This window comes from Streptomyces sp. GLSS-08 (genome assembly GCF_056387915.1).
In genome coordinates this window covers 115,344-171,629 of record NZ_JBWJAQ010000014.1, presented here as the reverse complement: position 1 = coordinate 171,629, position 56,286 = coordinate 115,344, and the positions used below count along the sequence as shown (strand labels likewise).

Below are 56,286 nucleotides of genomic sequence, written 5' to 3'. Positions count from 1 at the left end.
AGTCGACCGGCCCGCCGGTGGCCGGGACCGTCGGCTGCGTGACGGGCGAGGAGTCCGGCTGCGTGAGCCCCCCGGGGTGTCCGCCGTGTCCGGCCGGGCCGGCGTGCAGACCGGGCGGGGCGTACGGGGCCTGGGGCGGCGGCGGTATGTCACCGGAGCCGCCCTGGGTGGTGCCGGGGAGGGGCTGGTCCGGCCCGGCCGCCGAGGCGGCCGCCTGCCGTGAGCGGTCCCCCTCCGACGTGCGCGGCGGGGGCGCCGCCACCGAGCGGGCCAGTCCCTGGGCCACCACCTCGTTGATCACGGCCGCGAGATGCTGCGCCTCGGGCAGTCCCTGGTCGGTGAGCAGCTCGGCGAGGCCGCCCGCGTACCCCTGGCCGACCGCCCGGACCTTCCAGGCGCCCTGCCGGCGGTAGAGCTCCAGGGCGACGACGGCCGATTCGGCGTCGAGGCCGGTGATGGTGTAGCTGGCGACCTCGGCGCCGTCGAGGCCGGTGACGGCGACGAAGGGGGCGGCGACGGCGCCGAAGCGGACCGGACCGCCGGCCCCGGACGGCAGCGCGAGCAGCACGCTGACCCGGTGCACGGCGTCCGGCAGGGCGGCCAGGTCGAAGGCGAGGCGGTGGTCGGCCGCCGCCTGCTTGGAGACCTCGAGTCCGGGCAGGGTGGGAGCACCCGGGTGGGCCACCCACTCGACGCCGTGGACCCTGCCCTTCTCGTCGCTGAGCGTGGCCCCCGCGACGACCGGTCTGCCGGCCGAAACGCGGACCTCAAGACGGACCTGGGAGAGCGGATGGTTCTGTCCCCGGACCAGCTCGGCCGTCATCGCCTTGTCCCCCCGTGTCACTTCGCCTCGTGTGCTGTGCGCCCCGCGGTGCCTACAGGTGCGGCAGGATCGCGGGCATCAGGTCCTGGAACGTCCGGCCGTTGGCCGGGGTGCCGAGGGCCGTCATCTGCCAGCCCGCACCGGCCCGGTGCACCTTCGCCATGATCTGGGCCGTGTACTGCCCGCCGCCGGCGAGCGTGTACCGGGCGAGCTCCTGGCCGTTGGTCTCGTCGACCAGACGGCAGAACGCGTCCTGGACCTCCTGGAACGTCTGGCCCGTGAACGAGTTCACGGTGAAGATGATCTGGTCGATGTGGACCGGGACCCGCTGGAGGTCGACGAGGATGGCCTCGTCGTCGCCGCCCTGGCCCACGCCGCCGACCAGGTTGTCACCGGTGTGCCGCACGGAGCCGTCGTCGCTGACGAGGTGCCGGAAGAAGACCACGTCGACGGGCTGCTTGTCCGCGAACAGCACGGCGGAGGCGTCGAGGTCGATCTCCCGCGTGCGCGAGCCGAACAGGCCGCGCCGGGGGGCCGCCTGCCAGCCGAGCCCCATGCGCACCGCGGTCAGGGTGCCCCCGTCGTTCTTCTGCAGACTGATGGCCTGACCCTTGGTCATGTTGACCGTCACGCGCTGTTCCCCTCTCGAACCGTCCCCTGTTTCCGCGGAGTCCGCGGATGACCAGAACCCTACGCAGCGGCACCGACAGTGCCGAACCCTGGGACGGACTTTGTGTCGGTCTTGCAACACAGTGCGCACCCGAGGGTTCGGTGGGGCCCCTGACCGTCGGCCGGGGCCTCGGGCCGTCAGGCCAGGCCTCCTTCCTTCATCTGCCGCAGTTCCTTCTTCATCTCGGACACCTCGTCGCGCAGCCGGGCCGCGATCTCGAACTGGAGGTCGGCGGCGGCGGCGCGCATCCGCTGCGTCATTTCCTCGATCTGCTCGGCGAGGTCGGCCGCGGGACGGTCCGTCGGAACCGTCTCCTTGCTCTTCCCCCTGCCCTTGGCTGCCTTGCCGCCGAGGGCGGGGACCGGAGCCTTCGCGGGCTTGCCGTCCTTGGTCTTGCGGTAGCCCGAGCCGAGCAGCTGTTCCGTGTCGACGTCCTCGCGGGCGATCTGCGCCACGATGTCGTTGATCTTCTTGCGGAGGGGCTGCGGGTCGATGCCCCGCTCCTTGTTGTACGCGACCTGCTTCTCCCGGCGGCGGTTGGTCTCGTCGATGGCCTTCTCCATCGCCGGGGTGATCTTGTCGGCGTACATGTGGACCTGACCGGAGACGTTGCGCGCCGCGCGGCCGATGGTCTGGATCAGTGAGGTGCCGGAGCGCAGGAAGCCCTCCTTGTCGGCGTCGAGGATCGCCACCAGGGAGACCTCGGGCAGGTCGAGGCCCTCCCGGAGGAGGTTGATGCCGACGAGCACGTCGTACTCACCGGCGCGCAGCTCGCGCAGCAGCTCGACCCGGCGCAGGGTGTCGACGTCGCTGTGCAGGTAGCGGACCTGGATGCCCATCTCGAGGAAGTAGTCGGTGAGGTCCTCCGCCATCTTCTTGGTGAGGGTGGTGACCAGGACGCGCTCGTCCTTCTCGGTGCGCTTGCGGATCTCGTGCACCAGGTCGTCGATCTGGCCCTCGGTGGGCTTGATGACGACCTCGGGGTCGACGAGGCCGGTCGGGCGGATGATCTGCTCGACGAAGCCGTCGCCGCGCGAGAGCTCGTACTTGCCCGGCGTCGCCGACAGGTAGACGGCCTGACCGATGCGCTCCTGGAACTCCTCCCACTTCAGGGGACGGTTGTCCAGGGCGGAGGGCAGCCGGAAGCCGTGGTCGACGAGGGTCCGCTTGCGGGAGGCGTCCCCCTCGTACATGGCGCCGATCTGCGGCACCGTGACGTGCGACTCGTCGATGACCAGCAGGAAGTCGTCCGGAAAGTAGTCGAGCAGGGTGTTCGGCGGGGAGCCGGGCCCACGGCCGTCGAAGTGCATCGAGTAGTTCTCGACGCCGGAACAGGAGCCGATCTGACGGAGCATCTCGATGTCGTACGTCGTGCGCATGCGCAGGCGCTGGGCCTCCAGCAGCTTGCCCTGGGTCTCCAGGGTGGCGAGCCGCTCCCCGAGCTCCTTCTCGATGTCGTTGACCGCGCGCTCCAGGCGCTCGGGGCCGGCCACGTAGTGGGAGGCGGGGAACACGTAGAGCTGGTCGTCGTCGCTGATGACCTCGCCGGTGAGCGGGTGCAGCGTGGAGAGGGCCTCGATCTCGTCACCGAACATCTCGATGCGGACGGCCAGCTCCTCGTAGACCGGGAAGATCTCGATGGTGTCGCCGCGGACCCGGAAGGTGCCCCGGGCGAAGGCCATGTCGTTGCGCGTGTACTGGATGTCGACGAAGCGGCGCAGCAGGTCGTCGCGGTCGATCTCATTGCCGACCTTGAGCGTGACCATGCGGTCCACGTACTCCTGCGGCGTACCGAGGCCGTAGATGCAGGAGACCGAGGCGACCACGACGACGTCGCGGCGGGTGAGCAGTGAGTTGGTCGCGGAGTGGCGCAGGCGCTCCACCTCCTCGTTGATCGAGGAGTCCTTCTCGATGTAGGTGTCCGACTGCGGGACGTACGCCTCGGGCTGGTAGTAGTCGTAGTACGAGACGAAGTACTCCACGGCGTTGTTCGGCAGCAGCTCGCGGAACTCGTTGGCCAGCTGGGCGGCCAGGGTCTTGTTCGGGGCCATCACGAGCGTGGGGCGCTGGAGCTTCTCGATCATCCACGCGGTGGTGGCGGACTTGCCGGTGCCGGTGGCACCGAGCAGGACGACATCCTTCTCACCTGCGCGAATGCGCTTCTCGAGTTCAGCGATGGCCGTCGGCTGGTCACCGCTCGGCTGGTAGGGGCTGACGACCTCGAAGGGCGCCACCGAACGTTCGATCTTGGAAACGGGCCGCATGCCATCAACCGTACGACCCCGCACTGACAACGGGGTCGGATCACCAGTTCTGCGGGGTGCGGGAGCCGTGGTGGCCGGGACGCCGGTCGAGGCGGGACGGCGGACGGTGGCCGGGGTACGGCACGGTGGCGCGGGCCGGGACACCCGGCCTGTTCTCGGTGGGCGTCCAGTCGGGACGACCCATGATCATCAGCGGGTCGAACATCACGACGACGCCGGCCAGGCAGAGGAAGGCCAGCGGGCCGATCATCATCGGCGCGAGCAGGGCGGCGGGCGAGTCGCCCGACGGGGTGCTGGCCGCTCCGTGCAGGTGCACCCTCAGGGCGGCCATGCCCGTGTAGTGCATACCGCTGACGGCGAGCCCCATGACGAGGCTCGCGCCGACGCTCCACAGGAAGCCGCGGACCTGTCCCGCGGCCCACAGGGCCGCGATGGCGGCCACGACCGCGATGACCACCGAGGCGGAGACGGTGAAGGTGTTGTACTCGAGCTTCCCGTTGAGGCGCATGCCCGCCATCCCCAGGTAGTGCATCGAGGCGACGCCGAGGCCGGTGATGGTGCCACCGGTGAAGAGCGGCGTTCCGGTCGCGCCCCGGTATCCGACGATGAAGATCCCGATGCCGACCATGACGATCGCGACGCCGAGGCTCGCGAAGGTCAGCGCCTTGTCGTAGCGCACCGGGCTCTCCGCGACGGAGAACCCCATCATCGCGATGAAGTGCATGGTCCAGATGCCGGAGCCGATCGCCGCCGAGCCGAGGGCCAGCCAGCCCGGCCGCCAGGAGCGGGCGACGAGCATCGATCTGGTGGTGCAGCGCAGCCCGAGCGCCCCTCCCAGTGAGGCCATGAGGTACGCCACCAGCGGGGTGAGGAGTCCGTAACTGAAGCCGTCGACCGTGCCCTGCATGCGCGGTTGCCCTTCCCGCCCTGATCTGTCCTGGATGTTCCTGAAAAGCGCCCGCCCGACAGGTCCGCCGGAACGGACCGGGCCGAGGCGAAGAGTATGACCCCCACCGGAATGGTCGAACGATTTTCCGGCAAAGAATCACGGGCCCGCCCTGCATGTGAGGCCCGCGTGCACGGATTTGGGCAGCGGCATTCAATCCGCGGCCATTCCGCGCCCGCCTCCCGTTGACCCTCTGCTGTCAGTCTGGTGCTGACCGTGATCGCTCGACGCGAGGAGTACGTATGCACGCGCGCGTTGCCGCCGCCACGACCGCAGCGCTTCTCGGGGGCACCGTTCTGATGCTCCCCACTTCCTCCGCCCACGCCGCGGCCGACGACGGCGGCCCGGTCGTCATCGCCCACCGCGGCGCCTCGGCGTACGCCCCCGAGAACACCCTGGCCGCCGTCGACAAGGCGGACGACCTGGGCTTCGGCTGGGTCGAGAACGACGTACAGCGCACCAAGGACGGCGTACTCGTCGTCCTCCACGACGCCACTCTGACGCGGACCACCAACGTCGAGGAGGTCTATCCCGGCCGGGCTCCCTGGAAGGTGGCGGACTTCACCGCGAGGGAGATCTCGCGGCTGGACGCGGGCAGCTGGTTCGCCCCGCGCTACGCGGGCGCACGCGTGCCCACGCTCAGTCAGTACATGAACCGTGTCTCACGCAACCACCAGAAGCTCGTCCTGGAGATCAAGAACCCCGAGCTGTACCCGGGCATCGAACGGCAGACGCTCAAGGTGCTCAGCAACGAGGGCTGGCTCGACCCCGGCCACCTCAGGAGCAGGCTGATCGTCCAGAGCTTCAGCCCGGACAGCGTCCGTACGGTCCACGACCTGCGTCCCGCCGTCAAGACCGCGCTGCTGGGAACGCCGTCGATCGCCGACCTGCCCGAGTACGCGCGGTTCGCCGACCAGATCAACCCCTCGTACACCAGCATCTCCCTCGGGTACGTCGCCGCGGTCCACGCCTTCCGCGGCCCGCACGGCAACCCCCTGGAGGTCCTCACCTGGACCGTCGACGACGCGGACACCGCCCGCCGGGTCGCCCGCTACGACGTCGACGGCGTCATCACCAACAGGCCCGACGTGGTGCGGCGCGCCCTGCGCGACTACTGAACCGGCTCCACCCGGGCCCGGCGCCCGGGGCGTGCACGCCGTGTGGCGTGCACGCCCCGGGCGTTGTCGGTGCCGCGCCGTACGGTGGTCGCATGGACAGCCACGGGCAGTACGGGCAGCAGGTCGTGTGGACCGTCGTGGGCACGGACATCGGCCCGCTGCTGTTGGCCGCGACCCCCGACGGCCTGGTGAACGTGGTGTTCCATGCCACGGACGCGGTGCGCGAGAAAGCGTTGGAGAGACTCGCGTCCCGCCTCGGCGCCGAGCCCGCCGAGGCTCCCGGCTCTCCCCTGCTGACCGAAGCGGCGAGCCAGATGAGGGCCTATTTCGCCGGTGAGCGCCGCGACTTCGAGCTGCCCCTCGACTGGTCACTGATCTCCGGGTTCAACCGCCAGGTGCTGCGCGAGCTGGCAGCCGGTGTCCCGTACGGGGCGGTCGTCGGCTACGGCGACCTCGCCGACCGGGTCGGCCGGCCGGGCGCGGCACAGGCGGTGGGTGTCGCCATGGGCTCCAACCCGCTGCCGGTCGTCGTGCCGTGCCACCGCGTCGTCGAGAGCGACGGCGGCATAGGAGGGTTCGGAGGGGGCCTGGAGACCAAGCGGAGGCTGCTGGCGCTGGAGGGAGTGCTTCCGGAGCCGCTGTTCTGAGGAGTGCGCACACGGCCGGGAACTGGGAGGCTGCGCGGGTGAACCGCTTCTTCCGATGTGCCGAGACGTCCGCCGCCGAACCCGGGCGCCCGCGGTGACCGCCGTCGAGCGGTCCGACGCGCCCGTCGACGCCGCGGCGATACCCGCGCTGCGGCGCCGCACGACCGCGGTACTGATCGCCAGTCAGATCCTCGGCGGGCTCGGCGTCGCCACCGGCATCGCGCTAGCGGTCGTGCTGGCCGAGCAGGTCAGCGGCACCGAGTCCCTGTCGGGGCTGGCTCCCACGGCGACCGTCGCGGGAACGGCGGTGCTGTCCATGCCGCTGGCCGCGCTGATGACGGCGCGCGGACGGCGGCCGGGGCTGGTGCTCGCCTACCTCATCGGTGCCCTGGGGGCCGGTGTCGTCGTGCTCGCGGCGTCCGTCGGCAGTTTTCCGCTGCTGCTGGCCGGGATGGCCCTGTTCGGCGCCGCCTCGTCGGCGAACCTTCAGGCGCGGTTCGCGGCCGCCGACCTGGCCGAGCCGGAGCGGCGTGGCAGGGCCATCTCGAACGTCGTGTGGGCCACCACCGTAGGCGCGGTACTGGGCCCCAACATCGCCGCACCGGCCGGGCGGAGCGTCACCGGGCTGGGCATCCCCGCCGCCGCCGGCCCCTTCCTCTGGGCGGCCGGGGTCTTCCTCGTCTCGGCGCTGCTCGTGGCCCTGCTGCTGCGGCCCGATCCGCTGCTGACCGCCCGCGCCCTGGCTCCTGCCGAGGAGCAGTCTCCGCAGGCACGTTCCCTGCGGGCCGGTGTCGCCGCCGTCGCCGCCTCACCGCGGGCGCGGCTGGCGCTCGGGACGGTGGCGGTGTGCCACACGGCGATGGTCTCGATCATGGCGATGACGCCCATCGACCTCGATCACCACGGAGCCGGCATCGACCTCATCGGGTTCGTGATCAGCTGTCACATCGCCGGTATGTACGCCTTCTCACCGCTCATGGGACGGCTGTCCGACCGGCTCGGGCGGCTCTCCGGGATCGGCCTCGCGGTGGGCCTGCTGGCCTGCGCCGCCCTCCTCGCCGGAACGGCCGACGGCAATCATGTACAGATCACCGTCGGGCTCTTCCTGCTGGGGCTGGGCTGGTCCGCGGGAATGGTGTCCGGTTCCGCGCTCCTCACCGACTCGGTGCCCCAGCCCGCGCGCGCCGCCGCCCAGGGGCTGTCCGACCTGATGATGAACACGGCGGCCGGTATCGGCGGCGCGGCCGCCGGTCTGGTGATCGCGCGGGGGAGTTACGGCTGGCTCAACCTCCTCGCCGCCTGCCTGCTGCTGCCGCTCACCGCCTTGATGCTCTTCACCCGGCGCGGACGCCGGACGGCCACGGCCGGAGGCTGAGCTGCCGGGGGCGGGGTCGGGCGGCGACGCCGGCACGGAGAGACGGGCGGCGAAGGCCGGAGCACGGAGAGGCTGCGGCGAGGGCGGCAGCGCGGCGCGGAGAGGCGGGCGGGCCGGGGTCAGAGGCTGACGTGGTACGCCTTGCGGAGCGTCTCGTGGACCGTCCAGACCGTCCGGTCGCCCTCACGCAGGACCGCCGCGTCCCCGGGGCCCACCTCGAGGACGTCACCGTTCTCGACCTCGATCGTGGCCCGCCCGCTGACGACGACGAACAGTTCATCGGCCTCGGTGTCGGTGGCGACGCCCGGTGTCATCTGCCAGATGCCGCGCAGCTGCTTGCCGTCGGCCGACTCCCACAGCACCTTGCCCGTCACCACCGGGGCGCCGGAGACGATCTGGGCCGGGTCGAGCGGCTCCGGTTCCAGTTCGGCGTCGGGGATGTGCACGGTGAAGGAGGGGACGGTCTGGTTCTTCGTGGTCATGGGCGGTCACCCTAGCGGCAGGACTGACCGGCGACCGCACACGGTTCACTCCCGTATCCGGCCGCCGGAACACACTCAAGGGCGTTACGGAGGGCTGCTTTCTTCGAGAATACGGCCGGTTGGCGCCCCGAGGAGTACCCCCCCCCCCCCCGCGTGGGCAGCCGTCCGCAGCCGCTGCGGCCTACGCGTAGTGCCGCGCCTCGAAGACGTTGCCGTCCGGGTCGCGGAAGTAGAAGCTGCGTACTGCCGCTCCCCGGGCGCCGAAGGCGTCGTACGAGAAGTCGGAGACCGGTACCGACTGCTCCTCCAGCCGGGCCCGCAGCGCGTCGAAATCGCCCTCCCCCAGGGCGAGGCACACATGGTTCACGGGATGGCCCGCGCTGTCGGCGGCACCGGGGAGCATGGTCATGCGCTCGGCCGTCGGCAGGGGCGCGAGATCGAAAATGGTCTCCTCGTTGAGGCGTACGGAGGGAAAGGAGACCTTTCCCTCCGTGAATTCGGTGACCCGCAGGGGCTCCAGGCCGACCGCCTTCTCGTAGAAGTCCGCCGCGGAGACCGGGTCCTCGACCCAGAGGACGATGTGGTCGAGACGTGTCGTGTTGTCCGTCATGCGCCCAGGCTGGTGCCGTATCCCGCAGGCCGCAAGGGGTTTGGCCGGGCACGCCGCCCGCCAGGGATGAGGGAGGACCGACAGACAGGAGGCAGGCGCGTGCTCGTGGTGTCCGAAGAGGTGCGGGAGGCGCTCGACGCGCGCCGGCCGGTGGTGGCCCTGGAGTCGACGATCATCGCGCACGGGCTGCCGCGCCCGCGCAATCTCCAGGTCGCCGTGGAGCTGGAGGACGTCGTACGGCAGGAGGGCGCCGTCCCCGCGACGATCGCCGTGCTGGACGGGCAGCCCCGCGTCGGCCTGGACAAGGAGCGGTTGGAGCGGGTCGCGAACGAGGACGGGATCCGGAAGCTGGGGCACCGCGACCTGCCGCTCGCGGTGGCCACGGGGGCGAGCGGGGCGACGACCGTGTCGGCCACGGCGCTGCTGGCCGCACGCGCGGGCGTGCGCGTGTTCGCCACGGGCGGCCTCGGCGGGGTGCACCGGGAGTGGACGGTGACGCAGGACGAGTCCGCCGACCTGGGCCTGCTGGCCCGGACCCGGATCACGGTGGTGTGCGCGGGGGTGAAGTCGATCCTGGACGTGCCGGCGACCCTCCAGCGCCTGGAGACCCTGGGGGTCGCGGTGGCGGGGTACCGCACCGAGCGGTTCCCCGGCTTCTATCTGTCCGACTCGGGACATCCGGTGGAGTGGACACTCGGGTCCCCGGGCCAGGTGGCCGACGTGATGCGCTCCCAGGACGCGATCGGCGGGCCGGAGTCGGCGCTCGTCGTCGCGAATCCCGTGCCCGAGGAGGAGCAGCTCGACCCCGGGCTCCACGCGCGCGTGCTCGCCGACGCGCTGCACGCGTGCGAGGCCGAAGGGGTGACCGGTCAGGCCGTCACGCCCTTCCTGCTGGACCATCTGGTCCGCCACACCGACGGCGCCTCCCTGAGCGCCAACCTGGCGGCGGTGCGCGGCAATGTCCGGCTCGCGGCCCGGATCGCGTCGGCCTGGGCGGGGGCGTGACGGGAACGGACCGAGGCGGACCCGGACGGGGCGACGGTGCGCGCGGGGGCGGGGCGCCGGACGCAGCCGGCGGGGCGCTGCTCGTCGTGGGCGACATCGTGACGGACATCGTCGCCCGGCACCGCGGGCCGCTCGCGTCGGGCACCGACACGGTGGCGGCCGTCCGGACGGTTCCGGGCGGCGCGGGGGCCAACGTGGCGTGCTGGGCCTCGTACACGGGCTGCCCGGACGTCCGCCTGCTCGGACGCGTGGGAGGGGACGCGGTCGCCTGGCACGAGCGGGAGCTGACGGCTTCCGGCGTACGCACCCACCTCGTCGTCGATCCCGTGGCGCCCACCGGGACGGTGATCTGCCTGGTGGACACGGACGCCGCGGCCCAGCGCACCTTCCTCACCGACAGCGGGGCCGCGTTGCGGATCGAACCCGGCGACTGGTCGCCGTCACTGCTCGACGGGGTCGCCCACCTTCATCTGTCGGGATATCTGTTCTTCTCCGAGCCGAGCCGCGCCCTGGTGACGGTGGCTGTGGCGTCTGCACGCGCGCGTGGCGTGCCGGTGAGCGTGGATCCGGCGTCGGCGGGGTTTTTGGCGGAGCTGGGAGCGGACCGGTTCCTCGCGCTCGTCGAGGGCGTCGACGTGCTGCTGCCGAGTCACGACGAGGCATACCTGCTGACCGGGCTTGCCGATGTGGCGGACGCGGCGGCGAAGTTGAGCCGCCACGTCCCACTGGTGGTCGCGAAGCGGGGAGGCGACGGAGCGTTGGTCGCCCGCGGCGGCACGGTGCTGGCCCGCGTCCCCGCGGTAATCGCCACGCCACGGGACACGACCGGCGCGGGCGACGCTTTCACCGGCGCCTTTCTCGGCGCTCTGCTCGCGGGAGCGGAACCCGGGGATGCGGCGGCGGAGGGATGCAGGGCGGGGGCGGCGGCCGTGGAACGCGTGGGCGGGAGACCACCGTCGGATCCCTGACCGCCGCCGGGCCCGCCCCCTCAGACCTTGCGCCCCCAGGCGGAGATCATCGGAGCCGTGGTCAGGTCCATGGTGCCGGAGGCGACGTTGGCCAGGTGCCGGTCGATGTCCTGGTCCGTGGCCAGGCCCGAACTGACGAGCTGGTCGCGGATCTGCCGGATCGTCGCGAGTTCCACCGCCGCGCAGGCGGGCGAGGTGACGGGGAAGTACGCGTCGGCCTCCACGGGACGCAGCCCCGCCTCGCGCAGCAGGCGCGGGAGTTTGCGGCCGTACGACAGATCACCGCCGCACGCGGCGAGGAGGTCACGGAAGCCGCCCCGCAGACGGTTCGCCAACTGCTGCTCGGGGCCGTGCTCGTCGGGACAGAGAAGGGGTTGCAGAGCCGGGTCGGCCTCCTCGACGAGGAGCCGCCCCCCGGGCCGCAGTGCCCTGATCATCGACCGTAGGGCCCGCTCCCGGTCGGCCACATGGACCAGGAGGAGCCGGGCGTGCACCAGATCGAAACCCTCCCCCGGCGGCTCGTCCGCGCCCACGTCGTGGACGCGCACCTCGACCGGCGGACGCGCTGCCAGGGACACCCATGAGGTGTCGATGTCGGTGGCGAGGACCCGCCCCGTCGGGCCGACCTTCTTGGCCAGCCACGAGACCACCGAGGTGCCGCCCGCGCCGACCTCCCAGCAGCGCCAGCCGGAGCCGACGCCGAAGCGCTCGAGGTGCCGGAACGTCGTGGGGTCGAAGAGAGTGGCGACGGCGTCGAAACGCTGTCCCGCCTCGGCCTGCCGGTTGTCCAGGAGATACCTGTCGGTTCGCATCACGAGTAGATCATCCCATTTGCCCGACTTATCCGGCGCGGTTGACGCACCCGGGTCCGGGCGCCCGGCCCTCGCCGCACACGGAGCGCTCATGACAGCCCACGACCTCGGTCGGAGAGACGGAGTGCGCGACCCGGCCCACGAAGGGGAGGCCGGACTTGACGACCGAAAGGGAGCGCGAGCTCGATCGGCGAAACGGAAGGCGGGCCGGGCGACCCGGGAGGGCCATTCCGCGAAGTGAAGCGGAATACTCCGTTCCCACAGGCTTTCCCGGCCCCCGGGCCGTCCTGGCAGACTGGCCGCGGAAAGGCGCAATCGCGGCGCGAGGAGATCCACGCGAGGAGATCCAGATGTCCATGGCAGGGAATCTGCGGAAGGTCACGAGCCTCGGCAGGGCCGGGGGCCTCCGCAGAGTGGCACGGCTCGCGCGGCGGCGGCCGCGGGTCGACCTGAGCCACCCCGCGCGGTCCCCGCTGGGCTCCGCCGTGGTCAACTGCGTGACGTACAAGGACGGAGTCCGCGTCCCCGGCAGTGGCGATCTGGTCGACGCCGTGAAGGAGGTGCGCAGGCACGGCGACGGCTTCGTCTGGGTCGGGCTGCACGAGCCGACGGTCCGGGAGTTCGCCGGCGTGGCCGAGCTCTTCGACCTGCATCCACTGGCGGTCGAGGACGCGGTGCACGCCCATCAGCGCCCGAAGGTGGAGCGTTACGGGGAGACGCTGTTCGCGGTCTTCAAGACGGTCTGCTACGTCGAGCACGCGGAGCTGACGGCGACCAGCGAGGTGGTCGACACCGGCGAGATCATGGTGTTCGTCGGCCAGGAATTCGTGATCACCGTGCGGCACGGGCGGCACGGCTCGCTCGGCCCGCTGCGCGAGGAGCTGGAGGCCGACCCCGGCCAACTGGCCAAGGGCCCGGCCGCGGTGCTGCACGCGATCGCGGACCACGTCGTCGACGACTACCTGACCGTCACGGACGCCGTGCACGCGGACATCGACCAGGTCGAGACCGACGTCTTCGCGGAGAACGGCGCGCGGACCGACCCGGGGCGCATCTATCAGCTCAAGCGTGAACTGCTGGAGCTGAAGCGGGCCGTGGCCCCCCTGAGCCGCCCCCTTCTCGAGCTGGTGTCCCGGCCGATGCGGGTGATCGACCCGGAGATACAGGCCTACTTCCGGGATGTCTCTGACCATCTGCTGCGCGTCACCGAGCAGATAGCGGCGTTCGACGAGCTGCTCAACTCGATCCTGCAGGCGCATCTCGCCCAAGTGACGGTCGCGCAGAACGAGGACATGCGGAAGATCACCGCATGGGCCGCGGTGATCGCCGTGCCGACGATGGTCTGCGGGGTGTACGGCATGAACTTCGACCACATGCCCGAGCTGCACTGGAAGTACGGCTACGGCTTGGTCCTGGGCGTGATCAGCACGGCGTGCCTATCCCTCTACCGGGGCTTCCGGCGCAACGGCTGGCTCTGAAACCTCTCGCCCGGCACGGGCGTCCGGACGAAGGGCTCCGTCTTCTCATGACCGCGTCAGCGAGCCGTGCGTCAGTGAGCCGTGCTCCTCGCATAGACGCCCTCGACCCAGGAGGCCAGCTGGTCGTCCGTCAGATGTTCGGCCAGGTCGGCTTCGCTGATCATGCCGACGAGACGCTTGTTCTCGATGACGGGAAGACGGCGGATCTGGTGCCCGCGCATCTCCGCGAGCACCTCGCCGACGTCGGAGTCCGCGTCGATCCAGCGCGGCGTGCCCTGAGCCATCTCGCCCGCGGTGACCCGGGCCGGGTCATGGCCCATGGCCACGCAGCCGATGACGATGTCGCGGTCCGTGAGGATGCCGCACAGTCGTTCGTTCTCGTCGCTGATGGGCAGCGCGCCCACGTTGAGTTCGCGCATCAGCTGGGCGGCGCGGTCCAGCGTCTCGTGCGCGGGAATCCACTGGGCACCGCGGTGCATGATGTCTCCGGCGGTGGTCATGGGGTACCTCCCGGTGCCGGACGGCCGGCGCGGCGCGGGTGGGCGCCGCTAGTCCCGGCGCCCTACATTCTCTCCGTGTTCCGGGGGCCACGCACCCGGAGACCGCGGGCCTGCGGGGCCGGCCGCCCGCGGCGGGCGTCCGCGGCGGGCGTCCGCGGCGGGCGTCCGCCTGGTGCCGGCCGGCCCCTGCGGGCATCAGGCGGAGAAGCCCACGACCTTCTCGGGGACGACGCGGATGATGACGCGGACCTCGTCGTCCTTCTCGCCGGGCGGGTCGATGCCGAGGTACTTGTGCGAGAGCTCGTGCGGCAGGCGCTTGCGCTCGTCGGGAAGGATCTCGGCGGTGCCGCGTATCTCGACGGAGGTGTAGGGGTTGGCGAGGTCGAAGACCGAGAGGCTGATGCGGGCGTCGCGCATCAGGTTGCGCACCTTCTGCCGGCGGGCGGTGGACGAGAAGAGCACGGTGTCGCCCTCGCGTTTGATCCAGACCACCGAGTTCTGGGGAGCGCCGTCGGGGCCGAGGGTGGCTACGGCGGCGAAGTTCTTGCCGTCGAGGAGAGCCCGGACGGAGTCGCTGAAGGAGACGGGATGATCGGAAGCCTGTGTCATGGGACCCAGACTAACTACATGCACGTGCATATAAAAGCCCTTGGGGCGGGCGATCCCGGTCAGCCGTTCCACGCCGGGTGGCGCGGATCGTCGGCCCGCACCAGGACGTCGGCCGCGGCACCCGGATCCGCCTCGGCCTCGTAGCGCTCGAAGGCGGGCAGACTCCAGCGTTCACCCTCGGGAGTGCGGCGGTGCAGGGCGGCCGGCGAGAGGCGGACGTGGACGGTCAGATCGAAGGGGAACCAGTGGTGCAGAAGGAGGGGCCCGTGCAGCAACAGTAGCCCGCCGGGCGGGAGTTGGATGTAGGGACTGCGGGTGGCCCGGTCGGCCGCCGGGTCCCAGAGGTCGGGCAGGACACGGCCGTCGCCGCCTGGTTCCAGACGGCCGAAGACCTCCCGCCACAGGGCGCCGGTGTCGAACCAGCCGTCGTAGTAGGCGTCGGCGTCCTGGTGCCCGTACTCGAAGCGGAGCGAGGCCGGCCGCAGGAATCCTTCGGTTCCGACGACCAGTGAGGCCCTGCCGCGGATGCGCAGCGCCTCCGACACCCGGTGTGCGAGGTCGCCGGGGCGGGCGGCCGGTGCCCCGTCGAAGGCGATGCGCGGCCAGGGACTGCCGTCGTCCGGTTTCAGGTCGAGGAGGCGCTCGGCGAGCAGGTCGCCGAGCCGTTCCCAGGTGATCGCTTCGAGTCGCACAGGGCCATGATGCCCCGCTCACGACCTGCCCTCACGGGCGAGGCCGGTGCCGGGCGGAGCAGTTCCAAGCGGTCGCGGCATCGGCGGGCAGGCATCTCGAAACCGGTGGCCGTGGACGTTCGCGCATGCTCCTGCGCAGCTCGGCCATGGTCACGGGGGCAGCGGCAGGCTTCACTAGTCGTGACGGTGGGTGTTGGGCAGGATCTGGTTGGGGCCGGACGGGGGAATTGACATGATCGATGGGCCGTACTTCGTGCTGACGGTGCTGGGTGTGCTCGGCACCGGTCTGGTGGCGGGCGTCTTCTGCGGGTTCTCCGCGTTCGTGATGAAGGGGCTCGCCAAGCTGCCCGCGACGCAGGGGGCGGCCGCCATGCGGGCGATCAACGGGGCGGCGACAACTCCGGCCTTCATGCTCGTGTTCGTGGGGACGACCGTGCTGTGTGCGGTGCTGACGGTGATCACCTTCGTCGTGTGGCCGGACGAGGGCACGGTGGAGTTGCTGCTGGGCAGCGCACTGTATCTGTTCGGCTCGTTCGGCGTGACGGCCGTCGCCAACGTCCCGCGCAACGAGAAGCTCGCCAAGCTGGATCCCGGCACCGCGGAGGCCGCCGCGTACTGGCCCGCCTATGTGCGCGAGTGGACGAGGTGGAACCACGTCCGTACGGTCGCGTCGGCCGCGGCCGCGATGTCGTACGTGCTCGCCCTCGCCTGAGCCGAGCCCAGCCGACCCCGGCCCAGCCGACTCCAGCCGCGCCGACTCCAGCCGCGCCGACTCCAGCCGCGCCGACTCCAGCAGCGCCGAGCCCAGCCCTTGTCGACAGGCCCCCGGAGCAGCGGAAACCGGTGGGCGGAGCCGAGCGGCGCGGGGTGCGGTGACGCCGTATCGTGGCCGAAAGAGCACGCCCCCCGTCACGCGCACACGAGGGAGACGGCCATGGGCGATCCCAGGGGTTTTCTCACCACTTCGCGCGAGGAATGGCCCCGTCGGCCCGTCGCGGAGCGGGTGCGGGACTGGGACGAGGTGTACGTCCCCGGGGCGCTCCTGCCGATCATCGGCGTGCAGGCCGACCGCTGCATGGACTGCGGGATCCCCTTCTGTCACGACTCCTGCCCCCTGGGCAATCTGATCCCGGAGTGGAACGACCTGGTGTCCCGGGACGACTGGCGGGCGGCGAGCGACCGGCTGCACGCGACGAACAACTTTCCCGAGTTCACGGGCCGGCTGTGTCCCGCGCCGTGCGAGGCGGGATGCGTGCTCGCGATCAACCAGCCCGCCGTCACCATCAAGAACGTCGAGGTCGCCATCGCGGACCGGGCCTGGGAGGACGGTTTCGCGCCACCGCGCCCGCCGGACCGGCTCTCCGGACACACGGTCGCCGTGATCGGCTCGGGTCCCGCCGGGCTGGCGGCGGCCCAGCAGCTGACGCGGGCCGGGCACACCGTCGCCGTGTACGAGCGGGCCGACCGGATCGGCGGCCTGCTGCGGTACGGCATCCCCGCGTTCAAGATGGAGAAGCGGCAGCTGGACCGGCGGCTCGACCAGATGCGGGCCGAGGGAACCAGGTTCCGTACGTCGGTGGCGGTCGGGCGGGATGTCGACGCCAAGGAGCTGCGGGCGCGCTACGACGCCGTCGTACTCGCCCTGGGTGCCACCGCCTGGCGCGAACTTCCGGTACCTGGACGGGAGTTGACCGGCATCCATCAGGCGATGGAGTATCTGCCGCTCGCCGACCGGGTGTGCGAGGGGGATCTGGAGGTCTCGCCGCTGTCCGCGGCGGGGAAGCACGTCGTCATCGTGGGTGGCGGGGACACCGGCGCCGACTGCCTGGGCACCGCCGTGCGCGAGGGCGCCGCGTCCGTGACGCAGCTGGACATCTACGCCCAGCCGGGCGCGGCTCGCGACGAGGACGTCGAGCCGTGGCCGACGTACCCGAAGATCTACCGGCTCTCCGCCGCGCACGAGGAGGCCCGCGACCTGGAGACGTCACCGGCGGCGGACGCGGACGCGCGGCTCTTCGCGGCTTCCACGCTGCGCTTCACCGGGGACTCGCGGGGGCATGTCCGCGCACTGCACCTGGTCGAGGTGGACGAGCTGCGCCGCCCGGTTCCGGGGTCCGAGCGCGTCCTGCCCGTCGATCTGGTCCTGCTCGCTCTCGGATTCTTCGGGCCGGACCCCCATGACGGCCTGATCGACCGGCTCGGTCTCGCGGTCGGCCCCCGCGGCACGATCGACCGCGACGCGGACTTCGCGACCAACGTGCCCGGTGTGTACGTCGCCGGCGACGCCGCCCGCGGGCAGTCCCTCGTCGTCTGGGCCATCGCCGAGGGCCGGGCGACGGCGGCCGCGGTCGACCGCCACCTGACCGGCCACTCGCGGCTGCCGGCGCCCATCGGACCGTACGACCGCCCGATGACGGCGTAGCCGGCCCGCCGCCGCGTGACCGGCGGACCCTCTGCCACCCGACCGGCTGCCGCAGCCCGCCCACCGGAACCGAGCCCGGCCGGGACGGCCGCGGGTTCCGGCGGGCGGTCGGCGCGTGCGTGCTCAGCCGCGGGTGTCCGTGCCGGCCTGCTTCGCCGTCGACAGGGCAACCCGGTTCCAGGTGTTGATCGTGAAGATCAGGGCGAGGACGTGGGCCAGTTCCTGGTCGTCGAAGTGGGCGGCGGCCTCCGCGTAGACGTCGTCGGGGACCCCCGAGCCGGCGACGAGGGTGACCGCCTCCGTGAGCGCCAGCGCCGCGCGCTCCTTCGGGGTGAAGAAGTGACGGGCCTCGCGCCACACCGGGACCATGTGCAGGCGGTCCTCGCTCTCGCCCGCCTTGCGGGCGTCGTTGGTGTGCATGTGGAGGCAGTAGGCGCAGCGATTGAGGTGCGAGGCCCGGATCTGGACGAGTTCGACGAGGGCCGGGTCGAGTCCTTCACGGGCCGCCGCGTCGAAACCGATCAGGGCCCGGAAGACCTTCGGGGCGGCCTTCGCGAAGTCGAGGCGGGTGGAGCCGCTCCCGGCCGCCGGAGTGCCCGCGGCGTCCGCCGCACGCGGGGTCCCGTCCGCCGCCGTCAGCGCCGTCGTCGTCGAGTCCGTGTTCGCCGTGACCGTCGTCGTGTTCATCTCGTTCGTCGTCATGACCATGAATCTACGGGCCTGAAAGACCCGCTGTAGGGTGCATTCCCGTGGCGGAATCCTGGGTCAATTCGGCGGAGCGGATCGGTGCGGATCTGCATCTGGAGATGTCCGGGGCGGGGGCGGGCGGCCGTCGGGCGGCGCTGGCCCGTGCGCTGCGCGAGGCCGTCCGGTCGGGCCGGCTGGTGCCGGGCACGCGCCTGCCGCCGTACCGCTCGCTCGCCGCCGACCTCGGCGTGGCCCGCAACACGGTCGCCGACGCGTACGCCGAACTGGTCGCCGAGGGCTGGCTCACCGCCCTCCAGGGTTCCGGCACCCGCGTCGCCGAGCGCGCCGAACCGCTGGGCACCGGCACGCGCGTACCGAAGAAGGCGCCTCCACGCGCGCGTGGCCCCCGGCACGATCTGCGGCAGGGCACGCCGGACGCGTCGTCGTTCCCGCGCGCCGCCTGGCTCGCGTCGTACCGGCGGGCGCTCCAGCAGGCGCCGAGCGAGGTCTTCGGCCCCGGCGATCCGGCCGGCCGCGTCGAACTGCGCGCCGCCCTCGCCGCCTACCTGGCACGCGCGCGGGGGGTGCGCGCCGACCCGGAACGGATCGTGGTCTGCTCGGGCTTCGCGCACGCGCTGCGGCTGCTGTTCACGGGCCCGGACGCGGTGCTGCGGGGACCGCTGGCCGTGGAGTCGTACGGCCTCGGCTTCCATCGCGAGCTGCTGAGCGGCGCGTCGGTACGCACGGTGCCGCTGCCCCTGGACGAAGACGGCGCCCGGGTCGGCCGGTTGGGCCGGGAACGGGCCGTACTCCTCACGCCCGCGCACCAGTTCCCCACCGGCGGACCGCTCCACCCGTCAAGGCGGGCCGCGCTGATCGACTGGGCACGCGCGCGTGGAGGGGTGGTCCTGGAGGACGACTACGACGGGGAGTTCCGTTACGACCGCAAGCCCGTCGGCGCCGTGCAGGGACTGGACCCGGAGCGCGTCGTGTACATCGGCTCCGTCAGCAAGAGCCTGTCCCCCGCGCTGCGGCTGGGATGGATGGTCCTTCCGGAGCGGTACGTCGACGGGGTGCTCGCGGCCAAGGGCGAGCGGGAGGCGTGGGTGAGCGTTCTGGACCAGCTGACGCTGGCGGACTTCGTGGCCTGCGGGTCGTACGACCGTCATGTGCGGCGGATGCGGCAGCGGTACCGGGGGCGGCGCGACCGGCTCGTCGACGCGCTCGCCACCCACGCGCCGCAGGTCGAGGTCACCGGGATCGCGGCCGGTCTGCACGCGGTCCTGCGGCTGCCGTCCGGCACCGAAGCCTCCGTGCTCAAGGCCGCCGCCTGGCAGGGGGTCGCCCTCGACGGGCTCACAGGATTCCGTCATCCGCAGGCGACGACGTCCGCGCCGGACGGCCTGGTCGTGGGCTACGCGACCCCCGCGGAGCACGCGTACGGCGCCGCGCTCGACGCGCTGTGCGGGCTGCTGCCGCCGGGGTGAACGGACCCCGGCCCAGGTCGCGAGGGTGGCGGCTCAGCGCCGTGAGGAGGCGTAACGGGAGGCAGGACCGCTCAGGACAGCAGGAAGTCCGCCTCCCCTGCCTTGGCGCCCTGGATGAAGGCGGTCATCTCGCCGGGCGTGTAGATCAGCGCGGGCCCGTCGGGGTCCGCGGACTGACGGACGGCGATCCGGCCGTCGTCGAGCTTCATCGCCTCCAGGCAGTTGCCGCCGTTGCCGCCGCTCCACGGCTTGTGCCAGCCCTCGCTGCCCAGCTCGCGGGCGGGCATGCCGTTGTAGATCCGCATGGTGCGTATCCGCGGCTTGATGCGTTCCATTCACAGCTCCTTGCGGAGGTCCCGCAGGATCTCCTTCGTGCGATGTGCCGTGGCGGCCTGGGCCGCCATGCGGTCCATGACCTCGAGATGGGTCGCCACCTCGGAGCGCGCGTCCAGGTAGACGGCACCGGTCAGGTACTCGCTGTAGACCATGTCGGGCAGTTCAGGCATGGCGAAGCGGAACAGCACGAAGGGCCCGTACGTGCCGGGGTGCGGCCCCGACGAGAAGGGGGCGATCTGCAGTGTCACGTTGGGCAGCTTCGTGGCCTGGAGCAGCTTGTCGATCTGGGCGCGCATGACCTCGGGGCCGCCGACGGGGCGGTGCAGGGCCGTCTCGTCCATCACGGCCCACAGCCGGGGAGCGTCCTTGCGAGTGAGCAGATTCTGCCGTTGCATGCGCAGCGCGACATGGCGCTCGATGTCGTCGGGCTGCGTCTGGCCGATGGCGCCCGACTTCAGGACGCCCCGGGCGTAGTCCTCGGTCTGCAGCAGCCCGGGCACGAAGTGGGGCTCGTACGAGCGGATCACCGCCGCCGCGCCCTCCAGGCTGACGTACATCGAGAACCAGCCCGGCAGGATGTCGTGGAACCGCTGCCACCAGCCGGGCTTGTTGGCCTCCTCGGCCAGCTGGACGAAGCCCTCGGCCTCCTCGTCACAGACGCCGTACGACTTCAGCAGGAGCTGGAGGTACGGAATCTTCAGGCCGACCTCGGCCATCTCCATACGGCGGACCGTGGCGGGTGCGACACGCAGGATGCGCGCGGCCTCCTCACGCTTCAGACCCGCGCGTTCCCGCAGGTCCAGCAAACGCCGGCCGAGAACGACCTGGCCGACCGTCGGCGCGGACCGCGGTTCGCTCACGTCCCACCTCCACTGAGTCCGGACAGCCCGGGCGGCGCCGTTCGGAGTCCTTTTCCCGGATTCCAACTGGCGCCGCTCGATGTGCTGTTGCGAGCAGTGTGCCATGGCCCTTCACGGAGTCATGCGGCACTCTGCAATTTTCAGAGTGACACTTGCCAAGTGTTCACGGCGGGGCGATAGTGGCAAGCGTGACTCCGTCCGCGCCGTTAGGAACAGACGCCGCCGCAGACCGGACCGGTCTCCGTGCCGCAGCAGGGGTGCGCCCCGATGCGACCGCGGAGCGCCGGTTCCGCTTCGAGCTGGCCGCACACCCGGGTTCTGTGAGACAGGCCCGGCGCCTGACCCATGCCCGGCTGTCGGGCTGGGAGGTGTGCGCGGACACGTGCGACACGGCGGACCTCGTCGTCTCCGAACTGGTCACCAACGCGATCGTCCACACCGCGAGCCGCAGCATCGTGTGCGAGCTGCACGACGGCGACAATCTGGTGCGGATAGCCGTACGTGACGAGGGGTGCGCTCCGGGCGAGCCGCGGCCCTCTCCGCAGGGGGCCGAGGACGAGCACGGCCGGGGCCTGATGCTCGTGGCGGCCGTCTGCCGCGCCTGGGGTGCCCAGGAGCACGGGCCCGGCCTGCTGGTCTGGGCGGAGCTGCCCCGCACGGCGGACGCCACGCACACCACGGATCCGACCGCGGACCTCACGGACCTGGCGGATGCGGCGGACGACCTCTTCGCGATCGACGCGGCGGACCAGCCGTACGTGCCGGACGACCAGCCGTACCTGGCGGAGGACCTGCCGCACCTGGCGGAGGAACAGCCGTACCTGACGCTGGCGCTGCCGCACCCGGCGGAGGAGGACCTGCCGCACCTGGCGGACGGTTTGCCGCACGCGACGGAGCCGCCCCGCGCGGCGACCGTGCCGCACGCCTGCCGGCCGACCGGCGCGCAGGCGCCGCACTCCGGAGTCCCGGGCCGCTCGGGGGGCCGGGAACCGGACACGCAGGCGCGTTCGGACCTCGGCTGGAGCGCCAAGAAGCCCCCGGCCGACGGCCGGGGTTCCGGGACACAGGCGTTCCGGGGGACGGGGGCCGAATGGGTGTGAGGGCGGCGTCGACCGGGACGGCCCCTGTTCTGACCTTGGAGACGCTGGTCCGCCTCAAGCGGGAACAGCGCTCACCGGGGGCACCCAGAAGACTCCCCATACCCGACGGCATGACGGTGCCGCTCGGCTGCGACGCGGTGGCGGTACCCGCGCACTTCGGCCCGGTCCTGCTGTCCCGTCTGCCGCGCGTCGGCTGCGTGTACGCGGACCCGGCCCAGTGGTGGTGGATCGTCCCCTCCGACTCGGACGTCGCCCTGGACTGGCCCGCGCCCGCCCGGTACGCCACGGGGGCGGTCGTACCGGAGGCACCCTCCATTCCCGGGCTCATACACAAACCGGAGAGTACGGTTCCGTACACTCCGCCGATCCCGCTGTACCTGGCCGTATGCCGCGTCATGGGCACCCCACCGCCCTGGTCGCACTCCATCGGTGCCTGAGAGCCGCCTGCCGCGCCCCCTCCGCTCCGTCACCGTCTCGCGGCGCACTCCCGCGCGGAGACACCGGCGGGCGCCGACGGCGTGAACCCCCGGTGTCCGAAGTGCTTCGGTCCGCCGCAATCCCCGCCGCCGGTACGGGTGGAGGCCCCCATTCCTGGGGAGGGCACCGTGCGTGCGCACTCGGGGGAGGTCACCGGTGGGAAAGAAGCGCGACGACACCGATCCGTCGCCGTCCGACTCGGAACGCCTGCTCTTCGGCGGCCCACTGCGCTACGACATGGGCTGGTCGCAGCACTCGGACGCCTTCCTGGAACTGGGCTTCCGCGCCATGGTGACGCGGCTTCCCACCCTGCTCTCGTCCAGCTTCCGGCTGGCCTGGCAGGCGGACCGCCGCGCCGCCCGGATCGTGCTGAGCGCCGAGATCGCCCGCGGTGCGGCGCAGGCGGTGGGCCTGCTGGCGGTCAACAGCGTGCTGGGCCGGCTGATGACGGGCGGACCGGTCGAGGACCGACTGCACGGCGCTGTCCCGGCGCTGGTCACGGTCGCCGGGGTCATGCTGCTCGCCGCCCTGCTGCGGGCCGCCTCGACCTACGCCACCGGCCGGCTGGAGCCGAAGGTCGAACGGGTGGCGACGGAGCTGTACCTGGAGCGGGCGGCGGCCGTGGAGCTCTCCGCGATCGAGGACGACGCGTTCCACAAGCTGCTGGACACCGCCCAGTACGGCGCCTCGTCCGCCCGGCGCATGATCTCCATCTCCACGCAGGTCGTGAACGCGATGATCTCGCTCGTCGCCGCGGCGGGCGTGCTCACGGTGCTGCATCCCGCGCTGCTGCCGCTCCTCGTCATGATGACGCTGCCGAGCGCGTGGAGCGCCCTGACGATCGCCCGGCGCAGGTACGAGTCGTTCCACGCCTGGGTGCAGCACGCCCGGGCCGGACGGCTCATCGGCAACCTGCTCACCGAGCCGGCCGCGGCCCCGGAGATCCGCGTGCACGGCGTCGGGCCCTTCCTGCTGCGCCACTTCCGCTCCATGTCCGAGACGGCGGAGTCGGAACAGGCCCGGCTGGCCCGCCTGGCCGCGCGTACGGGCCTGATCGCGGCGGCCTGGACGGGCCTCGCCACGGTGGCGACGTACGCGACCCTCGGCGGGCTGCTGCTGGGCGGCACGATGGCGCTCTCCGTGGCCGGTACGGCGGTCATCGCGATCCGCACCGGCTCGGCGAGCCTCGACACCCTCGTGCTGGAGGTCAACTCCCTCCACGAGGACGCCCTGTTCGTGGGCGACCTGCAACGCCTGTACGTCGAGGCGGCGCAGCGCGCGATTCCCGAGGGCGGCGACCCGTTGCCGGAGGAACCGCGCGAGATCCGCTTCGAGAACGTCACCTTCACCTATCCGGGCAAGGCGGCCCGGCCCGCCCTGGACGACGTCAGCCTCACGCTGCCGCTGGGCAGGATCGTGGCGCTCGTCGGCGAGAACGGTTCGGGGAAGACGACCCTGATCAAGCTGCTCGCCGGGCTGTACACGCCCGATCACGGGCGGATCCTGTGGGACGACGTGGACGCGGCGACCGCGGACCGGCGCGGGCTCGCCGAGCGCATCGCGATGGTGGCGCAGGACTTCAAGCGGTGGCCGTTCACGGCCCGCGTCAATGTGGCGGTGGGCCGTGCCTCGGCGCCGCTCACCGACGAACGGCTCGCCTCATCGGTCGCCGAGGCCGGGGCGCAGGACGTCGTGGCGGATCTGCCGCGCGGCCTCGACACCCTCCTCGCGCGCGGCTTCAGCGGCGGCCACGAGCTGTCGGGCGGCCAGTGGCAGCGGCTGGGGATCGCGCGTGCGGCGTACCGGCGGGGGCGGATCCTGATCGTGGACGAGCCGACGGCGGCGCTCGACGCACGGGCCGAGCTGGAGGTCTTCGAGAAGATCCGCGCCCTGGCGGGTACCGGCCAGACGGTCGTCCTGATCACGCACCGGCTGGCGTCGGTACGCCACGCCGATCTGGTGCACGTGCTGGCGCAGGGCCGTCTCGTGGAGTCCGGCAGCCCCGAGGAGCTGCTGGCCAGGGGCGGTGTCTATGCGGAGCTGTACGGGCTTCAGGCGGAGCAGTTCACGGCCGGGCTGCCGACCGGGGACGCGCACGCGAGAGATCCCCTCCAGGACGCCGACGCCCCCACCACCGACGCGAAGGTGTCCGAGTGGGACGCCGACGCGAGGGTGCCCGTCCAGGACACGGGCGCGCCCGCCGCCGACGCGAAGGTGCCCACCCGTGACGCCGGGTGACGTCACCCCGTCGTGCCCCGGGTCACTCGACGCCGTCCGCGCCGCGCACGATCACCAGGAACGCGTCGGTGGAGAGGTCCATGACGACTTCCGCGGCCTGACCCTGCAGACGGCACGCCTGCGCGAACTCCTCCGCCGGCCACGACCCGCGCGGTCCACCGGCGGGGAAGCGCTCCAGCACCATTCGCCCGTTCACCCTGCACCTCCATGTCGCGCCGACTCGTAGAGTTAAACGCCAACGATGGGGTGAACGGCTCGCGAAGTGACGGTACTGATACGCAGTCGACACGTGTTCACCGTCTCGGGGTACGGATTTTCACCCTCTGTAGCACACTCTGTCGTTACGGATACGGTTTCCGATCCCTTCCGTCGCTCCGGGCTCGCCGGTCAGGCAGTCGTGACGGTCAGTCCTCGTACTCGTCGTGGTACCGGATCCGCTCGCTGCCCGCGGGCGCGCCCAGGAGCGACGCCCGGCCCCGCGGCTCCTCCCACTCCTCCTGGCGGCCCAGGGCGGTGAGGTCCAGCAGCGAGGTCGTCGATCCCAGCCCGTCGAGGCCCCGCTCGTACGTCGAGTACGTGTGGAAGACCTGGTCTCGGTCGCGCAGGAAGCAGCTCATCCCCGGCCGCTCGATGGGCTCGCTGTCGCCCTCGCCGCCGAAGGACACCTGGAAGTCCTGGTTGAAGTCCGTGTCGCGGGCCGAGTACCAGGGCAGCGTCCAGCCCATCCGGGCTTTGAAGGGCAGGATCTTCGTGTACGGCGCCCGGGACACGGCGGCGAACGCGGTACCGCGGGCCCGCAGGTGGGCCAGATGGCCGATCTGGTCGAGGAACGCCGAGCAGCCCTGGCAGCCCGCCTCCCACTCCGGCGCGAACATGAAGTGGTACACGACGAGTTGGTGCCTCCTCTCGAAGAGATCCAGCAGGGTCGCCTTGCCGTCACCGCCCTCGAACACGTACTCCTTGTCGATCTCGACCATCGGCAGTCTGCGCCGTTCGGCGTTGAGCGCGTCACGCGCGCGTGTGGCGGCCTTCTCCCTGACGAGCAGTTCCTCGCGCGTGACGCGCCACTCCTCGCGCGAGACGATCTGCGGAAACGTCATGTGCCCCTCCTGCCGACAAGATCCCCGCTGCCTGCGGAAGACCTGGAACGGTGCCTTCCCAGGGGTGGACCGGTGGCGGGAGCGGAACTCATCGGCGTACGGGGAGAATTCTCTTCCACGCGGATTCGCGGCACGGGCGTGCCCTAGGCGGTGGCCGGTGCCTCCCGTGCGTCCGGGATCTCCGAGGGCCGGAGTCCCGCCTGCTCCCGGAGCCGGGCCAGTTCGTCGAGGAGGCCGGTGATCCGCTCGGTGTGGCGGGAGGTGAGCCGGCCGGTGTCGTCCAGGTGCACGGCGCAGGCGGTCGTGAGGTCGACGAGCCGTTCGAGGACCGCGGCCACCTCGTCCGTGCCCTCGGACTGCCGTGCCAGGGCGGGGAGTTCGGCGGCGGCGAGGTCGATCGCGGTGCGGGCCTCGGCCAGCGTGCGGTAGGCCTCGCGGCGCAGGGCCCACCGTCCGGCCCGGTCGCCGGCCGTGCCGTCGCCCAGTACGTGCGCGAGGTAGGCGTCCGCCGCGTGTGCGGCTCGGGCGAGCCGCGCCCGTACCGTCCCGCCGCGCTGGCCGGGCGCGGGCAGGTGCCCGACGAGCAGGACGATCCCGCAGGCCAGCAGCGTCTCGCCGATCCGGCTCCAGGAGGCGGGCGGCTCCCCGCCCACCATGACGAGGGCGAGCACCAGGACGGTGATGACAGCGGTCTGCGCGGCGAAGTGCCGGGTGGCGACGGGGATCAGCGCCCCGCAGACGGCGACCAGCGCGACGTGCCCGGCGGGCCGGGGCAGCAGCGCCGCGAGTCCCGCGAACACCACCGCTGCGAGCACCGTCCCCGCCGCCCGGCACAGCACGCGCGAGGCGAGCGGTCCGAGGTCGGGCTTGACGAGGAAGACGGCGGTCGCGGGCAGCCAGTACCAGTGCGCGTGGTCCCCGTACCAGTGGGTGTGGTGCAGTGCCTGCGCCACGGCGACGGCGGCGCCGAAGGAAAGGGCGACCCGGAGGCCGTACTCGCGTCCCCCGGCGCCGACGACGGTGCGCAGCAGGGCTTTGGCGGTACGGCGCCGGGCGGGCTTCCCGGGGTGCGGGGTGCCCGCGCCGCGGTCGAAGGCGTCCGCGGCGTGCAGCAGGGCGTCGTCGAGCGCGCGCAGCGCGGGTGCGGAGCGGGCGGGCGCGGGGAGCGGGCCCGGGTGGCTGCCGGAGCGCACCGCGGCGGCGAGCCGCCGGGGCCCCCGCGCGGCGCGCGCGGGCACGTCGTCGCCGGCCCAGGCCAGCGCCGTCGCGGCCTCGGCGAGGGGCAGCGCGGCGGCGTACTGCGCGTGCAGCCGCCGCTCGGCCGCGGAGCTCGCGTACCGCCGCAGCCGGGGTCCGGACAGCGCGTCCTGCGCGTGGTCGAGTGCGGCGGTGAGGCGGGCGCGACGGGCGGTGGCGTCCGCTCCCCCGGCCGCGGCGAGCAGCGCGGCGACGGCGTCGTAGACGGCGGCGACGGCGTCCCGTTCCCCGTCGAAGCGGAAGTCGCCGCCGGTGGCGGCCGCCCGGGCCGGCAGGGCGAGCCGCAGGACCAGCAGCCAGCCGGCCCCGGCGAGGAAGAAGAGCGCGCGCTGCCATCCGGGCTCGGGCAGTGGCATCCCCGCGCCGATCGCGGCGGTGACCAGGAGTTGCGTGCCCGCTCCGCTGGCGACGGGCCCGACGGCGCTGACGGCTCCGGCGAGCAGCCCGAGCCCGGTCAGCAGCACGGTCAGCGCCACCGCGCCGACGTGGAGTCCGGCGTACGTCCCGGCGAGCAGCCCACACGCTCCCGCGAGGGCGGGCAGACCCAGCCGTGTGACGGCGGTCCGCCTGCTGCCGGGCCGGTCGTTGATCCCGGCGAGCATGGCCCCGAGTGCGGCGGCCACCCCGCCGGAGGGGCGTCCGGCGAGCACGGCGACGAAGAGCAGCGGCCCGGCGGCGAGCGCCCCGCGGACGACCGCGCTCCAGGGGACCGGCCCCCGCTGGGCGCGCAGCGCATGGGCGAGCCAGGGTGGTACGGCGAGGCGGGAGGTGCGGAGCGGCACGGGACTCCTGTCGTGACGAGGGCGGGGGTCTGCCTTCGGGCGACGTCGGCCGGGCGGTGGGTCCAGGGTAGATCGCGTTGCCGCCGTAAAGGGGACGCAAACGTTTCCGGGGTGTGACGCGTGCGGGGGACGCCGCGTTCTTTATGAACGCAACTCGGCTGCGGGGGTACGAGGAGGGCGGTGACGGGAGTGGCTCCGGTGTGGGACGCGGGCTGCGACCCGGGCGTGGGGCGGGCGCGGCGGGCGGGCGCGAGAGGCATCACGCCGACCCGTGGGCGGGCGCCGCGTGCCAGGCGCACCGCGTGCCGGCGCGAAGGGCGTCACCCCGGCCGTGGGCGGGCCCGCCGACCCGTGGGCGGGCGCCGCGTGCCAGGCGCACCGCGTGCCGGCGCGAAGGGCGTCACCCCGGCCGTGGGCGGGCCCGCCGACCCGTGGGCGGGCGCCGCGTGCCGGCGCACCGCGCGCCGGCGCGGAGGGCGTCACCCCGGCCGTGGGCGGGCGTCGCATGCCGGCGCGGGGCCGTCACCCGGCGTACGGCGGACGGACGGGCGGGGATGCGGAGCGTGGGCAGGCGTCACCCCGGGGGGAACGGCGGGCACCGTCAGCGGGTCGCCGCGTACCTGTCCGTGGCCGCGACCGGCACCTCCACCACGCACGCCCGCGTCGTGCCCCGCGCCGTCGGCCTACGGGGGCTCCGGCGCCGTCGGCAGCCCCGCTCGGCGGGCCGCCGTACGCAGGACGTCCCTCAGCATGAGCGGGGTCAAACGCCCGGTGAAGGTGTTGCGCTGGCTGACGTGGAAGCAGCCGAAGAGGTCGAGGGGGCCCGCCTCGCCGTCCAGGGTGACGCGGGCGCCGTGCCGGAAGACCGGACGCGGCCTGGGAACCGTCCACCCCGCTTCCGCGAAGGCGGGCAGCGCGGCCTGCCAGCCGAACGCTCCGAGCACCACCACCGCCCGCAGCGAGGGCCGCAGCAGCCGCAGTTCGCTGAGCAGCCACGGCCGGCAGGTGTCGCGTTCCTCGGGCGTCGGCTTGTTCGCGGGCGGGGCGCAGTGCACGGGCGAGGTGATCCGCACGCCGTGCAGGGCGAGTCCGTCGTCGGCGCTCACCGCGGTCCCCCGCGACGCCAGTCCCACCTCGTGCAGGGCCGCGTACAGCACGTCGCCGGACCGGTCGCCGGTGAACATCCGGCCCGTCCGGTTCGCCCCGTGGGCGGCGGGCGCCAGTCCGACGACGAGCAGCGAGGCGTCGGGCGGCCCGAAGCCGGGGACGGGGCGCCCCCAGTACGTCCAGTCCGCGAAGGCGGCGCGCTTGGTACGGGCCACCTCCTCCCGCCAGTCGACCAGGCGCGGACAGGCCCGGCATCCGGTGATGCGGGCGTCCAGTCCGGCCAGGCTGCTGTCCATCCCCCCACCGTACGACCGGGTCGTGAACGGTCCCCCACGGGTTCGGCGGGGAAGGGCCGGAGAGCGACGGCGCGGAAAAGGGCGTCCGGCTCCCGCACGGCCGGGGCTAAGGTCGGGGCATGGCTTCTGAGGGTGCTGACGAGGACGAGCGGGGTACGGACGGCGCGCACGGCTCCGACGACCCGGCGGCTGCCGCCGCCCGCGCGGCCGGGCCGCGGACCGGCGAGAGCGTGCGGGTCGACAGCTGGATCTGGTCGGTGCGGCTCGTGAAGACCCGGTCCATGGGCGCCACCGCCTGCCGCGGCGGCCACGTCCGCGTCAACGGTGAACGCGTGAAGCCCGCCTACGCGGTACGCGTGGGCGATGAGGTCCGCCTGCGTCACGGGGGCCGGGAGCGGGTCGTCGTCGTGAAGCGCGTGATCCGCAAGCGGGTCGGGCCGCCCGTCGCCGCCGAGTGCTACGTGGACAACAGTCCGCCGCCCCCGCCGCGCGAGGCCGTCGCCCCTGCGGGCATCCGCGACCGCGGAGCGGGCCGCCCGACCAAGCGGGACCGGCGTGAGATGGACCGTCTGCGCGGTCTGGTCCGGCCGGACGGGGACGCGGACGGCGGCTGAGCGGCGGGCCCGCCCGGCGCGTCGCCCGTGAACACCGACGAGGGCTCCCCGGCACGAACGGGGAGCCCTCGATGACGTCCAGCCGGGGAAAACCCCCGCCTCCTGCGGCCCTCACGCGCGCCGCCGCACCACCCGTACCAGTTCGGCGTTGTGGCTGCGGCGCGCCCAGGCGATCAGCGCGAGCGGCAGGATCAGGATGAGCGGGGTCGCGGGGTACGGGCCGTGGATGGCGGTGACGTTCACGATGAAGGCACCGACCATCAACGCGCTGAGGGACACCGCCGCCACCGACGACAGCAGCGGAATCAACAGCGCGATGCCCCCGGCGAGTTCGAGCGCGCCGATGATGTACATCCCCGTGCTCCCCCAGCCGAGCTTGTCGAAGCCCTCGGCGGCCGAGGGGTGCGCGATCAGCTTGGGCAGCGCGCTCGCGAGGACGAAGAAGAGGCCGAGCACGGTCTGCAGCGCCCTCAGGGAGATCTCGGCACGGCGGCTGCGGCCGGTACGGGCGGCGGGGGTGACGGAGGCGGCGCGGGCGACGGAGGCGGTGGTCTCGGACATGTGGGTCTCCTGCGAAGCGGTGTGGGCTGCTGTCGTGGAGGTAGACCGGCCGTCCGCCCGGAACTCATCGCTGCGGACCGGGATTTGTGGGTGGGTGCCGAATCCGCCGGGGTCGCGGCACCACTACGGCCCCTCCGGCAGCAGCGTCGCCTCCCCCGGGTTCCCGGCCGCCGTCCCGTGGTGGACGTGCGGCGCGAAGAGTACGTTTTTTCGTGGGAGCGGTGATGGCGATGCGCACAGGCAGTGAGCCGAGGACGGCACGCAGTGCTCTGCGGTTGCGCTTCTGGCTGAGCCTGTGGGGGCTGGTCTGGGCGATCGGCGGGGTGGTGGGCTTCGCGCTCGCCGGACGGCCCGGATGGGCGGCCGCCTGCGGCGCGCTGTGGCTGATCACCACCGCCGACATGATCATGATCCTGCGGCACATCCACCAGGGGCCCCACTACCAGCCGGGACCCGACGTGCCGCCGTACCCTCCTCCGGAGCACCGTCCCCGCTGACCCCAGCGCCCCCTCGCGAGACCCGAGACCTGGGCACGGAGTGGGCGCTCAGGAGTCGAAGCGGGCCGCTTCCAGGTACTGCGGATTCGGGTCGAGGGCCGCCGCGAGCCTGAAGTGCCGCTTGGCCTGGTCCGGGCGCCGCTGGCGCTCGTAGGTGCGGGCGAGCGCGAAGTGCGCGAACGCGTTGTCCGGCTCACGCTCCAGGACGATGGTGAACTCCAGCTCGGCGGGCCGCAGTTGGGCGGCGGCGAAGAAGGCACGCGCACGCAGCAGCCGGGCGGCCGTGTTCTCCGGGTGGGCGGCGATGACCGAGTCGAGCAGCTTCACCGCGCCCCGCGGATCGCGGGCGGCGAGCAGCTGCTCGGCGGCGCGGAAGTCGATGACGTGTGTCTCCGGAGTACGTCCGGTGGAACCGCTGGTGTCGGGCACGGCTGAGTCCTTCCCTCACGGGAACGGTTCAACGCCCCGGCCCGGGGCCGCTATTCCTTGGGCGGTTTGGCCGCCCTTTTGACGGTGGGTGCACCCGGTTGTTCCCCTGCCGTGTGCGCCCGGCGTTCGAGATCCGCCCATACCTCGCCGACCCGGCGTCGCAGCTGGTCGAGCGGTACGTCGTTGTCGATGACGATGTCCGCGATCTTCAGGCGCTCCTCGCGGCTGGCCTGGGCGGACATCCGGGCGCGCGCGTCCTGTTCGCTCATGCCGCGCAGCCGTACGAGCCGGTCGAGCTGGGTGCCGGGACGGGCGTCCACCACCACCACGAGGTCGTAGAGCGGCGCGAGGCCGTTCTCCGCGAGCAGCGGGACGTCGTGCACCACGACGGCGTCCGCGGGGGCGGCCGTCTCCAGGTCCCGGGAGCGGGCACCGACCAGGGGATGCATGATCGCGTTCAGGACGGCGAGCTTCTCCGGGTCGGCGAAGACGATCGAGCCCAGTTTGGGCCGGTCCAGGCCGCCGTCGGCCGCGAGCACGTCTTCGCCGAAGGCGTCGACGACGGCGGCGAGCCCCGGCGTGCCGGGCGCGACGACCTCCCGCGCGATCCTGTCGGCGTCGATCAGCACGGCGCCGCGCTCCACGAGCAGCCGAGACACCTCGCTCTTGCCGGCGCCGATACCGCCGGTCAGGCCCACCTTCAGCATGACCGGAAGCTTAGGGCCTGCCGCCGGCCGCGCCGGGCGGGGCCCCGGGGGTTCAGCCGTCGCCCTCCCGCTCGGCCAGGAAGCGCTCGAACTCGAGGCCGATCTCGTCCGCGGACGGGATCTCGACGGGTTCCGCGAGCATGTTGCCGCGGCTCTCGGCGCCCGCCGCGGCGTCGTACTGGTGCTCCAGGCCCTGGACGAGGGCGACGAGTTCCTCGTCACCCTCCTGGATCTGCCGGTCGATCTCCGTCTGCGTACGGTGCGCCTCGGTGCGCAGGCCGTGCGCGATGCCGGGCAGCACCAGGCCGGTGCCCGCGGTGATCGCCTCCAGGACCGTCAGCGCGGCGTCCGGGTACGGCGAGCGGGCGATGTAGTGCGGCACGTGCGCGGCGACGCCCAGGACGTCGTGGCCGGCCTCCATGAGGCGGAACTCGATCAGGGACTCGGCGCTGCCGGGAACCTGCGCCTCCTCGAAGGGGCTGCGGTGGCCGGGCACCAGCTCGGTGCGGTTGCCGTGCGGGGTGAGGCCCACCGGGCGGGTGTGCGGGACGCCCATGGGGATGCCGTGGAAGTTCACGGACAGCCGGACGCCGAGCCGCTCCACGATCTGCCGCACGGCGGCGGCGAAGCGCTCCCACTCGACGTCCGGCTCCGGGCCGGACAGCAGCAGGAAGGGGGCCCCGGTGGCGTCCTGGACGAGCCGCACTTCCAGCGTGGGCTCCTCGTAGTCGCTCCAGCGGTCGCGCTTGAACGTCAGCAGCGGGCGGCGGGCCCGGTAGTCCACGAGCCGGTCGTGGTCGAAACGGGCCACGACCTGGTGGGGCAGCGAGTCGAGCAGCCGGTCGACGATCTGGTCGCCGGTCTCGCCCGCGTCGATGTATCCGTCGAAGTGGTAGAGCATGACAAGGCCGGCCGACTCCTGGGCGAGCGCCATGTCGACGACGGCCAGGCCCTTCGGCTCCCATGCGTACAAACCCTGCGGATCAAGCACTGTGACCGCTCCTCCTCGTGTTCACCCTGGACAACGTGGTGCGGAGCGCGGGCATTCCCGCCACGGGGCACCTCGCCCGCCGAACAGGCGGACGGGGCACGGCTCTTCGCTCCGTCGCGGGAGGGTCGTGGGGGACGGGCGTGGACGAGGGCCGCGGAGAACGCACTGCGGGCCCGCTCCCCGAAGGGAGCGGGCCCGCACTGGTCGGTCAGTGGCTAGCGGTGAGCGATCAGCTCTGGCCGCCGGCCAGCTTCTCGCGCAGGGCCGCCAGCGCCTCGTCCGACGCCAGGGCGCCGGAGTTGTCGTCCGACTCCGAGGAGTACGAACCGCCGCCGCCGCTGCCACCGGAGGCGGCCGGAGCCGCACCCGGGGTGGTGACACCCTCGGCCTCGGCCTGAGCGTCGGCCTCGCGGGACTTGATGACCTGGGCCTGGTGCTGCTCGAAGCGCTGCTGCGCCTCGGCGTACTGGCCCTCCCACGCCTCGCGCTGGGTCTCGTAGCCCTCGAGCCAGTCGTTGGTCTCGGGGTCGAAGCCCTCGGGGTAGATGTAGTTGCCCTGGTCGTCGTACGACGCGGCCATGCCGTACAGCGTCGGGTCGAACTCGACCGAGGCCGGGTCGGAACCGAAGGACTCGTTCGCCTGCTTCAGCGAGAGGCTGATGCGGCGGCGCTCGAGGTCGATGTCGATGACCTTGACGAAGATCTCGTCGTTGACCTGGACGACCTGCTCCGGGATCTCCACGTGGCGCTCGGCCAGCTCGGAGATGTGGACCAGGCCCTCGATGCCCTCGTCGACGCGCACGAACGCACCGAACGGAACGAGCTTCGTGACCTTACCGGGGACAACCTGCCCGATCTGGTGCGTACGGGCGAACTGCTGCCACGGGTCCTCCTGCGTCGCCTTCAGCGACAGGGAGACACGCTCGCGGTCCATGTCGACGTCGAGGACCTCGACGGTGACTTCCTGGCCGACCTCGACAACCTCGGAGGGGTGGTCGATGTGCTTCCAGGACAGCTCGGAGACGTGAACCAGACCGTCGACGCCACCGAGGTCCACGAACGCACCGAAGTTGACGATCGAGGAGACGACACCGGAGCGGACCTGACCCTTCTGCAGGGTCGTGAGGAACGTCTGACGCACCTCGGACTGGGTCTGCTCGAGCCAGGCGCGGCGGGACAGGACCACGTTGTTGCGGTTCTTGTCCAGCTCGATGATCTTCGCCTCGAGCTCCTTGCCCACGTAGGGCTGGAGGTCGCGGACACGGCGCATCTCGACGAGGGAGGCCGGCAGGAAGCCACGGAGGCCGATGTCGAGGATGAGACCACCCTTGACCACCTCGATGACGGTGCCGGTGACGATGCCGTCCTCTTCCTTGATCTTCTCGATGGTGCCCCAGGCACGCTCGTACTGGGCGCGCTTCTTCGAGAGGATCAGGCGGCCTTCCTTGTCCTCCTTCTGAAGGACAAGGGCCTCGATCTCGTCGCCGACCTTGACGACCTCGTTCGGGTCGACGTCGTGCTTGATCGAGAGCTCGCGGCTCGGGATGACACCTTCGGTCTTGTAACCGATGTCGAGCAGGACCTCGTCCCGGTCGACCTTCACGATGACGCCGTCGACGATGTCGCCGTCGTTGAAGTACTTGATCGTCTCGTCGATCGCGGCGAGGAAGGCTTCCTCGTTACCGATGTCGTTGACCGCTACCTGCGGCGTGGTAGAGGTGGTCTCGGTGCTGCTCGTCATGTGGGAAAGGGCTCCGGTACGGACAGAGAGTCGTAGGTACTGCTTACGCCGGGAGCCCGTTTCGCTCTGAAGAAGCCGGACAGCCAAGGAAGCGCCAGAATCGGTGATGCCCAATGAAGGACACGTCCGTTGGCGCCTCGACAACCGAGGGGACATACAACAGATGCGAGCGCAGCCTGCTACGTCTGAGGAGCGCAGGCCCGCAGCGCAACTTGTAGCATACGGGGGCCGCCGGGCAGGGTCAATGCGCGAAGGCCCACACCCGGGGCGGAACGCCCCATACCCGGCACAAGACGTGTCCCTGGAGGCCGTGTGGGCCCTCGAAGCCTCTGCGGTGACACGCCCGGGACGCCCTGCACCGAAGTGCCCGAAGACTAGTACGAGGGAGCCGATCATCCAAGAGCACGAACCGTTCGAGCCGGAAGCCACCCGCCGTGCCGCCGACGTCACGGAGAGCACCCGGGCCAACCGGGGCTGGTGGGACCGGAACGCGGACGACTACCAGGTCGAGCACGGCACGTTCCTCGGCGACGACCGTTTCGTCTGGTGCCCCGAGGGCCTGGACGAGGTGGAGGCCGAGCTGCTCGGCCCGCCGGAGGAGCTGAAGGGCAAGGACGTCCTGGAGATCGGCGCCGGCGCCGCCCAGTGCTCGCGCTGGCTGGCCGCCCAGGGAGCCCGTCCGGTCGCCCTGGACCTCTCCCACCGCCAGCTCCAGCACGCGCTGCGCATCGGTGGCGGCGTGCCGCTCGTGGAGGCCGACGCGGGTGCGCTCCCGTTCGCGGACGGCTCCTTCGACCTGGCGTGCTCGGCGTACGGCGCGCTGCCGTTCGTCGCCGACCCGGTCCGCGTGCTGCGCGAGGTGCACCGGGTGCTGCGTCCCCGCGGCCGCTTCGTGTTCTCCGTGACGCACCCGGTCCGCTGGGCCTTCCCGGACGAGCCGGGCCCGGAGGGCCTGAGCGTCACGGCCTCCTACTTCGACCGCACTCCCTACGTGGAGCAGGACGACGAGGGGCGCGCGGTGTACGTCGAGCACCACCGGACGGTCGGTGACCGGGTCCGCGACGTCGTGGCCGGCGGTTTCCGTCTGCTCGACCTCGTGGAGCCGGAGTGGCCCGCCTGGAACACCCAGGTGTGGGGCGGCTGGTCCCCGCTGCGCGGCAAACTGATCCCGGGGACCGCGATCTTCGTGTGCGAGCGCGACTGACGCCTGCGCCGCACGCGCGTGGGGGGGGCAGGTGAGCGCTCGTACGAGACTGGGGGCGTGAACCGTACCGACGCCCTCGACCGGCTGCCCGTCCGCTCCGCCGTGCCCGCGCTGCGCGCCGCCCTGGAGAAACACGGGGCCGCGGTGCTGTGCGCGCCGCCGGGGACCGGCAAGACCACGCTCGTACCGCTGGTCCTCGCCGGTCTGACCGGTGCGGGGCCGGCCCGCCGGGTCGTCGTCGCCGAGCCGCGGCGCATCGCCGCCCGGGCCGCTGCGCGCCGGATGGCGTGGCTGCTCGGGGAGAAGGCGGGCGAGAGCGTCGGGTACACCGTGCGCGGGGAGCGGGTGGTGGGGCGGCACACGCGCGTGGAGGTCGTCACGACCGGGGTGCTGCTGCAACGGCTCCAGCGCGACCAGGAACTGGCGGGCGTCGACGTGGTGGTGCTGGACGAGTGCCACGAGCGGCATCTGGACGCCGACACCGTCGCCGCCTTCCTGCTGGACGTGCGGGCCGCGCTGCGTCCTGAGCTGCGGCTGGTGGCCGCGTCCGCGACGACCGACGCGGCGGGCTGGGCGCGACTGCTCGGCGGGGCGCCGGTGGTCGAGGCGGCGGGCGTGTCCCACCCGGTGGACGTGGTGTGGGCGCCGCCCGTCCGGCCGGTCCGGCCGCCGCACGGGATGCGCGTGGACCCGGCGCAGCTGGCGCATGTCGCGGGGGTGGTGCGGCGGGCGCTGGCCGAGCACGCGGGGGACGTGTTGTGTTTCCTGCCCGGGGTGGGCGAGATCGCGCGGGTCGCGGGACAGCTGGGGGACCTGGGCGGGGCGGAGGTGCTCCAGGTGCACGGGCGGGCTCCGGCGGCCGTGCAGGACGCGGTGCTGTCCGCCGGTGTACGGCGCCGGGTGGTCCTCGCCACCTCGGTGGCCGAGTCGTCGCTGACGGTCCCCGGGGTGCGGGTGGTCGTCGACTCCGGGCTGGCCCGGGAGCCGCGCGTGGACCACGCGCGCGGGCTGAGCGCGCTGGCGACCGTACGGGCCTCGCAGGCGGCGGGGCGGCAGCGGGCGGGGCGTGCCGGGCGGGAGGCGCCGGGCGTGGTCTACCGCTGCTGGACGGAGGCGGAGGACGTGCGGCTCCCCCGTTTCCCGGCGCCCGAGATCAAGGTGGCCGACCTGACGGCGTTCGCCCTTCAGGCGGCCTGCTGGGGCGACCCGGACGCGTCCGGTCTCGCGCTGCTGGACCCGCCGCCGGCCGGGGCGATGGCGGCGGCGCGAACCGTCCTGGAGGCCGTCGGCGCGGTCGACGCGGCGGGGCGGGCGACGGAGCGGGGGGTGCGGATGTCCCGGCTCGGGCTGCATCCGCGGCTCGCGCGGGCCCTGCTGGACGCGGCACCGGAGGTGGGCGCCGAGCGGGCCGCCGAGGTGGTCGCCCTGCTGAGCGAGGAGCCGCCGCGGGAGTACGGCGACGATCTGGCCGCGGCGTGGCGGTACGCCCGCCGCGGAGGTGACGCGTACGCGTCCCGCTGGCGCACGGAGGCCCGGCGCCTGCGGCGGGCGTTCACCCCGGGCGGCGACAGGGTGGAGCGGTATACGGGGGCGGATGGTTCGGCCGCGAGCGGCGCCGGGGCGGACGGCCACGGGTCCTCCCGGGATACCCGGGCCACAGGCGGCGACACGGGCCCGTCCGCCGGGGCGGACGGGCCCGGAGAAGGCACCCGGACCGGACGCGGCGGCACGGGCACGGCCGCCGGGCCGGGCGGTGACGCGGTGGGCGGCACAGGCGGGGACGGACGGGCGGCCTCCCGCGGCGCCCGGGCCGGGCGGAACGGCTCCGGTACGGCAGCCGGGGCGGGCGGCGACGCGGTCGGCACCGGCAAAGAGGACCGGCCGGGTAGCCGGGGCGCCCGGGCGGGACGGAGCGGCTCCGGTACGGCCGCCTGGGCGGGCGGTGTCGTGGTCGGCGGTGTCGAGGCGGGCGGCCGGGGGCCGGGCGGGGACGACCGGGTCGCCGGGCTGGTCGCCGCGCTCGCGTTTCCCGAGCGGGTCGCGCGGGCGCAGGGCGGCTCGTATCTCATGGTGTCCGGGACGCGGGCCGAGGCCGGGGACGGCTCGGCCCTGCGGGGAGCGCCCTGGCTGGCCGTCGCCGTGGCCGACCGCCCGGTGGGCGCGGGGCACGCGCGCGTGCGGCTCGGCGCGGCCGTCGACGAGGAAACCGCGCGGCGGGCCGCGGGCACCCTGCACGCCGAGGGCGACGAGGTCGGCTGGGCCGACGGCGACGTCGTGGCGAGGCGGGTCGAGCGGCTCGGGGCGGTGGAGCTCACGGTGCGGCCGCTCAGGGACGCCGATCCCGCGCTCGTACGGGAGGCGCTGGTGCGCGGGCTGCGCGAGGAAGGGCTCGGGCTGCTGCGGTGGACGCGCGACGCGGAGGCGCTGCGGCAGCGGCTCGCCTTCCTGCGGCTGCACCTGGGAGATCCCTGGCCGGACGTCGGCGACGACACGCTGCACGCGCGCGTGGACGAGTGGCTGGAGCCCGAGCTGGGCCGGGCCCGGCGGCGGGCCGACCTCGGCCGGATCGACGCCGGGCAGGCGCTGACGCGTCTGCTGCCGTGGGCGTCGGGGCAGGCCGCGCGGCTGGACGAGCTCGCACCCGAGCGCATCGAGGTTCCGACTGGTTCCAGGGTCCGCGTGGACTACGGCGATCCGGAACGGCCGGTCCTGGCGGTGAAGCTCCAGGAGATGTTCGGGCTGCAGGAGTCACCGGCGGTGGCGGGCGTGCCCGTGCTCGTGCATCTGCTCTCGCCCGCCGGACGGCCCGCCGCGGTCACGGCCGACCTGGCGTCGTTCTGGCGGGACGGGTACCGGGCCGTGCGGGCCGAGTTGCGCGGGCGGTACCCGAAGCATCCGTGGCCCGAGGATCCGGCCGCCGCCGCGCCGACCCGGTACACGAACGCCCGGCTCAGGCGGTGACCGCTTCCGGTTCCGGCCGGCCGGCCGGTGCCGGGCCGTCCGGTCGGCGGCCGCGGGCCTCCAGGTACAGGGACAGCGAGAGCAGGCCGACGCCGAGGACGAGGAGGCCCCAGGGGAGGTACGTGGTCATCAACAGGATCAGCGTGCGGTTCGACTTGACGAGGGACACCGTCGAGTCGATGTAGTCCTCGCGCATCTTGACATGCCCGGAGAAGGCGGTCACCTTGTCGCGGCCGTCCAGCAGGGTGCCGCCGCGCAGCTCCTCCCGGTGGATCTCCTCGCCGTACACGGGCGCGCCGGTGACCGGTTCGACCCAGAACCTGCGGACCGTGGTGTACCAGCGGGTGGTGCCGGTCCCGGCGACCGACTCCGCCGTGACGCCCTCGACCGGCATGGTCTTGGGGAAGGGGACCTTGGTCCAGGGGATGGTCTGCTCGAAGTAGTAGACCTCGACGCCCCGGAAGTCCTGGGTGCCCTTGTAGTGGATGGGGGCCGTGGTGCGGGTCTGCGCGTCGAAGTACTCGTAGTCCCGCTTCTCCGTTCGGAAGGGCCACTTGAACTCGATGCCGTCCCGTTCGACGGGGTCGCCGTCGACGGACTCGCCCGTGGCGTGGACGGGTTCCTGGCTGTGCGCGTCGAAGATGTAGCGCTCCGGCAGCTTGGAGACCATCGTGCCGTCGGGGCCCTCCACGTACGACAGGGAGTCCCAGACGACGACGTCGCGGCCCGCGGACCGCTCGATCGCCTCGGACGCCTCCACATTGCCCTTGAGGGTCTGCACGACGGTCACCCGGGAGACCTTCTCGGCCTTCATCGTGCCGTAGTCGAGCAGGGTCGCGTTCCTCGCCTCCAGCACCATGTCCTGGTACTGGCCTGCGGGGACCTTGGCCAGTCGCGGGTAGGCGTACCACCGGAGCAGGGGGGACACCGCCGCGCAGAACACGGCGAGGGCGAGCAGGACGAGGCTGGCCTTGCGTCGCATCTCGGCGGCCCTCCCTGTGCGTCGGGGAACGACTACGGGTGCTCGGGGACGGTGGTGAGCAGCGGTTCGGGCGAGGTCGTGCCGGACTGCGAGCCCAGGGCCGTGATCGTGAACACCAGGACGAGCGCGGCGGCCAGACCGGTCGCGGCGGCGATCAGGGCACGCATGGGGGGCCTCCCGGCTGACTGGGCAACCTGAACCGGTACGGGAACCAGGAACGGAACACGGAACACGGAACACGGAACCAGGAACTGATACATCGTCAGGTCGGGCACCGTAGCAACGGCGGAGCCAGATGAGAACACGTCGCGCACGGACGACGGCGCCCCTCCGCGGGAAAGCCGGAGGGGCGCCGTGCGAACGGGCGGGGATTCAGGAAGCGGCGGCGGCCACCTTCAGCTCCACGGTCAGCGTCGCGCCGCCCGTGGTGGTGACACGGAGCAGGTACGTGCCGACGGTGTCGTCCGCGTACAGCTTCGGCAGCTTGAGCAGACCGGCGGCGTCCGTCGTGAGGCCCGTGAGGGTGCGCACGGTCTTGCCGTCCGCGTCCTTGAAGTAGGGGCCCTTGTCGTTCGCGGTGGCGTCCTCGGCCGACCTGACGAGCGTCGCGGTGGCCGCGACACCGCCGGCGACGGCGCCCTTGTAGGTGGCCTTCACCTCGATCTGGTCCGCGAACTCGCCGCCGGGCGTGCAGGTCGGCGCGGTGTCACCGGTGCGGGCGAGGGCGTCGGCCTGGCGGGCGGTGACGGTCGCCGTGTAGTCGAGGGCGGGCACCGAACGGCCCACCACGGTGGCACGGACCGTGAAGTCGCCCGTCTTCTCGCCGGCCACGAGCGCGGGCGCGGTGGCCTTGCCGGCGCTGTCGGTCGTGACGGTGGCGACGCTCTCACCGCCGGTGAAGACGGCGTCCGTGTCGCCGACGACGGTGAACCGCACCCGTACCTTCGCCACCGCCCGGCCCGGCTTCGTCTCGGCCCGCGCGGTGATCTTCCGGGCGAAGGTGTCGCCCGCCGTCGCGGTGAGCTTGCCGGTGCCCGCGTCCTCGAGGTGGTGCACCGTGTCGGTGGGCGTGGGCTGCGGCGTGGTGGGTGGCGTGGTCGGCGGCTTGCTCGGCGGTGTGCTCGGCGTACCGGGCGTGGACGGCGGCGTGGCGGGGCCCGACGGGTCCTTGTCGCCGGGCTCGCTCGGCTCCGGGGCCGGCGTGTGGGTGACCGGCGGTGTCGGGCCGGGGACCGTGACGGCGGGGGTGTCGCTCCGGTGCGAGGGGATGCTGCCCGTGCCGTCCGGCACCTGGTGGGTGCCCCTGCGGTAGGAAGTCAGCCACGACAGGACGGTGTTGAGGTACGCCGTCGAGTTGTTGTAGCTGAGGATCGAGGCGTTCATCTCCGACTGGACCGACATGTCGTGGTCGAACCGGCACAGGTAGTGGCCGGCGGCCAGCGCCGCGTCGTAGATGTTGTTCGGGTTCTTCGCGCCGTCGCCGTTGCCGTCGCGGCCCGCCCACTCCCAGGTGGACGGAATGAACTGCATCGGGCCGACCGCGCGGTCGTGCCGGATGTCACTGTCGTACGCGCCGTTGTCGGTGTCGGAGATGTTCGCGAAGCCCTGGCCGTTCAGGACCGGGCCGAGGATCGGCCGGTACGTGGTGCCGTCGGCGTCGACCCGGCCGCCGCGGGCGTGACCGGACTCCACCTTGCCGATGGCGGCGAGGAGTTGCCAGGGCAGGTTGCAGCCCGGCTTGGACTCGCGCAGCGAGGCCTCGGCCTGCTTGTAGGCGTCGAGGACCGTCGCGGGGATGTCGGACTCCGCGTCCGCCCCCGTCCCGCCGGCCCCGCCGGGGGCGGGTGTGGCCGTGGGGCTGTTGAGCGGCGGAAGGTCCGTGTAGTAGGGCGAGTTGCCGGTCGCGGTGCCGCCGACCGCGCCGTCGGCCGAGGAGTCGGAGCCCGCGGTCTGTCTGCCGGGGTCGTCGGCGGTCACTCCCGGTGCCTGGGACGCGGACAGTGCCGCCACCGCGACCGCCGCCACGGCGGTCGTCGCCGCTCCCTTGCGCAGCCTGCCGAAATGCGCCGCCATTGAGTGAACCCTCCCGTGGCCGACCCTCGCGCTCCGCGCGCTCTTCTCGTCCTGCCGTGCTCCCCGGCACGTGACGCAGGTGACCCTACGACAACTTCCGCCGCCGGGGCACCCGTTCACGCCCGGTTTTCACCGGTTGGCCATATACCCGCTGCCCGCGGGCCCGTCGGGGGCGGATCCCCCGGACATTCTCATGGACCCCTCATACTGGCGTGAGTGATCGCCAGGGGCCGCACCACGCGCCCGACGCCCGGCGCAGGGGGACGACGTGCCTTTCACTCTCAGCCACGCGGCGGCCGTGCTGCCCGCCGTACGTGGCGACGGGACCGGCCGCGGCCGGCTCGTACCGGCCGTCCTCGTCGCCGGGTCGTTCGCTCCCGACATGACCTACTACGCGGCGAGCGTGCTGCCGGGTGCGATGGAGTTCGGCGGCTTCACCCACTCCTTCACCGGTGTCCTCACCGTCGACGTCCTCATCGCCTGGGCGCTCGTGGGCCTGTGGCTCGTCCTGCGCGAACCGCTGGTCGCCCTGCTGCCGCGGGCCCGGCAGGGGCGCCCGGCGGCCCTGCTGCGCTGCGGGACGCCGCATGCGCGTCCCGGCCTTTCGCCGACGCTGTGGTGGTACGTCTCCGCCGTGCTCGGTGCGCTCACGCACGTCGTCTGGGACGCGTTCACGCACCTCGACCGGTGGGGGATGCGGCTGTTCCCCGTCCTGGGCCGGGAGATCGCCGGTTCCCCGCTCTACTGGTACCTGCAGTACGGGGGTTCGGTGGTGGCGGCCGTCCTGATCGTGGCCTTCCTCTTGGTCGCACTCCGGCGGACCTCCCCGGGCGAGCCGGTGGGCGTACCCCTGCTGTCCCGGGCGGACCGGTGGGTGGCGGGCGCGCTCCTCGTGGGCTGTGCCCTCGTGGGCGCGGTGCAGCGGGCCTCGCGCTGGTGGGCGTACTGGGGGTCGGACGCGAAGCTCTGGGAACTCATCCCGACCGTGTGCTTCGGAGCGGGCGCCGGACTCGTGCTCGGCCTGCTCCTGTACGGCACCGGCACCAGACTGTGCCGCCCGGCCCCGCCCCGGCCGACCGGGACACCGGCGGGGCCCAGTCGCGAGAGGGCGCGCTGAGCGGACGTGCCGGGGGCGCCTCTTCCCGGGGCGGGCGGGCTCGGTCCGGCGGCTGCGGAGTGTGCGCGTTGCCCACGCCTTCGCGGATGGGCAGTGCCCACGCCTTCGCGGATTGGCGGATTCGCGGCATCGCGTGGCCCGCGCCTACGCGGCTTGGCGGATGCGCGGGCAACGTCTACGCGGCTTCGGCGTCGTTCGTCGTGGCGACGCGGGCGACGATGCGGGCCAGGCGGGCGCCGCGATGCCTGCGCCCCCTGTGCCGTCGGACCGTACGGCTCAGGTCGGCCCACAGCCGGCGGGCGGCGCCCCGGTCCGGGCGGGTGAGCACGGCGCGCAGCGTGGGCCGCGCTCCGTGGGTGAGGCCACGGCCCGTTCCCCGGAGCCGGCGCACGAGCGTGAAGCCGGTCGGGCCGGCGACGGCGCTCGTCGGGGCGTCCGGACTTCTCCGGCCCGCGCCGACGCAGGTGGGGCCCGCGTGCGCCGTCCGGAAGGGGGTGCGGAGCCGCGTCCGCTCCCCCGCCCTGCGCAAGCACGCGTGGAGCCCCGCAGCGGGGTCGCGGGGCGGGCGGCTGCGACGAGGGGCGCGTACCCGGGCGGTACTCGCCCCGGCCGCGAAGACCGGGGCCGGTGTGCGCAGCGTCGCCGCGCGGACGGCAGCCGAGAAGGGGGTGGCTCTCCCCGGAGGGCGGGGGAGCAGACGTATACCCATGCCCGCATCCTTACGGGGCCTCGCGCCGGGGGGCGCCTTCGCGGGGGCCACCCGGGTGACCTCCGCCCTGCGGGGCCACGGGCCGACGGTACGGGGCCTCGGGCCGACGGAGGGAGACGTCGAGCCGGGACCAGCCTTCCCCGGGCCCGCCCGCTTCCCGGCCCCGCCCGGTGTCCGGACTCGGGCCCGGAGACGGGGCGGCCTGCCCGAGGAGGGGGTGCAGCGGGCACCGGGACGCCACGTCCCGCCCGGGAGGAGTGGGACGGACGGGCCCGGCCGAGCGACCGTGTCGAATCAGGGGCCGGGTGGACGCCGAGCGCCCCCCGGGCAGCCCGCGGCGAGCGCACCGCCCGTGTCCGCCCGCCCCAGTGAGCCGGGGCCCGAAACCGGGCCGGTGTCACCTGCCCCGGTCGGCCCCGGGCCGAAGTCGCCCGACCCCGGCCCGGCCAGGGCTAGTGTGCCGCCGACTCCCAGTCGGGGCCCGCGCCGACGGACACGTCGAGCGGAGCCCGCAACCGCACCGCGCCCGCCATCTCGCGGCGGACCAGCTCCTCCGTCCGCGCACGCTCGCCGGGGGCGATCTCCAGGACGATTTCGTCGTGGACCTGGAGCAGCATGCGGGACTTCAGGCCCGCCTCGCGCAGCGCCCGGTCCACGTTGAGCATCGCGATCTTCACGATGTCGGCGGCCGTGCCCTGGATCGGCGCGTTCAGCGCCATCCGCTCGGCCGCCTCGCGACGCTGGCGGTTGTCGCTGTTGAGGTCGGGCAGATAGCGGCGGCGCCCGAAGAGCGTCGCCGTGTAACCCGTGGCGCGGGCCTCGTCGACGGCGCGCCGCAGATAGTCCCGGACGCCCCCGAAGCGCTCGAAGTACGTGTCCATCAGGGCACGCGCCTCACCGGCGTCGATGTTGAGCTGCTGGGAGAGACCGAACGCCGACAGCCCGTACGCGAGGCCGTACGACATGGCCTTGATCTTGCGGCGCATCTCCGCGTCGACCCCGGACCGCTCCACGGAGAACACCTGCGAGGCGACCGTGGTGTGCAGGTCCTCACCGGACGTGAACGCCTGGAGGAGCCCCTCGTCCTCGGACAGGTGGGCCATCACCCGCAGCTCGATCTGGCTGTAGTCCGCGGTCATGAGGGACTCGAAGCCCTCGCCGACCACGAACCCGCGGCGGATCGCGCGGCCCTCGTCGGTACGGACCGGGATGTTCTGCAGGTTCGGGTCCGTGGAGGACAGGCGGCCCGTCGCGGCCACCGTCTGGTTGAAGGTGGTGTGGATGCGGCCGTCCGCGGCGATCGTCTTGATCAGGCCCTCGACCGTCACCCGCAGCTTGGCCTGCTCACGGTGGCGGAGCATGAGCACCGGCAGTTCGTGGTCGGTCTGCGCGGCCAGCCACGCCAGGGCGTCGGCGTCCGTCGTGTAACCCGTCTTGGTCTTCTTCGTCTTCGGCAGGCCCAGCTCACCGAAGAGGACCTCCTGGAGCTGCTTGGGCGAACCGAGGTTGAACTCGTGGCCCACCGAGGCGTGCGCCTCCTTCACCGCCTGCTGCACGGCGCCCGCGAACATCTGCTCCATGGCCTCCAGGTGCGCCCGGTCGGCCGCGATGCCGTACCGCTCCAGGCGGGCCAGCAGCGCGGAGGTCGGCAGCTCCATGTCCCGCAGCAGGTCGGCCGAACCGACCTCCTCCAGCTTCTCGCCGAACGCCACCCCCAGATCGAGGATCGCGCGGGCCTGCACCATCAGCGCCTCCGCCTCGGCCTGGTCGTCGGCGCCGAAGGCGAGCTGGCCGTCGGCCGCGGCGGCGGGCGCCAGCTCCCGGTTCAGATACTCCAGGGACAGCGCGTCCAGAGCGAAGGAACGGCGGCCCGGCTTCACCAGGTACGCGGCGAGCGCGGTGTCCATCGTCACGCCCTCGACGCTCCAGCCGTGCTCCGCGAAGACCCGCATCACGCCCTTCGCGTTGTGCAGGACCTTCGGCCGGGCGGCATCGGCGAGCCACCGCGAGAACGCGTTCTCGTCGGCCTCGTCCAGCTGGGACGGGTCGAACCAGGCGGCCTTCCCGTCCGCCGCGGCGAGCGCGACCTCCGCCACCGAGCCCGCGCCCAGCGCCCACGCGTCGACGGTGGCCACGCCGAGCGCGGCCCGGCCGTGCTCGGCGAGCCACGGCTTCAGCTCACCGGCACCCAGCACCGCGCCGTCCAGCTCCACACCGGGCGCGACCGGCTGGGCCGCCTCCGCCTCCGCCGTCCCCGGGTCCACGGCGAACAGCCGCTCGCGCAGCGAGGGATTCCTGATCTCCAGGGTGTCCAGGACCAGCGCGACGGTCTTGCGGTCGTACGGCGCACGCTCCAGGTCGGCGACCGTCTTCGGCAGCTCGACGGCGCGCTCCAGCTCGGTGAGCCGGCGGTTCAGCTTGACGGACTCCAGGTGGTCGCGCAGATTCTGCCCGGCCTTGCCCTTGACCTCGTCAACCCGCTCGACCAGTTCCGCGAACGAACCGAACTGGTTGATCCACTTCGCCGCGGTCTTCTCCCCGACACCGGGGATGCCCGGCAGGTTGTCGGACGGGTCACCGCGCAGCGCCGCGAAGTCCGGATACTGCGCCGGCGTCAGCCCGTACTTCTCGAAGACCTTCTCCGGGGTGAAGCGCGTCAGCTCCGAGACACCCTTCGTCGGATAGAGCACGGTCGTGTGCTCGGAGACCAGCTGGAAGGAGTCGCGGTCGCCGGTGACGATCAGCACGTCGAAGCCCGCGGCCTCGGCCTGCGTGGCCAGCGTGGCGATGACGTCGTCCGCCTCGAAGCCCTCCACCGCGAACCGCTCGGCGTGCATCGCGTCGAGCAGCTCACCGATCAGCTCCACCTGCCCCTTGAACTCGTCCGGGGTCTTCGACCTGTTCGCCTTGTACTCGGTGAACTCCTCGGAGCGCCACGTCTTGCGGGACACGTCGAACGCCACCGCGAAATGCGTGGGCGCCTCGTCGCGCAGCGTGTTCGCCAGCATCGACGCGAAACCGTAGATCGCGTTCGTCGGCTGGCCCGTCGCGGTCGTGAAATTCTCCGCGGGGAGCGCGAAGAACGCGCGGTAGGCCAGCGAGTGCCCGTCCATGAGCATCAGCCGCGGACGGCCCGTGCCGGAGGTCTGCTCGGTCTTCTTCGATGCTGTTTCTGCCACGCCCCCGATCCTGCCACGCCGCACTGACAGCCAGAGCCGCCCGGGCCCGGGCACGGACACCGCCACCGGTGCGTGCGAGGATCGGATCCCCCGCAGGCCCCCGGGGCGGACCCCCGGGACGAGCCGGACACACAGCGCACACGCGTGCACGCGAAAGGGTCGAAGCGATGGCCAGCAAACCGCCCAAGGGCGACCCGGTCCAGGACGCGCCGCAGGTCACCGGGCCGAAGCACGCGGCGGCCGGACTGCCCGCCATAGGGCACACGCTGCGCATCGCCCAGCAGCAGATGGGAGTGCGCCGCACCGCCCTCACCCTCCTGCGCGTCAACCAGAAGGACGGCTTCGACTGCCCGGGCTGCGCCTGGCCGGAGCCCGAGCACCGGCACGCGGCGGAATTCTGCGAGAACGGCGCGAAGGCGGTCGCAGAGGAGGCCACCCTGCGCCGGGTCACCCCCGACTTCTTCGCCGCACACCCCGTCTCCGACCTCGCCGGCCGCAGCGGCTACTGGCTGGGACAGCAGGGCCGCCTCACCCACCCCGTCCACCTCGCCGAGGGCGCCGACCACTACGAGCCGGTGACCTGGGAGCGGGCCTTCGACATCGTCGCCGAGGAGCTCACCGCACTCGCCTCCCCCGACGAGGCGATCTTCTACACCTCCGGCCGCACCAGCAACGAGGCGGCGTTCCTCTACCAGCTGTTCGCCCGCGAACTCGGCACGAACAACCTGCCTGACTGCTCGAACATGTGCCACGAGTCCTCGGGCTCCGCGCTCACCGAGACCATCGGCATCGGCAAGGGCAGCGTCCTGCTCGACGACCTGTACCAGGCCGACCTCGTCATCGTCGCCGGACAGAACCCCGGCACGAACCACCCCCGCATGCTCTCCGCACTGGAGAAGGCCAAGGCGAACGGCGCGCGGATCATCACGGTCAACCCGCTGCCGGAGGCGGGCCTGGAGCGGTTCAAGAACCCGCAGACCCCCCAGGGCATGATCAAGGGCGCCGCCCTCACCGACCTGTTCCTGCAGATCCGCCTCGGCGGCGACCAGGCCCTCTTCCGCCTCCTCAACAAACTGATCCTGGAGACCGACGGCGCGGTGGACGAGGACTTCGTCCGCGAACACACCCACGGGTACGAGGAGTTCACCGAGGCCGCCCGCGCCGCCGACTGGGACGACACCCTCACCGCGACCGGCCTCACCCGCGCCGAGATCGAAACGGCACTGGAGATGGTCCTCGCCTCCCGCCGCACCATCGTGTGCTGGGCCATGGGCCTCACCCAGCACAAGCACGCGGTGCCGACCATCCGCGAGGTCGTCAACTTCCTCCTGCTGCGCGGCAACATCGGCCGCCCCGGCGCGGGCGTCTGCCCCGTGCGCGGCCACTCCAACGTCCAGGGCGACCGCACCATGGGCATCTTCGAACGCCCAGCCCCCGCCTTCCTGGACGCCCTGGAGAAGGAATTCGGCTTCGCCCCGCCCCGCGAACACGGCTACGACGTCGTCCGCGCCATCCGCGCCCTGCGCGACGGCAAGGCGAAGGTCTTCTTCGCCATGGGCGGCAACTTCGTCTCCGCGTCCCCCGACACCGCGGTCACCGAGGCCGCCATGCGCCGCGCCCGCCTGACCGTGCACGTGTCGACGAAACTGAACCGCTCCCACGCCGTCACCGGCGCACGCGCCCTGATCCTGCCCACCCTCGGCCGCACCGAACGCGACCTCCAGCACGGCGGCGAGCAGTTCGTGACCGTCGAGGACTCCATGGGCATGGTGCACGCCTCCCGCGGCCGCCTCGCGCCCGCCGGCCCCCACCTGCTGTCCGAACCCGCCATCGTGTGCCGCCTCGCCCGCCGCGTCCTCGGCGACCGCACCCGGACACCCTGGGAGGAGTTCGAGAAGGACTACGCCACGATCCGCGACCGCATCGCCCGCGTCATCCCCGGCTTCCACGACTTCAACGCCCGCGTCGCCGACCCCGCCGGCTTCACCCTCCCCCACGCCCCGCGCGACGAACGCCGCTTCCCCACCGCCACCGGCAAAGCCAACTTCACCGCCGCCCCCGTCGAACACCCCCGGCTGCCCGAAGGCCGCCTCCTGCTGCAGACCCTGCGCTCCCACGACCAGTACAACACCACCATCTACGGCCTCGACGACCGCTACCGCGGCATCAGGAACGGCCGCCGCGTCGTCCTCGTCAACCCCGACGACGCCCGCACACTCGGCGTCGCCGACGGCTCGTACGTCGACCTCGTCGGCGAATGGCACGACGGCGTCGAACGCCGCGCGCCCGGCTTCCGCGTCGTGCACTACCCGACCGCCCGGGGCTGCGCCGCCGCGTACTACCCCGAGACCAACGTCCTCGTCCCGCTGGACGCGACCGCCGACACCAGCAACACCCCGGCGAGCAAGTCCGTCGTCGTCCGTCTGGAACAATCGGCGACCGACTGAGCGTTTGCTCAGCGACAGCGATCCACGACGAAGTGATCCACGACGAACGGAGCCCGGCCCCATGGGCGAGCAGCACACCGCGAAGTTCCCGCAAGAGGTCATCGACGAATACGCCGCCCTCGGCGTCGACCTGCCCGCGCTCTTCTCCGCGGGCCACCTCGGCACCCGCATGGGCGTGCAGATCCTCGAAGCCTCCGCCGACCGCGTCGTGGGCACCATGCCCGTCGAAGGCAACACCCAGCCCTACGGCCTCCTGCACGGCGGCGCCTCCGCCGTCCTCGCCGAGACCCTCGGCTCCATCGGCGCCATGCTCCACGGCGGCAGCTCCAAGCTCGCCGTCGGCGTCGACCTGAACTGCACCCACCACCGCGCGGCACGCTCCGGAGTCGTCACCGGCGTCGCCACCCCCCTCCACCAGGGCCGCTCCACCGCCACGTACGAGATCGTCATCACCGACGAGGACGGCAAGCGCGTCTGCTCCGCCCGCCTCACCTGCATGCTGCGCACCGTCGGCCCGAGCGACGCCGACCACGCCCGCGCCGCCCGCTGACCGAAATTCCCGCCAGGGGCGGGCCGCCACCCAACACGGCCCGCCCCGGCGGAAATCACACCCACACGGACAGCAACTCCCCACCCGCACAACAGAGTCACGGCACCGCCGACCCCAACTCCCGCGCCAACGAACGCGGTTGAGGACCACACGCACCACCCCCGGACTCCGCGCAAGCGGCGTGCACCGTCCGCTCCGGGACAACCCGGCCGATCACGGTGCAGACATCCGTATCCCGCAGCCCCAGAACGCCGACATTCCCCCTCCCGGCGTGACGCTGCGTGACACAGACGCAATACAGCACCCCCACCCCTCCCCGGCGGACAGCACACCCACGACCTCATCCACACCCCCGCACCGCGCCCCCGCGCCCACCCGGCCACCGCCGCCGCCCACGCACAACCGGAAGTGCGGATTCTCAAAATGTGGACTCCGGAGCATTTCCGCCATACCGGTCGAGAGCCCCCGTCCACGAAGGTCACCAACCACCACGTCATAACAAGAAAGTCACAAGCCAGCCCACGGCGATGCCGCCGCCCACAGACGGGCTTAGAGTCACGGCCAGTCACCGCGCCGCCGGGCGCGTCTGCAGCACGGCACCTTGTACCACCCCAGTACGGCCCGGCGAGACACACGGCAGCCCAGCAGGGCTGCTGCGCCAGGGAGAGGATTCAACGTGCGACAGCGTTCTTTGGTCATACTCACGTCCGTGCTCACGACGGGAGCACTCACGCTGACCGCCTGCGGTTCGCGCGACGACGACAAGGGCGGCGAGGACAGCGGCAAGAAGACCGAGGTCATCATCGGCGTCGACGCGCCGCTGACCGGTCAGAACTCCGCCACGGGCCTCGGCATCAAGGGCGGCGTCCAGGTCGCCGTCGACGACGCCAACAAGAAGAACCTCGTCCCCGGCGTGACATTCAAGGTCGTCGCCCTCGACGACAAGGCGATCCCCGCCCAGGGCCAGACCAACGCCACCCAGCTCGTCGGCAACGACAAGGTCCTCGGCGTCGTCGGCCCGCTGAACTCCGGCGTCGCCACCCAGATGCAGCAGGTGTTCGCCACCGCCAACCTGGTCGAGATCTCGCCCTCCAACACCGCCCCCGAGCTCACCCAGGGCAAGAACTGGCAGACGAAGAAGGCGCGTCCCTTCAAGACGTACTTCCGCACCGCCACCACCGACGCCCTCCAGGGCGGCTTCGCGGCCGACTACGCCTACAAGACGCTGAAGAAGCGCAAGGTCTTCGTCGTCGACGACAAGCAGACCTACGGCGCCGGCCTCGCCAAGCTCTTCAAGTCCGGCTTCACCAAGGCGGGCGGCAAGGTCGCGGGCGAGGACCACGTCAACACCGGCGACACCGACTTCTCGGCCCTCGTCACCAAGATCAAGAACTCCAAGGCCGACCTCGTCTACTACGGCGGCCAGTACGACGAGTCCGAGAAGCTCACCAAGCAGCTCAAGGACGCCGGCGCCAAGGTCCCGCTCTTCGGCGGCGACGGCATGTTCACCCCGACCTACATCGAGACCGCCGGCAAGACCTCCGAGGGTGACCTCGTCACCTCCGTCGGCCAGCCCGTCGACACCCTGCCCTCCGCCGCCGAGTTCATCAAGAAGTACAAGGCCTCCGGCCTCAAGGGCGACTACGGCACCTACGGCGGCTACTCCTACGACGCCGCCACCGCCATCATCAAGGCGATCGGCAACGTCGTGAAGGACGGCAAGGTCCCCTCCGACGCCCGCGCCAAGGTCGTCGAGGAAGTCCAGAAGACCCAGTTCGACGGCATCGCCGGCCCCGTCGCCTTCGACGAGTACGGCGACACCACCAACAAGCAGCTCACCGTCTACCAGGTCGTGGACGGCAAGTGGAAGGCCGTCAAGAGCGGCACGTTCAACGGCTGATCCACACCGCCGCTAGCACCACCACAGGGCCGCGCGGCCACTGACCACACGTCACCGCGCGGCCCGTTTCATACGCCCTGCTCAACTCTCCCCACCCACATGGAGGCCATGCGGTGAACACTCTGCCGCAGCAGCTGGCCAACGGGCTGTTCCTCGGCTCGATGTACGGGCTGATCGCCATCGGCTACACGATGGTGTACGGCATCGTCCAGCTCATCAACTTCGCCCACGGCGAGATCTTCATGACCGGAGGCTTCGGCGCACTCTCGGTCTACCTGTACGTCCTGCCCAACGGCACATCCATGTGGATAGCCCTGCCGGCGATGCTCATAGGCGGCGGACTCGTCTCCGTCCTCATCGCCGTCGGAGCCGAACGCTTCGCCTACCGGCCACTGCGCGGCGCACCACGCCTCGCACCCCTCATCACCGCCATCGGCCTCTCCCTCGCCCTCCAGCAGGCCGTCTTCAACTGGTACCCCGACGCCAAGACCGACCGCACCTTCCCCCAGCTCGACTTCGGCCCCTGGCACATCGGCGACATCCGCATCCAGAGCGGCGCCGCCTTCGTCATCATCGCCGCCCCCCTCTGCATGGCGGCCCTCGCCCTCTTCGTCCGCCTCTCCCGCACCGGCCGCGCCATGCAGGCCACCGCACAGGACCCGGACACCGCCCAGCTCATGGGCATCGACACCAACCGCATCATCGTGATCGCGTTCGCCATCGGCGGCTTCTTCGCCGCCGTAGCCGCCGTCTCCTACGGCCTGCGCTACGGACAGATCAAGTACGACATGGGCTTCCAGATGGGCCTCAAGGCCTTCACCGCAGCCGTCCTCGGCGGCATCGGCAACATCTACGGCGCCATGATCGGCGGCCTCGTCCTCGGCCTCGCCGAAACCATGGCCACCTCCTACATCGACGGCATCCCCGGCATGCAGCAGCTCGGCGGCGGCGGCTGGTCCTCCGTCTGGGCCTTCGTACTCCTCATCCTCGTACTGCTGTTCAGGCCACAAGGCCTAGTCGGCGAACGCGTCGCGGACAGGGCGTGACCACCATGGCAACCACCGAGAAAGCCACGCCGGCCACCCCCCGGCAGGCCCCCGCCCGCGGCCTCATCGCGCTCCCCCCGACCGCGGCCCGCGCCCTCGTCGCGGCCGGCGCCGTCGCCACCATCGCCAGCACGTTCATGTCCTGGACCTACACCGACGAATTCCCCGGGGACCTCACCTACTACGGCTCCCCCGCCGGACTCCAGGTCCTCGCCCTCGTCGCCGGCATCCTCACCCTCCTCTACACGCTCACCCTCTGGGACATCCGCGGCCTGCGCTGGCTCAACCCCGCCGGCGCCACCCAGCCCGTCGTCCTCGCCGCCGCCTCCGCCTTCGCGGTCAGCTGGTTCAGCGCCATCGCCATCGCCGTCGACCTCAAGGGCCTCGTCGCCCTCGACCCCGGCGCCTACCTCGCCGCCGTCGGCTCACTGACCGCCCTCCTCGGCACCCTCGCCCTCCCCAAGCCGGGCGACACCTTCAAGGACTACGTCACCAAGCCCGACCGCATCCCCCCGGCCGCCACACTCCCCGGCTGGGGCGAACGCCTCGTCATCACCGCCGCCACCACCGTCGCCCTGATCGTCTTCACCTACGGCATCGGCGTCGACCCCGACGCGAGCGAAACCTTCATCGGCTTCCTCCTCCTCGTCGTCCTCGGCGCCTGGGCACTCCTCAGCGCCGGACTCTTCGACCGCTTCGCCGAACTCAACGCCCGCCACAAGGGATTCGCCACCTCCATGGCCTTCCTCGCCGCGGCGATCTTCCCCTTCGTCGAAAACGACGAACACAACGCCAACCTCGGCGTCAACATCCTCGTCGTCGCCACCGTCGCCCTCGGCCTCAACATCGTCGTCGGCCTCACCGGACTCCTCGACCTCGGATACGTCGCCTTCCTCGGCGTCGGCGCCTACGCGGCCGCCCTCGTCTCCGGCAGCGAATTCTCCCGCTTCTCCGGCGTCCAGTTCCCCTTCTGGGCCGCCATGCTCACCGGCATGGCCGCATCGCTCGTCTTCGGCGTCCTCATCGGCGCCCCCACCCTGCGACTGCGCGGCGACTACCTCGCCATCGTCACCCTCGGCTTCGGAGAGATCTTCCGCATCGGCGTCAACAACCTCGACGGATCCTCCGGACCCAACCTCACCAACGGCCCCAACGGCATCTCGATGATCCCCGACCTCAACATCTTCGGGTTCGACTTCGGAGCCACCCACGCCATCGGCGGAATCACCCTCGGCCGCTTCGCCAACTACTTCCTGCTGATGCTGATCATCACCGGCATCGTCGTCGTCGTCTTCAACCGCGCCGCCGACAGCCGCATCGGCCGCTCCTGGATCGCCATCCGCGAAGACGAAACCGCCGCCACCGCCATGGGCATCAACGGCTTCCGCGTCAAACTCATCGCCTTCGCCCTCGGCGCCAGCCTCGCCGGCCTCGCCGGCACCGTCAGCGCCCACGTCGGCTACAGCGTCAACCCCGCCCCCTACCAGTTCGCCGGATCCGTCCCCCCGAACTCGGCGTTCCTCCTCGCCGCCGTCGTCCTCGGCGGCATGGGCACCGTCAACGGACCCATCCTCGGCGCCACCCTCCTCTACCTCCTCCCCGAGAAGCTCAGCTTCCTCAAGGAGTACCAGCTCTTCGCCTTCGGCATCGCCCTCGTCATCCTCATGCGATTCCGCCCCGAAGGCATCATCGCCAACCGCCGCCGGCAACTCGAATTCCACGACACCGGCCAACCCGACATCCCCGAACAGAGCCTGCCCGACACCACCGTCGGCGTCACCAAGGCAGGGGCGTGACCCACATGACCACCACCACGGCCACCAGCCCCGTCCTCGAAGCCACCGGCGTCACCATGCGCTTCGGCGGCCTCACCGCCGTCCGCGGCGTCGACCTCACCGTCAACAGCGGCGAGATCGTCGGCCTCATCGGACCCAACGGCGCTGGCAAGACCACCTTCTTCAACTGCCTCACCGGCCTCTACGTCCCCACCGAGGGCACAGTCGCCTACAAAGGCACCGTCCTGCCACCCAAGCCCCACCTCGTCACCAGCGCAGGCATCGCCCGCACCTTCCAGAACATCCGGCTCTTCGCCAACATGACCGTCCTGGAAAACGTGCTCGTCGGCCGCCACACCCGCACCAAAGAAGGACTCTGGTCCGCCCTCCTCCGCGGCCCCGGCTTCCGCAAAGCAGAAGCCGCCAGCCGCGAACGCGCCATGGAACTGCTGGACTTCATCGGCCTCGCCCACAAGGCCGACCACCTCTCCCGCAACCTCCCCTACGGCGAACAACGCAAGCTCGAAATCGCCCGCGCCCTGGCCAGCGACCCCGGACTCCTCCTCCTCGACGAGCCCACCGCCGGCATGAACCCGCAGGAAACCCGCGCCACCGAAGAACTCGTCTTCGCCATCCGCGACCAAGGCATCGCCGTCCTCGTCATCGAGCACGACATGCGCTTCATCTTCAACCTGTGCGACCGCGTGGCCTGCCTCGTCCAAGGCGAAAAACTCGTCGAAGGAACCTCCGAAGTGGTCCAGGGCGACGAACGCGTCGTCGCCGCCTACCTCGGCACCCCCTTCGAAGGCGCCCCCGGCGCCGACGAACTCGCCGAAGTCGAAGCCGCCGAGGCACACGGAGCGCAGAGCACCACCAGCAAGGAAGGAAGCGCCCAGTGACCGCACTGCTCGAGGTCGAAGACCTCAAGGTCGCCTACGGCAAGATCGAAGCCGTCAAGGGCATCTCCTTCTCCGTCGAAGCCGGCCAGATCGTCACCCTCATCGGCACCAACGGCGCCGGCAAGACCACCACCCTGCGCACCCTCTCCGGACTGCTCAAGCCCACCTCCGGCCAGATCAAGTTCGACGGCAAGATCGTCAACGGCGTCCCCGCCCACAAGATCGTCGCCCTCGGACTCGCACACTCCCCCGAGGGACGCCACATCTTCCCCCGGCTCACCATCACCGAGAACCTGCAACTCGGCGCCTTCCTCCGCACCGACAAAGCAGGCATCGAGAAGGACATCCAGCGCGCCTACGACCTCTTCCCCATCCTCGGGGAACGCCGCAAGCAGGCCGCCGGAACCCTCTCCGGCGGCGAACAGCAGATGCTCGCCATGGGCCGCGCCCTCATGTCCCAGCCCAAACTCCTCATGCTCGACGAACCCTCCATGGGCCTCTCGCCGATCATGATGCAGAAGATCCTCGCCACCATCGCCGAACTCAAGGCCCAGGGCACCACCATCCTGCTCGTCGAACAGAACGCCCAGGCGGCGCTCTCCCTCGCCGACCAGGGACACGTCATGGAAATCGGCAACATCGTCCTCTCCGGCAGCGGACAGGACCTCCTCCACGACGAATCCGTCCGCAAGGCCTACCTCGGCGAAGACTGACCCACCCGCCCGAGGCACACGAAGAGGCCCGCACCCCACCAAC

General features: G+C 72.2%; 51 protein-coding genes (1 of these 51 cut by a window edge). 24 read left to right on the top strand and 27 right to left on the bottom strand.

The window, feature by feature from the left end; all coding sequences use genetic code 11:
- The 4 genes from AC0ZLC_RS24665 to AC0ZLC_RS24650 all read right to left on the bottom strand — a co-directional run.
- Nucleotides 1-823, bottom strand: the 5' portion of a protein-coding gene (locus AC0ZLC_RS24665) for a TerD family protein (protein WP_476754133.1). 1,208 nt of this gene lie to the left of the window's left edge; only the first 823 of its 2,031 coding nucleotides appear in the window; the start codon lies at nt 821-823; its stop codon lies beyond the left edge, outside the window.
- A gap of 52 nt (nt 824-875) precedes the next feature.
- Nucleotides 876-1,454 carry a TerD family protein gene (locus tag AC0ZLC_RS24660; protein ID WP_119104869.1) on the bottom strand — a complete coding sequence of 193 codons (579 nt, stop codon included), beginning with the start codon at nt 1,452-1,454 and terminating at the stop codon, nt 876-878.
- Between the two features lie 176 nt (nt 1,455-1,630).
- Nucleotides 1,631-3,757, bottom strand: a complete 2,127-nt coding sequence (uvrB, locus tag AC0ZLC_RS24655; RefSeq protein WP_476754132.1) for an excinuclease ABC subunit UvrB — start codon at nt 3,755-3,757, stop codon at nt 1,631-1,633.
- A 40-nt stretch (nt 3,758-3,797) separates the two neighbouring features.
- Nucleotides 3,798-4,664 (bottom strand): MHYT domain-containing protein, encoded by an 867-nt coding sequence (locus AC0ZLC_RS24650; protein WP_476754131.1) that lies wholly within the window; start codon nt 4,662-4,664, stop codon nt 3,798-3,800.
- 281 nt (nt 4,665-4,945) lie between these two features.
- Between AC0ZLC_RS24650 and AC0ZLC_RS24645 the strand changes: the two genes are divergently transcribed.
- The 3 genes from AC0ZLC_RS24645 (at nt 4,946) to AC0ZLC_RS24635 (ending at nt 7,843) form a co-directional block, all read left to right on the top strand.
- Nucleotides 4,946-5,821, top strand: coding sequence for a glycerophosphodiester phosphodiesterase (locus tag AC0ZLC_RS24645; protein WP_476754130.1), 876 nt, complete (start codon nt 4,946-4,948; stop codon nt 5,819-5,821).
- Between the two features lie 92 nt (nt 5,822-5,913).
- Nucleotides 5,914-6,468, top strand: coding sequence for a methylated-DNA--[protein]-cysteine S-methyltransferase (locus AC0ZLC_RS24640; protein WP_476754129.1), 555 nt, complete (start codon nt 5,914-5,916; stop codon nt 6,466-6,468).
- Nucleotides 6,469-6,562: 94 nt separating this feature from the next.
- On the top strand, nt 6,563-7,843 hold the full coding sequence (locus tag AC0ZLC_RS24635) for an MFS transporter (protein WP_476754128.1): 1,281 nt from the start codon (nt 6,563-6,565) through the stop codon (nt 7,841-7,843).
- Nucleotides 7,844-7,962: 119 nt separating this feature from the next.
- Here AC0ZLC_RS24635 and AC0ZLC_RS24630 read toward each other — a convergent pair whose 3' ends face one another.
- Nucleotides 7,963-8,325, bottom strand: coding sequence for a cupin domain-containing protein (locus AC0ZLC_RS24630; RefSeq protein ID WP_476754127.1), 363 nt, complete (start codon nt 8,323-8,325; stop codon nt 7,963-7,965).
- A 181-nt stretch (nt 8,326-8,506) separates the two neighbouring features.
- The gene (locus AC0ZLC_RS24625; protein WP_476754126.1) at nt 8,507-8,935 is read right to left on the bottom strand and encodes a VOC family protein; all 429 of its coding nucleotides are present in this window, start codon (nt 8,933-8,935) and stop codon (nt 8,507-8,509) included.
- Nucleotides 8,936-9,034: 99 nt separating this feature from the next.
- Between AC0ZLC_RS24625 and AC0ZLC_RS24620 the strand changes: the two genes are divergently transcribed.
- Together AC0ZLC_RS24620 and AC0ZLC_RS24615 are read left to right on the top strand one after the other, a co-directional pair.
- Nucleotides 9,035-9,940, top strand: coding sequence for a pseudouridine-5'-phosphate glycosidase (locus tag AC0ZLC_RS24620; RefSeq protein WP_476754125.1), 906 nt, complete (start codon nt 9,035-9,037; stop codon nt 9,938-9,940).
- Between the two features lie 77 nt (nt 9,941-10,017).
- On the top strand, nt 10,018-10,908 hold the full coding sequence (locus tag AC0ZLC_RS24615) for a carbohydrate kinase family protein (RefSeq protein WP_476754163.1): 891 nt from the start codon (nt 10,018-10,020) through the stop codon (nt 10,906-10,908).
- A gap of 20 nt (nt 10,909-10,928) precedes the next feature.
- Here the strand turns inward: AC0ZLC_RS24615 and AC0ZLC_RS24610 are convergent, their stop codons facing one another.
- Nucleotides 10,929-11,723 carry a class I SAM-dependent methyltransferase gene (locus tag AC0ZLC_RS24610; RefSeq protein ID WP_476754124.1) on the bottom strand — a complete coding sequence of 265 codons (795 nt, stop codon included), beginning with the start codon at nt 11,721-11,723 and terminating at the stop codon, nt 10,929-10,931.
- 347 nt (nt 11,724-12,070) lie between these two features.
- Here AC0ZLC_RS24610 and AC0ZLC_RS24605 point away from each other — a divergent pair, with 347 nt between their 5' ends.
- Complete coding sequence (locus AC0ZLC_RS24605) at nt 12,071-13,198, top strand: magnesium and cobalt transport protein CorA (protein ID WP_476754123.1); 1,128 nt, start codon at nt 12,071-12,073, stop codon at nt 13,196-13,198.
- Nucleotides 13,199-13,269: 71 nt separating this feature from the next.
- On the opposite strand, the gene AC0ZLC_RS24600 is transcribed toward AC0ZLC_RS24605, so the two are convergent.
- The 3 genes from AC0ZLC_RS24600 to AC0ZLC_RS24590 all read right to left on the bottom strand — a co-directional run bounded on the left by AC0ZLC_RS24600 (nt 13,270) and on the right by AC0ZLC_RS24590 (nt 14,999).
- Nucleotides 13,270-13,698 (bottom strand): CBS domain-containing protein, encoded by a 429-nt coding sequence (locus AC0ZLC_RS24600; protein WP_476754122.1) that lies wholly within the window; start codon nt 13,696-13,698, stop codon nt 13,270-13,272.
- A 195-nt stretch (nt 13,699-13,893) separates the two neighbouring features.
- Nucleotides 13,894-14,307, bottom strand: coding sequence for a PPOX class F420-dependent oxidoreductase (locus tag AC0ZLC_RS24595; RefSeq protein WP_388789799.1), 414 nt, complete (start codon nt 14,305-14,307; stop codon nt 13,894-13,896).
- Between the two features lie 59 nt (nt 14,308-14,366).
- On the bottom strand, nt 14,367-14,999 hold the full coding sequence (locus tag AC0ZLC_RS24590) for a nucleoside/nucleotide kinase family protein (RefSeq protein ID WP_476754121.1): 633 nt from the start codon (nt 14,997-14,999) through the stop codon (nt 14,367-14,369).
- 232 nt (nt 15,000-15,231) lie between these two features.
- On the opposite strand from AC0ZLC_RS24590, the gene AC0ZLC_RS24585 reads away from it, so the two are divergent.
- Nucleotides 15,232-15,711, top strand: coding sequence for an anthrone oxygenase family protein (locus AC0ZLC_RS24585; RefSeq protein WP_476754120.1), 480 nt, complete (start codon nt 15,232-15,234; stop codon nt 15,709-15,711).
- A 222-nt stretch (nt 15,712-15,933) separates the two neighbouring features.
- A complete protein-coding gene (locus AC0ZLC_RS24580; RefSeq protein ID WP_476754119.1) occupies nt 15,934-17,421 on the top strand; it encodes a glutamate synthase subunit beta in 1,488 nt (495 codons plus the stop codon).
- A 123-nt stretch (nt 17,422-17,544) separates the two neighbouring features.
- Here AC0ZLC_RS24580 and AC0ZLC_RS24575 read toward each other — a convergent pair whose 3' ends face one another.
- The gene (locus tag AC0ZLC_RS24575; protein WP_476754118.1) at nt 17,545-18,129 is read right to left on the bottom strand and encodes a carboxymuconolactone decarboxylase family protein; all 585 of its coding nucleotides are present in this window, start codon (nt 18,127-18,129) and stop codon (nt 17,545-17,547) included.
- A gap of 41 nt (nt 18,130-18,170) precedes the next feature.
- On the opposite strand from AC0ZLC_RS24575, the gene pdxR reads away from it, so the two are divergent.
- Nucleotides 18,171-19,595, top strand: a complete 1,425-nt coding sequence (pdxR, locus tag AC0ZLC_RS24570) for a MocR-like pyridoxine biosynthesis transcription factor PdxR (protein ID WP_476754117.1) — start codon at nt 18,171-18,173, stop codon at nt 19,593-19,595.
- Between the two features lie 71 nt (nt 19,596-19,666).
- Here pdxR and AC0ZLC_RS24565 read toward each other — a convergent pair whose 3' ends face one another.
- Nucleotides 19,667-19,930: a DUF397 domain-containing protein gene (locus tag AC0ZLC_RS24565; RefSeq protein ID WP_476754116.1), complete on the bottom strand. Its 264-nt coding sequence runs from the start codon at nt 19,928-19,930 to the stop codon at nt 19,667-19,669.
- On the bottom strand, nt 19,931-20,791 hold the full coding sequence (locus tag AC0ZLC_RS24560; protein ID WP_476754115.1) for a helix-turn-helix domain-containing protein: 861 nt from the start codon (nt 20,789-20,791) through the stop codon (nt 19,931-19,933).
- Between the two features lie 320 nt (nt 20,792-21,111).
- On the opposite strand from AC0ZLC_RS24560, the gene AC0ZLC_RS24555 reads away from it, so the two are divergent.
- The 3 genes from AC0ZLC_RS24555 (at nt 21,112) to AC0ZLC_RS24545 (ending at nt 24,606) form a co-directional block, all read left to right on the top strand.
- On the top strand, nt 21,112-21,891 hold the full coding sequence (locus tag AC0ZLC_RS24555; protein WP_476754162.1) for an ATP-binding protein: 780 nt from the start codon (nt 21,112-21,114) through the stop codon (nt 21,889-21,891).
- Nucleotides 21,882-22,328 carry a hypothetical protein gene (locus tag AC0ZLC_RS24550; protein ID WP_476754114.1) on the top strand — a complete coding sequence of 149 codons (447 nt, stop codon included), beginning with the start codon at nt 21,882-21,884 and terminating at the stop codon, nt 22,326-22,328. Before AC0ZLC_RS24555 ends, AC0ZLC_RS24550 begins: the two co-directional genes overlap by 10 nt.
- Before the next feature lie 196 nt (nt 22,329-22,524).
- Nucleotides 22,525-24,606, top strand: a complete 2,082-nt coding sequence (locus AC0ZLC_RS24545; RefSeq protein WP_476754113.1) for an ABC transporter ATP-binding protein — start codon at nt 22,525-22,527, stop codon at nt 24,604-24,606.
- A 22-nt stretch (nt 24,607-24,628) separates the two neighbouring features.
- On the opposite strand, the gene AC0ZLC_RS24540 is transcribed toward AC0ZLC_RS24545, so the two are convergent.
- From AC0ZLC_RS24540 to AC0ZLC_RS24525, 4 genes are all read right to left on the bottom strand, one after another.
- Nucleotides 24,629-24,802, bottom strand: coding sequence for a hypothetical protein (locus AC0ZLC_RS24540; RefSeq protein ID WP_355785619.1), 174 nt, complete (start codon nt 24,800-24,802; stop codon nt 24,629-24,631).
- A gap of 208 nt (nt 24,803-25,010) precedes the next feature.
- The gene (locus AC0ZLC_RS24535; RefSeq protein WP_476754112.1) at nt 25,011-25,706 is read right to left on the bottom strand and encodes a DUF899 domain-containing protein; all 696 of its coding nucleotides are present in this window, start codon (nt 25,704-25,706) and stop codon (nt 25,011-25,013) included.
- A gap of 143 nt (nt 25,707-25,849) precedes the next feature.
- Nucleotides 25,850-27,745, bottom strand: a complete 1,896-nt coding sequence (locus tag AC0ZLC_RS24530) for an FUSC family protein (RefSeq protein WP_476754111.1) — start codon at nt 27,743-27,745, stop codon at nt 25,850-25,852.
- Between the two features lie 683 nt (nt 27,746-28,428).
- Nucleotides 28,429-29,148 (bottom strand): uracil-DNA glycosylase, encoded by a 720-nt coding sequence (locus tag AC0ZLC_RS24525; RefSeq protein WP_476754110.1) that lies wholly within the window; start codon nt 29,146-29,148, stop codon nt 28,429-28,431.
- Nucleotides 29,149-29,267: 119 nt separating this feature from the next.
- Between AC0ZLC_RS24525 and AC0ZLC_RS24520 the strand changes: the two genes are divergently transcribed.
- A complete protein-coding gene (locus AC0ZLC_RS24520; protein ID WP_476754109.1) occupies nt 29,268-29,762 on the top strand; it encodes an RNA-binding S4 domain-containing protein in 495 nt (164 codons plus the stop codon).
- 111 nt (nt 29,763-29,873) lie between these two features.
- On the opposite strand, the gene AC0ZLC_RS24515 is transcribed toward AC0ZLC_RS24520, so the two are convergent.
- Nucleotides 29,874-30,323, bottom strand: a complete 450-nt coding sequence (locus AC0ZLC_RS24515) for a DoxX family protein (protein ID WP_476754108.1) — start codon at nt 30,321-30,323, stop codon at nt 29,874-29,876.
- 230 nt (nt 30,324-30,553) lie between these two features.
- On the opposite strand from AC0ZLC_RS24515, the gene AC0ZLC_RS24510 reads away from it, so the two are divergent.
- Entirely contained in the window at nt 30,554-30,820 is a 267-nt protein-coding gene (locus AC0ZLC_RS24510) for a DUF6343 family protein (RefSeq protein ID WP_476754161.1), read from the top strand.
- 48 nt (nt 30,821-30,868) lie between these two features.
- On the opposite strand, the gene AC0ZLC_RS24505 is transcribed toward AC0ZLC_RS24510, so the two are convergent.
- The 4 genes from AC0ZLC_RS24505 to rpsA all read right to left on the bottom strand — a co-directional run bounded on the left by AC0ZLC_RS24505 (nt 30,869) and on the right by rpsA (nt 34,688).
- Nucleotides 30,869-31,249 (bottom strand): tetratricopeptide repeat protein, encoded by a 381-nt coding sequence (locus AC0ZLC_RS24505; RefSeq protein ID WP_121403631.1) that lies wholly within the window; start codon nt 31,247-31,249, stop codon nt 30,869-30,871.
- A 50-nt stretch (nt 31,250-31,299) separates the two neighbouring features.
- Entirely contained in the window at nt 31,300-31,956 is a 657-nt protein-coding gene (coaE, locus tag AC0ZLC_RS24500; protein ID WP_476754107.1) for a dephospho-CoA kinase, read from the bottom strand.
- Between the two features lie 52 nt (nt 31,957-32,008).
- Nucleotides 32,009-32,947, bottom strand: a complete 939-nt coding sequence (locus tag AC0ZLC_RS24495) for a PAC2 family protein (protein ID WP_476754106.1) — start codon at nt 32,945-32,947, stop codon at nt 32,009-32,011.
- 229 nt (nt 32,948-33,176) lie between these two features.
- Complete coding sequence (gene rpsA, locus AC0ZLC_RS24490; protein WP_476754105.1) at nt 33,177-34,688, bottom strand: 30S ribosomal protein S1; 1,512 nt, start codon at nt 34,686-34,688, stop codon at nt 33,177-33,179.
- A 244-nt stretch (nt 34,689-34,932) separates the two neighbouring features.
- On the opposite strand from rpsA, the gene AC0ZLC_RS24485 reads away from it, so the two are divergent.
- Together AC0ZLC_RS24485 and AC0ZLC_RS24480 are read left to right on the top strand one after the other, a co-directional pair.
- Nucleotides 34,933-35,892: a class I SAM-dependent methyltransferase gene (locus tag AC0ZLC_RS24485; RefSeq protein ID WP_476754104.1), complete on the top strand. Its 960-nt coding sequence runs from the start codon at nt 34,933-34,935 to the stop codon at nt 35,890-35,892.
- Nucleotides 35,893-35,949: 57 nt separating this feature from the next.
- Nucleotides 35,950-38,853, top strand: coding sequence for an ATP-dependent RNA helicase (locus tag AC0ZLC_RS24480; RefSeq protein ID WP_476754103.1), 2,904 nt, complete (start codon nt 35,950-35,952; stop codon nt 38,851-38,853).
- Here AC0ZLC_RS24480 and pgfA read toward each other — a convergent pair.
- From pgfA to AC0ZLC_RS24465, 3 genes are all read right to left on the bottom strand, one after another.
- Complete coding sequence (pgfA, locus tag AC0ZLC_RS24475; RefSeq protein ID WP_476754102.1) at nt 38,843-39,835, bottom strand: cell envelope lipid trafficking protein PgfA; 993 nt, start codon at nt 39,833-39,835, stop codon at nt 38,843-38,845. The genes AC0ZLC_RS24480 and pgfA overlap by 11 nt on opposite strands.
- Nucleotides 39,836-39,867: 32 nt before the next feature.
- Complete coding sequence (locus AC0ZLC_RS24470; RefSeq protein ID WP_476754101.1) at nt 39,868-40,002, bottom strand: SPW_0924 family protein; 135 nt, start codon at nt 40,000-40,002, stop codon at nt 39,868-39,870.
- 205 nt (nt 40,003-40,207) lie between these two features.
- A complete protein-coding gene (locus AC0ZLC_RS24465; protein WP_476754100.1) occupies nt 40,208-41,908 on the bottom strand; it encodes a lytic transglycosylase domain-containing protein in 1,701 nt (566 codons plus the stop codon).
- 268 nt (nt 41,909-42,176) lie between these two features.
- On the opposite strand from AC0ZLC_RS24465, the gene AC0ZLC_RS24460 reads away from it, so the two are divergent.
- Entirely contained in the window at nt 42,177-43,025 is an 849-nt protein-coding gene (locus tag AC0ZLC_RS24460; protein WP_476754099.1) for a DUF4184 family protein, read from the top strand.
- Nucleotides 43,026-43,200: 175 nt separating this feature from the next.
- Here AC0ZLC_RS24460 and AC0ZLC_RS24455 read toward each other — a convergent pair whose 3' ends face one another.
- Together AC0ZLC_RS24455 and polA are read right to left on the bottom strand one after the other, a co-directional pair.
- Entirely contained in the window at nt 43,201-43,734 is a 534-nt protein-coding gene (locus AC0ZLC_RS24455; protein ID WP_476754098.1) for a hypothetical protein, read from the bottom strand.
- Nucleotides 43,735-44,186: 452 nt separating this feature from the next.
- On the bottom strand, nt 44,187-46,913 hold the full coding sequence (polA, locus tag AC0ZLC_RS24450; protein ID WP_476754097.1) for a DNA polymerase I: 2,727 nt from the start codon (nt 46,911-46,913) through the stop codon (nt 44,187-44,189).
- A gap of 167 nt (nt 46,914-47,080) precedes the next feature.
- Here polA and AC0ZLC_RS24445 point away from each other — a divergent pair, with 167 nt between their 5' ends.
- From AC0ZLC_RS24445 to AC0ZLC_RS24415, 7 genes are all read left to right on the top strand, one after another.
- Nucleotides 47,081-49,360 (top strand): FdhF/YdeP family oxidoreductase, encoded by a 2,280-nt coding sequence (locus AC0ZLC_RS24445; RefSeq protein ID WP_476754096.1) that lies wholly within the window; start codon nt 47,081-47,083, stop codon nt 49,358-49,360.
- A gap of 61 nt (nt 49,361-49,421) precedes the next feature.
- A complete protein-coding gene (locus AC0ZLC_RS24440; protein ID WP_476754095.1) occupies nt 49,422-49,910 on the top strand; it encodes a PaaI family thioesterase in 489 nt (162 codons plus the stop codon).
- Between the two features lie 676 nt (nt 49,911-50,586).
- Entirely contained in the window at nt 50,587-51,810 is a 1,224-nt protein-coding gene (locus AC0ZLC_RS24435) for a branched-chain amino acid ABC transporter substrate-binding protein (protein ID WP_476754094.1), read from the top strand.
- A 113-nt stretch (nt 51,811-51,923) separates the two neighbouring features.
- A complete protein-coding gene (locus AC0ZLC_RS24430) occupies nt 51,924-52,856 on the top strand; it encodes a branched-chain amino acid ABC transporter permease (RefSeq protein WP_355779188.1) in 933 nt (310 codons plus the stop codon).
- Between the two features lie 5 nt (nt 52,857-52,861).
- A complete protein-coding gene (locus AC0ZLC_RS24425) occupies nt 52,862-54,652 on the top strand; it encodes a branched-chain amino acid ABC transporter permease (RefSeq protein WP_476754160.1) in 1,791 nt (596 codons plus the stop codon).
- A gap of 5 nt (nt 54,653-54,657) precedes the next feature.
- Nucleotides 54,658-55,530: an ABC transporter ATP-binding protein gene (locus AC0ZLC_RS24420; protein WP_476754093.1), complete on the top strand. Its 873-nt coding sequence runs from the start codon at nt 54,658-54,660 to the stop codon at nt 55,528-55,530.
- Nucleotides 55,527-56,243, top strand: a complete 717-nt coding sequence (locus tag AC0ZLC_RS24415) for an ABC transporter ATP-binding protein (RefSeq protein WP_476754092.1) — start codon at nt 55,527-55,529, stop codon at nt 56,241-56,243. Before AC0ZLC_RS24420 ends, AC0ZLC_RS24415 begins: the two co-directional genes overlap by 4 nt.
- Nucleotides 56,244-56,286 lie beyond the last annotated feature (43 nt).

Excerpts from the sequence above, each read along its gene's own strand:
- uvrB (WP_476754132.1), bottom strand. The coding sequence starts at position 3,757 with ATGCGGCCCGTTTCCAAGATCGAACGTTCGGTGGCGCCCTTCGAGGTC.
- AC0ZLC_RS24650 (WP_476754131.1), bottom strand. The coding sequence starts at position 4,664 with ATGCAGGGCACGGTCGACGGCTTCAGTTACGGACTCCTCACCCCGCTG.
- AC0ZLC_RS24645 (WP_476754130.1), top strand. The coding sequence starts at position 4,946 with ATGCACGCGCGCGTTGCCGCCGCCACGACCGCAGCGCTTCTCGGGGGC.
- AC0ZLC_RS24640 (WP_476754129.1), top strand. The coding sequence starts at position 5,914 with ATGGACAGCCACGGGCAGTACGGGCAGCAGGTCGTGTGGACCGTCGTG.
- AC0ZLC_RS24630 (WP_476754127.1), bottom strand. The coding sequence starts at position 8,325 with ATGACCACGAAGAACCAGACCGTCCCCTCCTTCACCGTGCACATCCCC.
- AC0ZLC_RS24625 (WP_476754126.1), bottom strand. The coding sequence starts at position 8,935 with ATGACGGACAACACGACACGTCTCGACCACATCGTCCTCTGGGTCGAG.
- AC0ZLC_RS24605 (WP_476754123.1), top strand. The coding sequence starts at position 12,071 with ATGTCCATGGCAGGGAATCTGCGGAAGGTCACGAGCCTCGGCAGGGCC.
- AC0ZLC_RS24600 (WP_476754122.1), bottom strand. The coding sequence starts at position 13,698 with ATGACCACCGCCGGAGACATCATGCACCGCGGTGCCCAGTGGATTCCC.
- AC0ZLC_RS24595 (WP_388789799.1), bottom strand. The coding sequence starts at position 14,307 with ATGACACAGGCTTCCGATCATCCCGTCTCCTTCAGCGACTCCGTCCGG.
- AC0ZLC_RS24585 (WP_476754120.1), top strand. The coding sequence starts at position 15,232 with ATGATCGATGGGCCGTACTTCGTGCTGACGGTGCTGGGTGTGCTCGGC.
- AC0ZLC_RS24580 (WP_476754119.1), top strand. The coding sequence starts at position 15,934 with ATGGGCGATCCCAGGGGTTTTCTCACCACTTCGCGCGAGGAATGGCCC.
- AC0ZLC_RS24575 (WP_476754118.1), bottom strand. The coding sequence starts at position 18,129 with ATGGTCATGACGACGAACGAGATGAACACGACGACGGTCACGGCGAAC.
- AC0ZLC_RS24565 (WP_476754116.1), bottom strand. The coding sequence starts at position 19,930 with ATGGAACGCATCAAGCCGCGGATACGCACCATGCGGATCTACAACGGC.
- AC0ZLC_RS24550 (WP_476754114.1), top strand. The coding sequence starts at position 21,882 with ATGGGTGTGAGGGCGGCGTCGACCGGGACGGCCCCTGTTCTGACCTTG.
- AC0ZLC_RS24535 (WP_476754112.1), bottom strand. The coding sequence starts at position 25,706 with ATGACGTTTCCGCAGATCGTCTCGCGCGAGGAGTGGCGCGTCACGCGC.
- AC0ZLC_RS24525 (WP_476754110.1), bottom strand. The coding sequence starts at position 29,148 with ATGGACAGCAGCCTGGCCGGACTGGACGCCCGCATCACCGGATGCCGG.
- AC0ZLC_RS24520 (WP_476754109.1), top strand. The coding sequence starts at position 29,268 with ATGGCTTCTGAGGGTGCTGACGAGGACGAGCGGGGTACGGACGGCGCG.
- AC0ZLC_RS24515 (WP_476754108.1), bottom strand. The coding sequence starts at position 30,323 with ATGTCCGAGACCACCGCCTCCGTCGCCCGCGCCGCCTCCGTCACCCCC.
- AC0ZLC_RS24510 (WP_476754161.1), top strand. The coding sequence starts at position 30,554 with ATGCGCACAGGCAGTGAGCCGAGGACGGCACGCAGTGCTCTGCGGTTG.
- coaE (WP_476754107.1), bottom strand. The coding sequence starts at position 31,956 with ATGCTGAAGGTGGGCCTGACCGGCGGTATCGGCGCCGGCAAGAGCGAG.
- rpsA (WP_476754105.1), bottom strand. The coding sequence starts at position 34,688 with ATGACGAGCAGCACCGAGACCACCTCTACCACGCCGCAGGTAGCGGTC.
- AC0ZLC_RS24485 (WP_476754104.1), top strand. The coding sequence starts at position 34,933 with ATGCGCGAAGGCCCACACCCGGGGCGGAACGCCCCATACCCGGCACAA.
- pgfA (WP_476754102.1), bottom strand. The coding sequence starts at position 39,835 with ATGCGACGCAAGGCCAGCCTCGTCCTGCTCGCCCTCGCCGTGTTCTGC.
- AC0ZLC_RS24470 (WP_476754101.1), bottom strand. The coding sequence starts at position 40,002 with ATGCGTGCCCTGATCGCCGCCGCGACCGGTCTGGCCGCCGCGCTCGTC.
- AC0ZLC_RS24465 (WP_476754100.1), bottom strand. The coding sequence starts at position 41,908 with ATGGCGGCGCATTTCGGCAGGCTGCGCAAGGGAGCGGCGACGACCGCC.
- AC0ZLC_RS24455 (WP_476754098.1), bottom strand. The coding sequence starts at position 43,734 with ATGGGTATACGTCTGCTCCCCCGCCCTCCGGGGAGAGCCACCCCCTTC.
- AC0ZLC_RS24445 (WP_476754096.1), top strand. The coding sequence starts at position 47,081 with ATGGCCAGCAAACCGCCCAAGGGCGACCCGGTCCAGGACGCGCCGCAG.
- AC0ZLC_RS24440 (WP_476754095.1), top strand. The coding sequence starts at position 49,422 with ATGGGCGAGCAGCACACCGCGAAGTTCCCGCAAGAGGTCATCGACGAA.
- AC0ZLC_RS24425 (WP_476754160.1), top strand. The coding sequence starts at position 52,862 with ATGGCAACCACCGAGAAAGCCACGCCGGCCACCCCCCGGCAGGCCCCC.
- AC0ZLC_RS24420 (WP_476754093.1), top strand. The coding sequence starts at position 54,658 with ATGACCACCACCACGGCCACCAGCCCCGTCCTCGAAGCCACCGGCGTC.